General features: G+C 54.3%; 42 protein-coding genes and 5 pseudogenes (1 of these 47 running past the window's edge). 19 read left to right on the top strand and 28 right to left on the bottom strand.

Annotation, left to right across the window (positions count from 1 at the left end; translation table 11 throughout):
- The 3 genes from RSF91_RS12945 to RSF91_RS12935 form a co-directional block, all read left to right on the top strand.
- Positions 1-1,636 carry the 3' portion of an efflux RND transporter permease subunit gene (locus RSF91_RS12945; RefSeq protein WP_332568808.1) on the top strand. Its footprint begins 1,463 nt before the window's first position, so 1,636 of the gene's 3,099 nt are visible here — the last part of the coding sequence; its start codon lies beyond the left edge, outside the window; it ends in the stop codon at positions 1,634-1,636.
- A 65-nt stretch (positions 1,637-1,701) separates the two neighbouring features.
- Complete coding sequence (locus tag RSF91_RS12940) at positions 1,702-2,946, top strand: TolC family protein (RefSeq protein ID WP_332568807.1); 1,245 nt, start codon at positions 1,702-1,704, stop codon at positions 2,944-2,946.
- A 117-nt stretch (positions 2,947-3,063) separates the two neighbouring features.
- Entirely contained in the window at positions 3,064-3,588 is a 525-nt protein-coding gene (locus RSF91_RS12935) for a cytochrome b (protein ID WP_332568806.1), read from the top strand.
- Between the two features lie 37 nt (positions 3,589-3,625).
- Here RSF91_RS12935 and RSF91_RS12930 read toward each other — a convergent pair whose 3' ends face one another.
- From RSF91_RS12930 to RSF91_RS12920, 3 genes are all read right to left on the bottom strand, one after another.
- Positions 3,626-4,861, bottom strand: a complete 1,236-nt coding sequence (locus RSF91_RS12930) for an MgtC/SapB family protein (RefSeq protein ID WP_332568805.1) — start codon at positions 4,859-4,861, stop codon at positions 3,626-3,628.
- A gap of 415 nt (positions 4,862-5,276) precedes the next feature.
- Positions 5,277-5,984, bottom strand: a complete 708-nt coding sequence (locus RSF91_RS12925) for a VIT1/CCC1 transporter family protein (RefSeq protein ID WP_332568804.1) — start codon at positions 5,982-5,984, stop codon at positions 5,277-5,279.
- Between the two features lie 143 nt (positions 5,985-6,127).
- A protein-coding gene (locus RSF91_RS12920; RefSeq protein WP_332568803.1) for an IS3 family transposase occupies positions 6,128-7,214 on the bottom strand; the annotation gives its coding sequence in 2 pieces (ribosomal slippage) (positions 6,128-6,959 and positions 6,958-7,214; 1,089 coding nt in all).
- A gap of 199 nt (positions 7,215-7,413) precedes the next feature.
- Between RSF91_RS12920 and RSF91_RS12915 the strand changes: the two genes are divergently transcribed.
- The 4 genes and pseudogenes from RSF91_RS12915 to RSF91_RS12900 all read left to right on the top strand — a co-directional run.
- A complete protein-coding gene (locus RSF91_RS12915; protein WP_332568802.1) occupies positions 7,414-8,511 on the top strand; it encodes an NAD(P)-dependent alcohol dehydrogenase in 1,098 nt (365 codons plus the stop codon).
- A gap of 141 nt (positions 8,512-8,652) precedes the next feature.
- Positions 8,653-10,068 carry an MBL fold metallo-hydrolase gene (locus tag RSF91_RS12910; protein WP_332568801.1) on the top strand — a complete coding sequence of 472 codons (1,416 nt, stop codon included), beginning with the start codon at positions 8,653-8,655 and terminating at the stop codon, positions 10,066-10,068.
- A 227-nt stretch (positions 10,069-10,295) separates the two neighbouring features.
- Entirely contained in the window at positions 10,296-10,757 is a 462-nt protein-coding gene (locus RSF91_RS12905; RefSeq protein ID WP_332568800.1) for a universal stress protein, read from the top strand.
- 86 nt (positions 10,758-10,843) lie between these two features.
- Positions 10,844-11,017: pseudogene (locus tag RSF91_RS12900) on the top strand (IS5/IS1182 family transposase); the annotation flags it as partial.
- Positions 11,018-11,126: 109 nt separating this feature from the next.
- Here RSF91_RS12900 and RSF91_RS12895 read toward each other — a convergent pair.
- The 11 genes and pseudogenes from RSF91_RS12895 to istB form a co-directional block, all read right to left on the bottom strand.
- Positions 11,127-11,393 carry a hypothetical protein gene (locus tag RSF91_RS12895; RefSeq protein ID WP_332568799.1) on the bottom strand — a complete coding sequence of 89 codons (267 nt, stop codon included), beginning with the start codon at positions 11,391-11,393 and terminating at the stop codon, positions 11,127-11,129.
- Positions 11,394-11,613: 220 nt separating this feature from the next.
- Positions 11,614-12,978 (bottom strand): TolC family outer membrane protein, encoded by a 1,365-nt coding sequence (locus tag RSF91_RS12890; protein ID WP_332568798.1) that lies wholly within the window; start codon positions 12,976-12,978, stop codon positions 11,614-11,616.
- A 1-nt stretch (position 12,979) separates the two neighbouring features.
- Entirely contained in the window at positions 12,980-14,326 is a 1,347-nt protein-coding gene (locus RSF91_RS12885; protein ID WP_332568797.1) for an HlyD family type I secretion periplasmic adaptor subunit, read from the bottom strand.
- A 35-nt stretch (positions 14,327-14,361) separates the two neighbouring features.
- Positions 14,362-16,176, bottom strand: a complete 1,815-nt coding sequence (locus RSF91_RS12880; protein WP_332568796.1) for a type I secretion system permease/ATPase — start codon at positions 16,174-16,176, stop codon at positions 14,362-14,364.
- Positions 16,177-16,192: 16 nt separating this feature from the next.
- On the bottom strand, positions 16,193-22,651 hold the full coding sequence (locus RSF91_RS12875) for a peroxidase family protein (RefSeq protein WP_332568795.1): 6,459 nt from the start codon (positions 22,649-22,651) through the stop codon (positions 16,193-16,195).
- A 681-nt stretch (positions 22,652-23,332) separates the two neighbouring features.
- Entirely contained in the window at positions 23,333-24,550 is a 1,218-nt protein-coding gene (locus RSF91_RS12870; RefSeq protein ID WP_332568794.1) for a GGDEF domain-containing protein, read from the bottom strand.
- 580 nt (positions 24,551-25,130) lie between these two features.
- Positions 25,131-25,424 (bottom strand): annotated as a pseudogene (locus tag RSF91_RS12865) (transposase); the annotation flags it as partial.
- 194 nt (positions 25,425-25,618) lie between these two features.
- On the bottom strand, positions 25,619-27,202 hold the full coding sequence (locus RSF91_RS12860) for an EAL domain-containing protein (RefSeq protein WP_332568793.1): 1,584 nt from the start codon (positions 27,200-27,202) through the stop codon (positions 25,619-25,621).
- Positions 27,203-27,426: 224 nt separating this feature from the next.
- A complete protein-coding gene (locus RSF91_RS12855) occupies positions 27,427-28,971 on the bottom strand; it encodes a methyl-accepting chemotaxis protein (RefSeq protein ID WP_332568792.1) in 1,545 nt (514 codons plus the stop codon).
- Positions 28,972-29,356: 385 nt separating this feature from the next.
- Positions 29,357-29,827: pseudogene (locus RSF91_RS12850) on the bottom strand (IS5 family transposase); the annotation flags it as partial.
- 74 nt (positions 29,828-29,901) lie between these two features.
- Positions 29,902-30,452: pseudogene (istB, locus tag RSF91_RS12845) on the bottom strand (IS21-like element helper ATPase IstB); the annotation flags it as partial.
- A gap of 12 nt (positions 30,453-30,464) precedes the next feature.
- Here istB and RSF91_RS19825 point away from each other — a divergent pair.
- A pseudogene (locus tag RSF91_RS19825) lies at positions 30,465-30,671 on the top strand (IS481 family transposase); the annotation flags it as partial.
- Between the two features lie 88 nt (positions 30,672-30,759).
- Here RSF91_RS19825 and RSF91_RS12835 read toward each other — a convergent pair.
- The 10 genes from RSF91_RS12835 to RSF91_RS12790 all read right to left on the bottom strand — a co-directional run bounded on the left by RSF91_RS12835 (position 30,760) and on the right by RSF91_RS12790 (position 40,415).
- Entirely contained in the window at positions 30,760-32,202 is a 1,443-nt protein-coding gene (locus RSF91_RS12835; protein ID WP_332568791.1) for an aldehyde dehydrogenase family protein, read from the bottom strand.
- Positions 32,203-32,383: 181 nt separating this feature from the next.
- Positions 32,384-33,229 carry an aldolase/citrate lyase family protein gene (locus tag RSF91_RS12830; RefSeq protein WP_332568790.1) on the bottom strand — a complete coding sequence of 282 codons (846 nt, stop codon included), beginning with the start codon at positions 33,227-33,229 and terminating at the stop codon, positions 32,384-32,386.
- 8 nt (positions 33,230-33,237) lie between these two features.
- Positions 33,238-34,083 (bottom strand): alpha/beta fold hydrolase, encoded by an 846-nt coding sequence (locus RSF91_RS12825; protein ID WP_332568789.1) that lies wholly within the window; start codon positions 34,081-34,083, stop codon positions 33,238-33,240.
- Positions 34,084-34,225: 142 nt separating this feature from the next.
- Positions 34,226-35,203 carry a Bug family tripartite tricarboxylate transporter substrate binding protein gene (locus RSF91_RS12820; RefSeq protein WP_332568788.1) on the bottom strand — a complete coding sequence of 326 codons (978 nt, stop codon included), beginning with the start codon at positions 35,201-35,203 and terminating at the stop codon, positions 34,226-34,228.
- Between the two features lie 71 nt (positions 35,204-35,274).
- Entirely contained in the window at positions 35,275-35,814 is a 540-nt protein-coding gene (locus RSF91_RS12815; protein WP_332568787.1) for a VOC family protein, read from the bottom strand.
- Positions 35,815-35,831: 17 nt separating this feature from the next.
- Positions 35,832-36,905 (bottom strand): porin, encoded by a 1,074-nt coding sequence (locus RSF91_RS12810; protein WP_332568786.1) that lies wholly within the window; start codon positions 36,903-36,905, stop codon positions 35,832-35,834.
- 184 nt (positions 36,906-37,089) lie between these two features.
- Positions 37,090-37,923, bottom strand: a complete 834-nt coding sequence (locus tag RSF91_RS12805) for an alpha/beta fold hydrolase (protein WP_332568785.1) — start codon at positions 37,921-37,923, stop codon at positions 37,090-37,092.
- A gap of 85 nt (positions 37,924-38,008) precedes the next feature.
- Positions 38,009-38,563, bottom strand: coding sequence for a VOC family protein (locus tag RSF91_RS12800; RefSeq protein ID WP_332568784.1), 555 nt, complete (start codon positions 38,561-38,563; stop codon positions 38,009-38,011).
- 32 nt (positions 38,564-38,595) lie between these two features.
- On the bottom strand, positions 38,596-39,396 hold the full coding sequence (gene hpaH / locus RSF91_RS12795; protein ID WP_332568783.1) for a 2-oxo-hept-4-ene-1,7-dioate hydratase: 801 nt from the start codon (positions 39,394-39,396) through the stop codon (positions 38,596-38,598).
- 56 nt (positions 39,397-39,452) lie between these two features.
- Positions 39,453-40,415: a Bug family tripartite tricarboxylate transporter substrate binding protein gene (locus RSF91_RS12790; RefSeq protein ID WP_332568782.1), complete on the bottom strand. Its 963-nt coding sequence runs from the start codon at positions 40,413-40,415 to the stop codon at positions 39,453-39,455.
- A gap of 276 nt (positions 40,416-40,691) precedes the next feature.
- Here RSF91_RS12790 and RSF91_RS12785 point away from each other — a divergent pair, with 276 nt between their 5' ends.
- The 3 genes from RSF91_RS12785 to RSF91_RS12775 all read left to right on the top strand — a co-directional run bounded on the left by RSF91_RS12785 (position 40,692) and on the right by RSF91_RS12775 (position 43,438).
- A complete protein-coding gene (locus RSF91_RS12785; protein WP_442878848.1) occupies positions 40,692-41,453 on the top strand; it encodes a GntR family transcriptional regulator in 762 nt (253 codons plus the stop codon).
- Positions 41,454-41,696: 243 nt separating this feature from the next.
- Positions 41,697-42,518, top strand: a complete 822-nt coding sequence (locus RSF91_RS12780) for an IclR family transcriptional regulator domain-containing protein (protein WP_332568781.1) — start codon at positions 41,697-41,699, stop codon at positions 42,516-42,518.
- Complete coding sequence (locus tag RSF91_RS12775; RefSeq protein ID WP_332568780.1) at positions 42,515-43,438, top strand: LysR substrate-binding domain-containing protein; 924 nt, start codon at positions 42,515-42,517, stop codon at positions 43,436-43,438. Before RSF91_RS12780 ends, RSF91_RS12775 begins: the two co-directional genes overlap by 4 nt.
- Before the next feature lie 101 nt (positions 43,439-43,539).
- Here the strand turns inward: RSF91_RS12775 and RSF91_RS12770 are convergent, their stop codons facing one another.
- The 4 genes from RSF91_RS12770 to RSF91_RS12755 all read right to left on the bottom strand — a co-directional run bounded on the left by RSF91_RS12770 (position 43,540) and on the right by RSF91_RS12755 (position 48,455).
- Positions 43,540-44,925 (bottom strand): MmgE/PrpD family protein, encoded by a 1,386-nt coding sequence (locus RSF91_RS12770; RefSeq protein WP_332568779.1) that lies wholly within the window; start codon positions 44,923-44,925, stop codon positions 43,540-43,542.
- An 88-nt stretch (positions 44,926-45,013) separates the two neighbouring features.
- Positions 45,014-45,991 carry a flavin reductase family protein gene (locus RSF91_RS12765; RefSeq protein ID WP_332568778.1) on the bottom strand — a complete coding sequence of 326 codons (978 nt, stop codon included), beginning with the start codon at positions 45,989-45,991 and terminating at the stop codon, positions 45,014-45,016.
- A 162-nt stretch (positions 45,992-46,153) separates the two neighbouring features.
- On the bottom strand, positions 46,154-47,425 hold the full coding sequence (locus RSF91_RS12760; RefSeq protein ID WP_332568777.1) for an acyl-CoA dehydrogenase: 1,272 nt from the start codon (positions 47,423-47,425) through the stop codon (positions 46,154-46,156).
- Positions 47,426-47,633: 208 nt separating this feature from the next.
- On the bottom strand, positions 47,634-48,455 hold the full coding sequence (locus tag RSF91_RS12755; protein WP_332568776.1) for a DNA-binding transcriptional regulator: 822 nt from the start codon (positions 48,453-48,455) through the stop codon (positions 47,634-47,636).
- Positions 48,456-48,667: 212 nt separating this feature from the next.
- Between RSF91_RS12755 and mhpA the strand changes: the two genes are divergently transcribed.
- The 8 genes from mhpA (at position 48,668) to RSF91_RS12715 (ending at position 57,355) form a co-directional block, all read left to right on the top strand.
- Complete coding sequence (mhpA, locus tag RSF91_RS12750; protein ID WP_332568775.1) at positions 48,668-50,455, top strand: bifunctional 3-(3-hydroxy-phenyl)propionate/3-hydroxycinnamic acid hydroxylase MhpA; 1,788 nt, start codon at positions 48,668-48,670, stop codon at positions 50,453-50,455.
- 41 nt (positions 50,456-50,496) lie between these two features.
- Positions 50,497-51,423 (top strand): 3-carboxyethylcatechol 2,3-dioxygenase, encoded by a 927-nt coding sequence (locus RSF91_RS12745; RefSeq protein WP_332568774.1) that lies wholly within the window; start codon positions 50,497-50,499, stop codon positions 51,421-51,423.
- A gap of 17 nt (positions 51,424-51,440) precedes the next feature.
- Positions 51,441-52,229, top strand: a complete 789-nt coding sequence (mhpD, locus tag RSF91_RS12740; RefSeq protein ID WP_332568773.1) for a 2-keto-4-pentenoate hydratase — start codon at positions 51,441-51,443, stop codon at positions 52,227-52,229.
- A gap of 103 nt (positions 52,230-52,332) precedes the next feature.
- Positions 52,333-53,319, top strand: a complete 987-nt coding sequence (locus RSF91_RS12735; RefSeq protein WP_332568772.1) for a Bug family tripartite tricarboxylate transporter substrate binding protein — start codon at positions 52,333-52,335, stop codon at positions 53,317-53,319.
- Between the two features lie 22 nt (positions 53,320-53,341).
- Positions 53,342-54,292: an acetaldehyde dehydrogenase (acetylating) gene (locus tag RSF91_RS12730; protein WP_332568771.1), complete on the top strand. Its 951-nt coding sequence runs from the start codon at positions 53,342-53,344 to the stop codon at positions 54,290-54,292.
- Positions 54,293-54,303: 11 nt separating this feature from the next.
- Entirely contained in the window at positions 54,304-55,338 is a 1,035-nt protein-coding gene (gene dmpG, locus RSF91_RS12725; RefSeq protein WP_332568770.1) for a 4-hydroxy-2-oxovalerate aldolase, read from the top strand.
- Positions 55,339-55,438: 100 nt separating this feature from the next.
- Positions 55,439-56,299, top strand: a complete 861-nt coding sequence (locus tag RSF91_RS12720) for an alpha/beta fold hydrolase (protein ID WP_332568769.1) — start codon at positions 55,439-55,441, stop codon at positions 56,297-56,299.
- Positions 56,300-56,368: 69 nt separating this feature from the next.
- On the top strand, positions 56,369-57,355 hold the full coding sequence (locus RSF91_RS12715; RefSeq protein WP_332568768.1) for an IS5 family transposase: 987 nt from the start codon (positions 56,369-56,371) through the stop codon (positions 57,353-57,355).
- The last annotated feature ends 316 nt before the right edge of the window (positions 57,356-57,671 follow it).

The following is a 57,671-nucleotide window of genomic DNA, read 5'->3' as shown; positions in this document are numbered from 1 at the left end:
TATCGCATTCACCGTCGTTCCGGCTCTGGCTTCGCTGCTGTTGCGCTCACATGCCAGCGATGCACCATGGCTGATGGGCAAGCTGGCTGCAGGTTTTGCTTGGTTGCAGACTTGGAGTCTCGCTCACCGACGTTCAGTGTTCGGCATCGCTTTGGCGACGCTCGCCGGTTCGGCGGCCTTGTATCTGTCCGTCGGCAAAACCTTTATGCCGACCATGGACGAAGGGGATCTTATCGTTCAGTTGCAGAAGGCTCCGTCGATATCATTACCCGCTTCTTTAGATATGGATCAACGCGTGCAGCAAGCGCTGCTTAAAGAAGTTCCAGAAATTCGCTCCATCGTGGCCCGCACAGGTTCGGACGACCTCGGGCTAGACCCCATGGGCCTCAACGAGACCGACACCTTTCTTGTGCTCAAGCCACGTGCTGAGTGGCGAGGTAGCAAGGAAGATATTGCAGATGCCATCCGCCACGTTATGGAAGGCTTTCCGGGCCTGATCTACGGTTTTACGCAACCTATCGAAATGCGCGTGTCCGAGATGCTGACAGGCTCGCGTGGCGACGTGGCCATCAAAATTTTCGGCTCTGACCTGGCCAAGATAGATGCCGCAGTCCAGGCGATTGCTGCGCGCATGCGCTCCGTCTCCGGTGCCTCTGAAGTCATTGCACCCAGCAACAGCGGCGTGCAATACCTGCAAGTCGTTCTTAATCGTGCTGCACTTGGCCAGTCCGGCTTTTCTGGTGATTCCTTGCAGGCTCAGTTGCGCGCATTGATCGAGGGCGAGCGTATAGGTATCGTCCCCGAAGGAATGGTGCGTACGCCGCTCCTGCTTCGTGGTGGAGCGGCGCTGCGGCAGTCACCCGAAGGCCTGGCAAGCCTTTTGGTAACAGCCCCCGATGGTACAACCTGGCCGCTCACCTCTCTAGCGACACTTTCCCCTCAGGACGGACCGGTACGTATTGACCATGAGGATGGAGCGCGCTTCGCCGTGGTTCAGGTCAATGTGGAAGGACGCGATCTTGCCAGCTTTGTACGTGAGGCCCAGGCATCCGTGGCTGCTGATCCTAGCCTCAAGGATCTTCGCATTGTTTGGGGCGGTCAGTTCGAAAACCAGCAGCGCGCGGCCGCCCGCCTGGCGTTGGTCGTGCCTTTGGCACTCTCGGCCATCTTCGTGTTGCTATTTCTCACCTTTCGTTCGATGCGACAGGCTTTGCTGGTCATCGCCAACATCCCGTTCGCGCTCGTGGGTGGCATGGCGGCTTTGCGTATCAGCGGCGAATATCTGTCGGTCCCCGCCTCCGTGGGCTTTATTGCGCTGCTAGGAATTGCCGTGCTCAACGGGGTGGTGCTGGTTTCGCACTTCAATGTACTACTGGCTTCGGAAATGGAGCTGACTCAGGCGGTGCGCCAGGGCGTGCGTGACCGTCTGAGGCCAGTGCTGATGACGGCCTGCATTACGGCTCTAGGCATGGTGCCGTTGCTGCTGGCTACCGGTCCTGGCTCAGAAATTCAGCGTCCGCTGGCCGTCGTCGTGGCAGGGGGATTGATTAGTTCCACCGCTCTGACCTTGTTGCTGTTGCCACTGCTGTTTGAGCGCTTTGGCGTAGCACGCAGTGCTAAGGAGGTACAAAAATGAAAGCTGCAAACGCTTTTTGCAATAGCGCTCAAGGTAACTCCAAATCGTATTTTCTGAGTTTGCCTATGAAAAATCGTCTGCTTCATGTCTGTGTCGCAGCTCTACTGTTTGCGGGCGCAGCCCAGGCTCAGAGCTACCTGCCTTCGGAGGCGGCGGTGCGCATAGCGGTAGAACAGTCGCCTACTGTGCAAGCGGCCGACGCAGCACGAAGGGGCGCTCAGGCTCGAGCCGACGGTATGCGCGTTGGCCCTCATGAAACCGTAGTCCGAGCTTCTGGTCAGCGCCGTTGGACCCATGATGGCTCGGGTCAGCGCTTTACTGAAGGCCAGATCGCGATAGAGCGACCGCTGCGACTTTGGGGTAAGGCCGCAGTTGATTCAAAGCTGGCCGAGGCGACGATCGCAAATGGCCGTTTGGCAGCGCAAGACGCCCGGCACGAAACAGCACGTCAGTTGCTGGCTTTGTGGTTCGCTGCTCTACGTGCTGGTCAGGCCCGCCAAGCGGCCCAGGGCAATGCCGATGCCGCCGCGGAATTGGCACGCATCACTGAGCGCCGCCTGCGTGCTGGCGACGCGGCCAGACTTGAAGCCGAGTTAGCCACCGCTGAACAGGCCCGCATGCAGGCCGCACTCGCAGGGGCGGTGGCAGCTCAGACCTCGACGAGGGCTGATCTTTGTGCGCGATATCCTGATCTATGTCTCTTGATCATCACTGCTTCTGATGCGACAACCTTGTCCACACTGCCGAGCGGATCAGAGACTCAACTGCGTTTGCGCTACATAGAGCACAGCCATGAGTATCTGCTAGCTCAGTCCGAGGAGGCTTTGGCGCTGCACCAAGCCCACCGCATGGATATTGAACGTCGCCCCGACCCCACGGTCGGAGTGTTTGCGACCAGCGAACGTGGCGGCTCTGAACGTATTGCTGGAGTCAGTATCAGTTTGCCACTAGGTTCCGTGCATCGACAGTCTCAGGCAGCAGCCGCGCTGGCCGATGCCGCTGCGGCACTATCACGCCGCCTGGCGGTGGAGAGGCGTTTGGGCGCTGAGTTTGATGTGCTATGGAGTCAGCTTAATGGAAGGCGTACAGCGGCCACGGCACAGGCCCGAGCAGCGGAGCTTCAGCGCAGTGCGGCCGACAGAGCAACGCGCGCCTATCGTGCCGGTGAAACTGGTTTGGCCGAGCTGCTTTCGGCACACCGAGTGCTCGCTGACGCAGTACTGGCTGAGCGCATGACACATATCGATACGCTGGAAAGCGACAGTCGCTTACGGCTGGACTTGCATGAGATATGGGATTTTGATGATTAATGCCCCCTGGAGCTGGCCGAAGCGCTTTCTGACTTGCACGCTGAATCAAGCTAATCGGAATGGCGTATTGAATGATGGATATCAACATGTTCTTCACCGAAGGAAAAGGAACCAACCATGACTCGTTCAGACTCTTATCCTCGCTCACTGGTGCTGTTGCACTGGTTGGTTTTCGCCGCAGCAGCGCTAGCCGTCGCTGTCATCGAGATCAAAGGCTTTTTCCCAAAGGGGTCTGCCGATCGTGCGCAGATGACCCTCTGGCATGAAAGCTTCGGCCTCGCCGTACTGCTGCTTATGACACTGCGCCTTGTTGTGCGCGCCAGCGTCCAAGTGCCGCCCCTACCCTCAGGTCCTCGTTGGATGGAGATTTCTGCCCACGTCATGCACTGGTTGCTGTACCTGCTGATGCTGGGCATGCCGGTGCTAGGAATATTGGCCCTTGCTTGGTCAGGCAAGCCCATTGCTTTTTTTGGTGCATCTTGGACATTGCCGTTGATGGTCGATGCATCATTGGGCCGCAGCATTAAGGATATTCACGAGGCAGGAGCTAACTTGGTATTTGCGGCCGTAGGCCTGCATGCAGCGGCTGCGCTTTGGCATCAGTTCATAGTTAAGGATGGTCTTCTGATGCGTATGCGTTGAGCTTTGGCTCTATCAATGCTGATGAGGTCAATGTCTGTCAGCCCAGCCACAGTAGAGACAGGCTAGTTCCTGCCACCATTGTGGCTAGGCCTAGGCTGATACGTGTTCCATACTTAACGCCCCCGATGGCAAACGCTAAAGCGGACTTGGCCGTTGCACTGGCAGCAAGAATTAGAACGACACCCCATTGTGCGGTTGTCAGTGGAAGATTTCCTGAGGCAAAGAGCTGCCCTAAACTTGCAGCAGCAGCATGAAGTTCAGCTAGGGCGGCCAAGGCTCCCGCAACCAGGACCCCGGTGCTACCAAAGGCATGTTGCAGCCAGGCGGACAGAAGCAAAATACAAGCAATGATTACCGCGATCAGTAATGCACTTGAAAGCTTGAATACTCGGTCTGTCTTAAATTCAGTTTGAGGTGATATTTTTTGCCTGTTCCACAATGCTATGCCAGCAGTAAGCGCAAGAAAAAATGCCGCAACGAGCAAAGGTAGCGCCATCGAAATCATCAGCGCTATGGAAGTTGTCGAAAGAATGGCGATGAACAAGCATAGGGACGCCAGCTGGGCAAGCATTGCGCAGCCATATGCTTGCTGCAGCTGATCTCCATCTGCCTTGGCAAGGTTCCCAAAACTAGCTATAGCGGCAGTAGATGACACAAACCCAGAAAAAAATCCAGTAACGGGTAGCCCCCAGCGTGGGCCGAGCACTCGAGTAAGTATGTGGCCAAGCATGCCGACGGTCATGAACAGCACAACAACTTTCCAAAGAGCGTAAAGGCTCAATACGTCCCAGGGATCGACGGTGGACTGAGGCAAAAGCGGCAATATGATCAACGCTGCCGCACCTAACATAAGGCCGTCCCTCAGTTCATGCTCGCTGAGCAACTCACGACTCCAATGCTGTATGGTTCCTTTGGAATGGACTAGCAAAGCGCAGAGGATGCCCAGAGCAGCTGCTAAGGGGGCACTCTTTTGCGATAGCGCACCCAGAGTTAGCGTGAACAGAAGCGTTACTTCACTAGTCAAACCAGGGTCATTGCGGGCTGAATGCCAGTAGGCTGCTACGGTCAGGGCGGCTACTGCCAGGAGCGCCACAATAAAAATTTCAACGCCTAACTCCCAAGCGGCACAGCCAAGCAATGCGGTTATGGCATGTGTACGGGTTCCTGCCGTGTTTAGTCGTTCATGCTCGCGACGTTCGCTTACGACACCAATCAGCAGACCGCAGCCTAACGATACGACCCAATGATCAACACCTGCCCAATTCAACTGCATAGGTCTCAATTCCTCATTCTGTTTAAGGCTCTTGAAATCGATATAACTGATGACTACCTAGATGAGCCAAGCATGAGGTGCTTAGGGCCGCATGTCGATAGTATTCAGAGGTAATGCAGTGCTTAACTGGTCAGGCACCTGCGAGAAGTTAGACACAATTTGGCATCAGAGTTGGGCGCAATGTTGCTAAGCGCGTACCAACTTCGTCAACCAAACTGCTCAAGTGCTGCCATTTGCTTCAACCTTGGAACTCCCGAGGGCTCTAGTAACTAGTACAACTCATCCTGAGCGGGGGCGATTGTCACCTGTGCGTCCAAATACAGAACTTGGCCTGCAGCACAGCCTAATGAAGTCTGGAACAGACCCAAGTCCATAGCCATAAGCGAAGGGGATCACTTGTTGCACAAAGTGATCGTTACGCTGAAACATGGAAAATTGCTCCTGCACCGGCAGTAAGACCCATTGCGAGTGCCCCCCAGAAAGTCACGCGACAGACACTTTTCATAATTGGTGCGCCACCAATTTGTGCCGCAACTGCACCAAGAGAAGTAAGAGAAGCAAGAGCGGTCACAATTGTCCAAGCTAGTAAATCTGCCTGTGGAGCTGTCAATACAACGGCAAGTGGCAGTGCAGCCCCTCCTGCAAAGCTCCCTGCGGAAGCGAGTGCAGCTTGTAAAGGTTTTGCGCTCAGTGCATCAGATATTCCTAGTTCATCTCTCGCGTGAGCACCTAACGCATCATGCGTCATTAGCTGCGTAGCGACTTGGTTGGCCAGCTTGTAGTCGAGTCCTCGCCGCACGTAGATAGCTGTCAATTCACGTAGTTCTGCCGCGTGGTCTGAAGTAAGTTCCTTTCGCTCGCGTTCAAGATCGGCTTTCTCTGTGTCAGCCTGAGTAGAAACTGAGACGAACTCTCCAGCTGCCATAGACATCGCTCCAGCGACCAGTCCAGCGACTGCCGTTGTGATGATGTTTCCATGACTTGCGTTGGCGGCTACTACACCAGCGATGAGGCTAGCGGTTGAAATAATGCCGTCGTTGGCACCAAGAACGGCTGCCCGAAGCCAGCCAATGTGCTCTGTCCGGTGGCGCTCTGGATGGGCGAAGTATTGGGATGGTTTCATCGGTTGTTGTTACTTGCTGAATTCTTTGCAGATTCAAACGGCAGCATACGTACGAGTAAGTTGCCTTTAGTAAAGTATCGATCTATTGCATCGACCAGTTGAATCGGTAATCCCCCCGAATTCCATCGCTCCGAGAAGTAGAGCTATGCGGCCATGGCCAGCCGCTGTTTCGGGGTCATACCGCCCAAGGCCATGTTTGGACGTTCATGGTTGTAGCGCCACATCCACTGCGTGGCAAACTCCCGCACCTCGTCGAGGTCGCTCCAATAATACTGGGACAGCCACTCGTAGCGAACCGTTCTGTTGAAGCGCTCCACATAGGCATTCTGCTGGGGCTTTCCAGGTTGGGTATGTTCTATGCGAATGCCCTGGCTACTGGCCCAGTGCAGCAACGTAGCGCTGATGTATTCCGGTCCGTTATCGCAGCGGATCGCCTGCGGCTTTCCACGCCAAGCCATGATCTGCGTCAGCACTCGGATCACACGATGCGACGGCAGCGAGAGGTCCACCTCAATGCCTAGCGCCTCGCGGTTGAAGTCGTCGATTACATTGAGCATTCGGATGCTGCGCCCATCCTCGAGCTGGTCATGCATGAAGTCCATCGACCAGACTGCGTTGCAGGTTTCGGGCACCGTCAGTGGCTCAGGCTTGTCTCGCACCAATCGCCTGCGGGGCTTGATACGCAGGTTCAGTTCCAGCTCCCGGTAGACACGGTAAACACGCTTGTGATTCCATCGGAAGCCTCGAACATTGCGCAGGTACAGGAAGCAAAGGCCAAAGCCCCAATTGCGGTTGTTGTCCGTCAGGCGCAGCAGCCACTGGGCGATCTCATCGTCCTCAATGCTGCGACGAGCCACATAGCGATAGCAGGCTTGGCTGATCTGAAACGCTTGGCAGGCAGCCCGAATTGATGCGCCGTGCTGTTGCACTGCTCGAAGAGCCATCTCGCGCCGGCGAGATGGCTTCACCACTTTTTGCGAGAGCCTCCGAGACGATCTCAGCCTTGAGTTTTTCCTCGACATACATCTTGCGAAGCCGCTGGTTCTCTTGCTCCAGCTCTTTCATGCGAGCCATGAGCGATGCATCCATGCCGCCGAACTTGGCCCGCCACTTGTAAAACGTTGCCGAGCTGATGCCGAATTCCCGGCAGAGCTCTGGGACTGTCAGACCGGCTTGTGCTCGCTTGAGTGCATCAATGATCTGGCTGTCGGTGAAACGTGATTTCTTCATGGTAGAGATTCTCCTGTGAGAGTCTCTACTTCTCAGGGTGCTGGATTTGCGGGGGGATTACCCCCCTGCCATCTATGAAAAGCTAATCGATTCATTGCGTAATATTTTTCTATCACCAATGCATTGCAGGGCAATGAGGCAGAGAATGTGAAACTACACATACTAGATAGTCTGCACTAACCTTTTGCAAGGAGACGCCATGACTCAGATGATGAAAGCGGCTGTTTTTGTTGAACCAGGTCGCATTGAAGTTGTGGAGAAACTGATTCCGGATGTGGGTCCAAATGATGCTCTGATCAAGATCACAACAACGACGATCTGCGGAACAGACGTTCACATCCTGAAAGGTGAATATCCTGTCGCCAAAGGGTTGACCATTGGACATGAGCCTGTTGGCATCATTGCTAAGCTTGGAAGCTCTGTTCAGGGTTACCAGGAAGGGCAGCGAGTGATTGCGGGTGCTATCTGCCCTAACTTCAATAGCTATGCAGCGCAGGATGGCTCGTCCTCTCAAGATGGTAGTTATCTGTCAGCCAGTGGGCGCTGCGGGTGCCATGGATACAAGCTAACTGCTGGCTGGCGCTTTGGCAACCTAATCGATGGCGCGCAAGCCGAATACATTCTTATCCCTGATGCGCAGGGTAACTTGGCACCTGTCCCAGATGGCTTGACGGATGAACAAGTCCTTATGTGCCCAGACATCATGTCTACCGGCTTCGCGGGTGCAGAGAATGCGAACATCAAGATAGGTGATGTCGTTGTCGTGTTTGCGCAGGGTCCAATTGGCTTGTGTGCGGCTGCTGGTGCCAAGCTCCGCGGTGCAAGCATCATCATCGGTGTGGACGGTAATGATGAGCGACTTGCTGTATCCAGAAAGCTCGGCGCCAATGTAACCTTGAACTTCAAAACCCAAGATGTAGTCGCTGAAGTGCTAAAAATTACGGGTGGCAAAGGGGCTGACAGTGCAATTGAAGCGCTTGGGACACAAGGCACATTCGAAAACGCATTGCGCTGCATCCGCCCTGGAGGCACCTTATCAAGCCTAGGTGTTTACTCAGAAGATTTAAAGATTCCTCTGGATGCTTTTGGGTCTGGATTGGGTGACCATCGCATCAACACTGCCTTATGCCCAGGTGGCAAAGAGCGCATGCGTCGTCTTATGTCCGTGATTGAAAGTGGCCGAATTGATCTTAGCCCTTTGGTCACCCACAAGTACAAGCTTGAAGACATCGCTGCTGCATATGACCTCTTTAGTCATCAACGTGATGGAGTGTTAAAAATTGCCATCAAGGCTTGATCTATAGATCATGTGCAATGCACTCGTTTGAGTCACCGTCGAATACGGATTGATCCACGTCGAATGGTCTACAAGCTATGTGTCGCCTTTTGCCTTGTCTCTATCGCCATCAATTTTTGAAAATCTTTCCTGCTTTAACCTATGCAAATCACCTTTCATGGCGCGGCGCAGCAAGTGACAGGATCTTGTTTTCTCGTGGAGACCGAATGCTGTCGCTTCCTGGTGGATTGCGGCATGATTCAAGGTAGCCGCGTGGCACAAGAGCGCAACTTCAAGCCCTTTCCCTTCGATCCTCGGCGGATTGACTTCGTGCTACTAACACATGCTCACATAGACCACAGCGGTTTGTTGCCTCGACTGAGCTTGCAGGGTTTTGTTGGACCTATCTATACGACATCCGCCACCGTTGATCTTGTAGACGTTTTGCTAAAAGACAGTGCACACATCCAAGAGATGGAGTTTGAGCGCAACGAAAAGAGAGCTGTAAAGGGTAAGCACCGCGAGCATCGACGCGAAATCCATCCTCCGCTCTATACGCTGCGCGATGTAAGCCGCTGTATGAAGCAGCTAAGCGCTATCGACTACGACATTGAATTTTCCCCGCACGAATCTGTAAAGGTCTGCTTTCGCGATGCAGGACATATCTTGGGTTCAGCAATTGTTGAAATTTGGTTAACGGACTCATTGGGAAAAGCTTGCAAGCTTGTAGCCAGCGGCGATTTGGGTCAGCCAGGACGCGCTATCCTGCGTGACCCTTTCCTTATTGAAGAGGCTGATGTTCTGCTGATAGAGTCCACTTACGGCGATCGCATGCACAAAGACATACCTTCCACGCTCGATGAGCTGGTGGGAGTAGTCAACAGCACTGTATCCAAAGGGAATGTTGTTATTCCATCTTTTGCCGTTGGCCGCACTCAAGAAATACTGTATCACCTGCTACTTCTCGCCACGCAAGGACGGCTAAGGCCTTTAGATGTCTATATAGACTCCCCCATGGCTGTCGCTGCCACCGAAATTACCTTTAAGCATTTCGCACTTTTTGATGATGATGCGCGCCAGTTGTTTTCTCAAGCCAAGCATTTTGAGAAGCAGTTTCGGCTTCAATTTGTGAGTGATGTTGAGGACTCCATCGAGCTTCTTCGAATTAAGTCGGGTGCGGTAATCATCTCTGCTAGCGGAATGTGCGACGCCGGACGGGTAGTTCGCCATCTGCATGCAAATCTAGGACGGAGTGAATGCTCTGTAGTCATTGCAGGTTTTCAGGCAGAAGGGACGCTGGGTCGACGCTTAGTCGATGGTGAAAAGCACGTGCGCCTTCTGGGTGACGACATAGAAGTTCAGGCTTCCATACACACTCTTGGCGCGTTTTCTGCCCATGCTGATCAGAAAGCGCTACTCGACTGGACACATGCTTTTAAGCGCCCTCCCAGCAAGGTTTATGTGGTGCATGGAGAGCCTCCTGCTTCCCAGGCCCTGGCGACGCTTTTGCGCAAGCAGCAAGCTTGGGAGCAGTGTGAAGTTATTGTGCCGCAAGAAGGTCAAACATATAAATTTTGAAAAATATAGGTTCGCCACCTCCCACGTATGATTTTTCGTGAAAGCGAATCCTCTCGACTACAGACTTTAATTTATCGGTTGTGCGGCACTCTGCAAAAGAGCACCATGACCTGCTTATACCAAGAAGAAAAGTGATAGCAACTTTGGTTAAGTTCTCAAAAATCAGGGGCTTGGCATGCAGAAAATGCTATCGTTTTAGCATCCAATAGCTTTAAACAGGACGTTCCATGTATCAAAGAATTCTTGTTCCCATTGATGGGAGCGATACCTCTAAATTGGGATTAGAGGAGTCAATTCGACTGGCAAAGTCAACAGGGGGAAGACTGCGCTTGATTCATGTTATTGACGATCTCTCTCTTGCCCTTGCTATGGATGCTTATTCAGGTCACGCTGGAGACTGGTTAAATGTGCTGCGTGCAGATGGTGCTCGTATTCTTCAGGAAGCAGCAGATATCGCTCTTAAAGCCGGTGTCATGTTCGACACAAAATTAAAGGAGCAATTTAAGGGCACCGTATACGAGCTTGTTCTCGCCGAAGCGCAAGGGTGGCCAGCTGATTTGATCGTCCTTGGTACACACGGAAGACGCGGGTTAGGACGTGTCGTTCTAGGTAGTAGCGCGGAGAGTATTCTTCGAAACTCCCCCATTCCTGTTTTGTTAATTCGCTCTCCACAGAGAATGACTGCATAAAATCAGTTGAGATTGGCTGCGTGTAGTTCTGTTCGCCGAGGGCGTTGCTGCATAAATCAGTCCGTGCGATCCGATAGGCTCGCCGGATGAGTAAGACCCGCAATCCCAGGCCCCGCTATCGCACTACCAACTGGCCTAACTACAACGCCGCTTTGAAGTCACGGGGCTAGTTGACGACCTGGCTCGACAAGCGCATGCAATGGGTTGCCTCAGCCATCGGTAAACGCGGGCGCAGCCCGAGGTTCTCGGATGCGGCCATGGCCAGCCGCTGTTTAGGGGTGATTACCGGGACTTTAGTGTTCATGACCCAATCCTCTCAGGAGTTGAGCCTTCATGAAACCCGGTGTGATTCACTCAGTCTTGCTCACGCTATCGCTCTTGAATATCACCGGCGCGAATGACGACCAGCTCATGACCTTGATCATGCTTTGCTGTAGCCAGTCCATGGATTGCTTGCCAATGAGCTCTGTATGCCTCCAAATTTTGCCCCGCTCCAGCAAGGTCCTTGCCTCCCACCAAACGCTCAAGCGCGTCCCCACTGATAGCTGCTGCCCGAGCCTCCCCGTTGGCCTTGTACTCAAACACGACCCTGCGAGGGCTCATCGCATATGTTGCATCCGCATCCATTTGATCCATACAGGCCCCTCTAAACTAATAAAAAAAGTTATCCATAGTCAATAACTATGTAATATAGTATTTTCTGGAGAGAGCCATACTGACCTATCAAGAGCAGGAAAAGCTACGTACTGACTTTACATCACCGTATGTAAAGTGAAATCCCCATGCTGCAGTAGATAAAGCCCAGCTTCTGCCCGGGCTAGGGGGCAAGTCCACAGCCTAAAACTGTCGAGGCGTTTCAAGGCAAGTTCGCGCTAAAGTTGGAGGCCACAACGCGCAGATCAGACTCACTAAGGACCCCCGTCAACAACCTCAATCGCAAACCTGCCAACAATTGTTCATAACGAGCCTGGGTTAAGTCACGAACTGATTGGGCTAGCCGCTCTTGGGCATTCAAAATATCGACATTGGTGCGCTCGCCTCCAATAAAGCTACGCTGTGTGGCCTCAATCAGCGCATGACTGGTTGCAACAGCAGACTGTAGCGCTGCAATGCGCAGAACGCCATTTTTCTGCGCACTGTATTGGCGGTGCAGTTCGACTTCCAGCTCAGCAACTCTGGCATCCAAGGCTGCCTGAGCCTTCATATGCTGTGCTCCAGCCTGCCTTGCTTGCGCGGAAATAGATCCCCCAGCAAAAATTGGCACGTTCAATTGCACACCGACAGTGGTGGTTCGCGACGATTGCCTGTATGTAGACGTGGTATCAGATTCACTACTACCGATACTTAACAGTAGTGCTAAACGTGGGTAATGTCCCCCGTCGACACGCCGAACCTCTTGATGTGCTGCCTCCAATGTCTGTTTCAAACTCTCAACTTCTGGGTTGCTGTCAAATGCCTTGCTTCGCCAGTCGTCTAATGTCCCTGGCACCAGCGCGACAGCCCCCCCGGGCACAAGACGCTCTAGCTTGTTAACAGACTCTCCCAAAATTGCCTGCAGTGCACCACGAGCATGTAGAGCTCGGTCTTGCGCCACAATTAACTCCGCTCGAATCAGCTCCTGCTTGGATTGGGTTTCGAGCAAGTCGGTGCGAGTCCCTTCGCCTTGTGCCAAACGTTGTTCATTGGAACGCAGTAACTCAGTCACCGACTGAAGCTGAGCCTCCACAAGGCGTACCTCCTCGGTGGCCAACAATGCCTTCGAATAAGCCTCGAATACCCGCACCATCAGCTCTTGCTCACGGAGTCGAAACAGTGCTTCACTGGCCGCTGTACGAGCAACACCTTGCTCCTTGGCCGCCCATGCCTCACGGTCATACAAGGGCTGACGTAACTGCAAGCTAGAGGTACTACTGTTGTAACGTCCTCGGTTGTCAGTTCGGCCGCCTGCATCCGTCACCCGCGATTGATTTTGATTGTTGGACACAACCCCCGAGATTGTTGGCAACAATTTAGCGCGACCTATGGTCTGGTACTCAAGCCCCTCTTGCCGAACAGCCATTGCACCTCGAAAAACAGGATCGTTGGCGCGCGCCGCTTCATAGGCCTGAATAAGACCCATGTACTCCTTTCCCCAAGCAGAGGAGTTAACCATCACCAGCAGAACAACCACCAAGCTCTGCCAATATTTGCCAAATAAGCGTTTTGCAGGACTAGTTTGCACTTCACTCCTCCGTCAAAGACATCTTGAGGTTGTCTCGGATCGGGCGCATTAGGTAGTTTGCCAGCGTACGCTCACCTGTTTTAACGAATAACTCGACAGGCATACCTGGTCGAACAGGTAGCTTGTTAATTTCAATACGTCCTGCGTCAGTAACCTCTGCAAACATCCGAAAATAAGGCGTTCCCGTTTTCTGATCCACAAGCCGATCTGCGGACACTTGCACCACAGCCCCCGGTATGCGAGGCGTAGTGTTCTGGTTGAATGCTGAAAGAATCAGTTCAACCGGAAGCCCTATGTGTACGGAGTCGATGAGATGCACTGGAATCTGCCCCTCAACGATCAATGGCTCAGACAGTGGAACGACATCCATCATTCGAAATCCTGGTGCTACCACTCCCCCTTCGGTGAAGATATTGAGATCGGCAACCATCCCATCGACCGGCGATCGCACAACAGAATTTTCCAACTCATAATCCAAGCCTTCAAGCTGACTTTTCAAAGCGTCAGCCTCTTTCTGAATATCTGCCAATTGCGTACGGACCTCTTTCTGAAATTCCTGCTGGCGATGAATACGCCGCAATTTCAGCTCACTAGCCTGGCGCAGGCCGCGGGCGATATTGCCCCAATCCTCCGACATCGATGAGGAAAGCTGCACATGAGTACGCTCAAGCTCCAGCAACCTATTACGAGGCACGAAACCGCCTTGAGCTAGTTCACGCATTCCATCCAGCTGTGCTTGAAGCAAACGAAACTGCTCCTGTTTACCTTTGCGAGCCTCGGTTAAACCTGCCGTATGAGCCTCTATACCGGCAATACCCTCATTTAATGCGGATACTTCAGCCTGTAAAGCGGAGCGTCGTGAATAAAATAATTGCTGTTGCACCGAAATAGTGGATGCAACGCGTGGATCACTACGCGCAGCTTCTGTATCAGCAGAAAAAACCACAGATGACTTGGCATCAAGCTCCGCCAATAACCGAGCTTCAGCCGCTCGTGCAGTGTGATACTGCACACGGATAACAGACGCGTTGGCCCGCGCTTGTACGGCATTCAGTTGCACCAAGGGCTGCCCTGCTTTCACTGCATCACCCTCTTTGACGAAAATAGTCTGAACCGTACCTCCGGACTGATGCTGCACCGATTTTTTATTGCCGGCCACCGTGATTGTTCCGCTCATAGGAACGCCTTGATCCAACGGTGCCAATAGGGCCCACAGCAGCAAACCGCCGAAGCCCATCAATACAATCCACCATCCAAAGCGTGTATGACGCGTCGCATCAGCCTTCAGCAATGCATCATTAGGCAATTGTTGCTCCAGCTCGTGGACAGTCGGCAGATTGGTAGTCATGGTTGCCTCCTATTCGTTGTGGGGAGCGGCTCAAATCATGGTTGCAGTGGAAACGCCTCGCTCGGCGACAACTTTTTATCGAACATTGAACGTACTTGTAAGTTAGTGGTATCAGCGGACGGGGCAGTAGGCTGAACTGCCTTAGCAAGCTCCGCCAGTACCTGCGGTGTCGGTCCAAAAGCCTGCAAGCAACCTTGACGTAGCAGCAATAGGCGAGAGGTAACTGCCAAGACACTTGTGCGGTGCGAAACTACCACCACCGTACTGCCACGTTCCCGTAAGCGCTGAATGGCGGCGAGCAACGCATGCTCCCCGACATCGTCTAGATTGGAGTTGGGCTCATCCAGCACGATCAACGACGGAGTGTCATAAAGCGCCCGTGCTAATGCGATGCGTTGACGCTGCCCACCAGAAAGCCCTGCTCCGCCATCACCCAAGACCGTGTCGTACCCTTGAGGAAAACGCTGAATCATCTCGTGGACACCTGCTAACCGCGCTGCCTCAATGACCTTCTCAGAATCTATCGAGGCAAATCGTGCAATGTTTTCACTCACACTCCCTGCAAACAGCTCGATATCCTGCGGCAGGTAACCCACATACGGCCCCAGCTCAGCCTTGTTCCACTGATAAACATCTGTGCCGTCCAAGCGCACCTTGCCAGCACTGCAGCCCCAAACACCAACCAGCAGGCGTGCTAACGTTGACTTCCCTGATCCACTGGGCCCGATAACACCTAACACCTCACCAGCAGGCAACGCAAAACTTAAACTTTGCAGAACCGGAATGCTTGATCCCGGCGGTACGGCCGTCACGCTTTCGAATGCGATATGCCCCTTGGGTCTGGGCAACGACATGCACTCTTGGCGTGGAGGGTTGTTTTCAAGCAGATCTATCAAACGCTGATAAGCACTACGCGTCGCTGACCATCCCTTCCATACATTGATGAGTTGATCAACAGGGCTAAGCGCACGCCCCATGAGAATTGAGCCCACAATCATCATCCCTGGAGTGATGCGATTTTCCAGAGCCAGCAGTGCACCCAACCCCAGAATCAGCGATTGCAGCGAAATACGCGCGAACTTGCTTAACGCACTGATGGTACCCGCACGCTCACTTGCCTGACCTTGCAGTTGCAAGAAGCGACCATGTAACTTGAACCAGCGCCCCATGAGATTAGGCAGCATGCCCATGGCTTCAATGACTTCGGCGTTGCGTAAGTTGTTGGTGGCTAAGTTGCCGGCTGCCACCGACATCGCGTTGGCCTGCGCCAAAGGTTTTCGCGACACGATTTCGTTAGCCCATGCTAACAAGACAAGCACCAAGGTCCCTGCGACCGCAAATACCCCCAGCACCCAGTCAAACAGAAAGATAACTGCTAGGTAAACCGGGAACCATGGTGCATCGAAGAAGGCAAACAAGCCATTGCCAGTCACGAACTGACGGATGGTCGCCAGGTCATTGAGCGACTGGCCCGCGTTGCCGCCGGCCTGCTTGAGGTTCTGCTCAAAAGCAGCGGTATAAACTCTCTGGTTCAGTTTAAGGTCGAGCCGCGCACCCACCCGGATCAGTAAAAAGCTGCGCACCAACTCCAGTCCGTTCATCAGCAAATAAGTGCCGATGACCATGACCGTCAGCATTAGCAGCGTAGTTTGGTTTCGGCTACTCAGTACGCGGTCATAAACCTGCAGCATGTACAGCGAAGGCACCAACATGAGCAAGTTGACGATAGCGCTAAAGATACCAACGCTGCGAAATGCGGAGTGAAACTCACGCAGTGCGGTGCCGATCTCGTTGTCGGCCAGTTTCCATCTCGACCGACGGGAATCGGCCGAGGAGCGGGTGGGTGCCATAGGAGTTTTCTCGAGCTCAAGCCAACTGGAAGTCGGCGATCGTCACCGTAGTGTGGTCAGCAACACCGACCAACCGGATAGTGCCGCCATCCCCACCGTTGACCGTTACCAACGTGTCATTTCCGTCGTCGGCAATGGACACGCGACTGTTGAACGACGCTTGGTCGAAATCAAAAGCTGCAACGTTCAATCGGTCCTGCCCCCCCCCAGTTGCCGAGAAACCCATGATGGTGTCATTGCCGAAGTTGGGGCCGAACACAAAAATGTCGGCACCCAGTGATGCGTCCATGACGTCATCGCCCGCTCCGCCAGTCACCCGGTCGTTGCCAGCTCCTCCGTCAATGATGTCGTTGCCGGAACCGCCGTTGATCACGTCATTACCGAGGTCGCCGTACAAGATGTCATCGCCTGCACCTCCGTGAATTTGGTCAATACCGTCGCCTCCATAGATGGTGTCATTTCCGTCCCCACCCTCCAGCGTGTCATTGCCGGTGCCACCATCCAGACGGTCGTTGCCGGCACCGCCATAGAGTGCATCGTTGCCAGCCTCGCCCAGCAGTTCGTCATCACCCGTCTCTCCGTACAGCGTGTCGTTGCCCGTCCCCCCCATCAGTCGATCATTGCCAGCCCCACCGGACACTGTGTCGTTGCCAGCAGCAGCATTAACTGTGTCGTTACCTGCTCCAGCCGTAATGGAGTTATCTGAGCTGTTGCCTACCAAATTGGCATTAGTGCTTGCGGTATAGACCAAATTTTCGACGTTGTTCGCCAATTGATAGGCATTGGTGCCGCCATACCGCACCGTGTCGTTACCACCACCTGCCGCTTCTACGATCACGTCGGTTTCAGGATCGACGATATAGGTATCGTCGCCTGCACCTCCAACCAGTCGGTCTATTCCTGCCCCTCCATCAAGGATGTCGTTGCCCGCCCCTCCGGTGAGGGTGTTGGCCAGATCGTTGCCGGTGCCGATAAAGTTACCGGTACCGGTAAAAGTTAGGTGCTCCACATTAGCCCCCAAAACGTAAGCAGCAAGCGCCGTCTGCACGGTGTCGGTGCCCCCGTTAGCTCCCTCAATCACTACATCAGCAGTGCTGTCTACTACATAGATGTCGTTGCCGACGCCCCCCGTCATCGTGTCGTTTCCGGTACCGCCGTCCAACCGGTCATTGCCCGCACCACCCAGAAGCGTGTCGTTGCCAGAACCACCTTCCAGCGTATCGTTACCGGCACCACCGTCCAGCAGATCATTGCCTGCAAGCCCCTGCAATAAGTCGTTGCCGTTCAGACCGAAAATGCGATTTGCACGACCGTCTCCCACTAGGGTGTCGTTGCCATTGGTGCCGATCATGTCAGGTGCATGCGTCGAGATCTCGCCATCTGCGAATCGCAATACCTCGATATTGAAGAGACGATCAATGCCGTCGTCCTCCGGCAGACCCACATTCGGGTTCACATGCGCTACAGTCACCGAACCGTCACTGTGATAAGTGATCTCATACTCTGACTGGTTGCCACGGTAGACCGCAGTGTCAATAGACTGATCGTCGGGATCTCCGTCCAGAACCTCCCGCACGATGCTCAGTTGGCCAGGATTCAGCGTTCGGTCAAACATCAGGCTGTCCAGCGTTCTTCCGCCAAAGAGCAATGCACCGCCCGGGCTGTAGACTTTACTGCCTAAGTCATCGGACCAGCCAATTTCCTGGCCATTGGCATCGTGGATGCGAATGCGCACATTCAGCCAGCGGTCACCGTCAATGATGTCGTTGCCGCCTTTGCCCTGCAAGACGTCGCTCCCACCTCCGCCCAGCAGAATGTCTGCCGCCGTGTCATAGATGGTGCGAACGCTGCCATCTTCGTTGAACTGCACCGCGTTGCTGTCAAAAACAACCGCCGTGTGCGTCTGGCCATTGGCCGTAGTGAAGGTCACGCGGGCCAAGTGTGCCACTAGCTCTCCCAAGCCCGAAATGCGCGCGACGCCTGTCTCCAGCAACGCGTTGGCGTAGGATTCAAAGGGCGAGTTTAGATTGAACTGAGCCGCCGCGCCCGCAGCTTCGTCATAGGCGCCCACCACCACATCTCGTCCGGTAAGGATATCGCTGTGCTTCCAGCCCGACAGTCCTTCAACCAAGTCGAAGCGGTCGCGCAATATGTTCGCCTCCTGGTTCACAAAAATCGGGATGCCCAGGTCGGAGTTGGCACCTTGTGCCTCACCCTTGTGGATGGCCCAGTCGAAACCTGACATGCCGTTGTTGCGTTGAATACCCATGCCCTGAAACATGATGTCATCGCCGGACTCGCCGTCGTAGTCGGTGTCATTACCGCGCCCATTGAGCACATCATGGCCGATGATCGGGCTATTGAAGAACAGCTCTGAGTTTTCGCCAGCCAAGGTATCAAAGCTATCGCCCCCCTCAAGCCAGTCATCGCCTTCGTTACCAGCAATGAAGCTTGGTCCGTCAGGGCCACGCACAAAATCATTGTCTTCACCAGCAGTGATGGTCTTGGCATCCACTCCGCCAAAGATAAAGTCCTGACCACTTCCACCAAAGATCAGATCTAGGCCATTGCCTCCATTGATAACGTCGTTACCGGCATCACCGTGAATCACGTCGGCCGCCCCTGAATCAGTGCCCGAGTCAGTAATGACGTCATCTCCATCACCACCGAACAGGTGATCTACACCAAAGCCGCCCTCAATACGGTCGTTACCTCCATCACCCCAGATCGTGTCGTCACCCTCTCCCCCGATGAGGGTGTTGTCGTGGTCATCACCACCAATTACCACATGATCGCCACCGGAGTAGTGGAGATAGTCGTCGACGCCATCACCATCGGTGTCTCGGCGGATAACCATTGGACTGATAGCAGCGAGGATCGGATCAGTGTGGTTGGGGTCAGCGACCTTCTGGCGTGCTTGGTTCAGTTCCAGAATATAGTCAGGGGTCAGGAACAACGAGCTGGGCAGGTGTGTAGCACCAGGTTGGCCCAAGTCGGTATTGCGCATCACCAACTCGGCAAAAGAGTCCGCCTCCAGTTGGTTGAGCAGGTTCATGCCTTGGGTGCGGCTCAGGTAGTAGAAGCGGTCACCTTCCTGCAACTTCTCCATCTGCACTTCGAAGACAAAGTTGAAGGTGGTGCCCAGCAAGCCTTGGAAGGCCACTTTTTTCTCGGCCAAACCACCGATCCAGAAGTCGACGCTGTTAAGCCCACCAAGCGTTCCTCCTGCCCACTCTCCCGTTGCGTTGAGGAAGGCCAAGCGGTCAGCTGGCGCACCCTCACCTCCCATGACGAGCAGAGTGGCTGCATCGCGCTTTGCCTCGAGTCCCACGGCATTTGTCAAGCTGCTATGGGTGCCGTAGGCAGCCACGAAATTGATAATGGATGCCGGATTCTTGATGGCCAGAGCGAACTCGTACCAGTTGGCGTAGGGTTTAAGCGTAGTGTCGTTAGTCTGCTCGTAAAACTGCCTACGCGCCTCGTTAAGCGAGGGAACACCAGTATCGCGACCGCGGGCAATATTGAGCGCTCCTAGGTCCAGCGGCAGGCCGATCAGATTGTTGCGCAGCGCGCCGGTCAGGAACTCATCGATCTCGTTACCCACCTGTCGCGTCATACCACGCAGAATGGCACCGGCTGCTTCGTCGGCAGTAGTGCCACTGCCCGCAAAAGCCACCGGGTTCAGAAAAGCTTCGATCAGGCCGATGTTGCCCTCCGTCTGCCCATCGGCAGCCAAACGGTCCACCGACTCGGTCAACATTGAGTGGCCGAATCGATAAACCACATGTGCGAACTCCGCCATGATGGCCGGATTGATATCCACCGTGTTGGAAAACAAGAAGGGATCAATGTCTGGCGACACCAAGCGTGCGAACTCCTCGAACACCAAATGTTGATAAACCATTTCAGTGCTGAAGCGGCTGGCCTGGAACAAGCGCTCTCCGTTCCACAACAAGCTGGAAGTGTCCGCTGGCAAAGTGTTGCCTTCAATAGGCACTAGTAGCCACGAATTGATGACCGCCACATCGCCGCCGGCGAGCAACTCTGCCTTGATCTGGTCCACGCGGTTGTTGTGTTCACTGTGGAACACATGGTGCACAGCCGTCAGCCCGATGTTCTCATTGCCGCGCCCGTCACCGACAACGTAGTGTTTATCCAGCAGTTCGTTATCGTAAGTAACGGCCTGTCCGAATATGTTGAGCGGGATACTATTGCCAGTTTCGGTGTCGATATCTGCGGCCTTCACGACTTCCGCAGTGCTTGGATTTCGGTCATGGTCGACAGTCCCCGGCGCAGCGTTGTGCGCAATATCGTTGAGGAAAGCACGGCCGGCGCCGTAGGCGCTCGACGCCAACACCGGGGTTTGGGCAGTGCCACTGACTACCCCGGTGGGCGTGACCAGTTGCGCATAGCCATCTGCACCCGGAATGAAGTTACCGTAGAGATCGGAAGCAACGAGAGGAACACGTAGCACGTCCATGTCGGTCAGCTCGATACCCAGCATCTCGCGCGCCTGAGCCTTGATGTTTGCCCAGGTGGGAGGGCCGCCGTTCAAGCCTTCCAGCATGTGGCCAGTGGCCACCGTCTTCATCACGCCATCCACGTTCACACGCACGTACTCGCGCAGAAACACCTGGTGCGACTCGTGCGAGGTGTAGACCTGGTTCAAATCGATAAAGGGTGTGGTTTCGTTGACATGCTCGCGCACATCGTCAGCGGTGCCCAAAATGCCATCGGCGCCTGGAGCGTTTGTTGCACGGGTCAAAACCATAAAATTGGTTGGACTCCCCTCAACATACAGCGGATCATCGGGTTGCAGCGGGATATAAACCGTACCGCTGCCGCCCTTGGTAATCAGGTCCAGACCATGGTCAAAGAACTGACCGAACAGGGTAAGAAAGCTATTAAAGGGAGCGGTGTCACCCAGGTCAGGCATGACATTAGGCACAAACAGGGTGGAATCATTGACATCGAAGTCCAGCCCCATCTGTTCAGGCAGTGCCTCGAAGGTGGCAGCCGTGCTGTCCGCCAAGGCCTGGGCCGCAGCCAAATCCTCGCTGCTCACAGCAGCAGCAGCCTGAGCTGCCTGGAGGTCGCTGAGCGCGTCAGCAGCTACAGCTTCCGACGCATCTGCCACTGCATCCAGATTGGCAGCTTGCTGCTGTGCCAATGCGGCATCGGTGTTGACCTGCTCCAGTGTGGTCTGAGCTGTATCGACTGCTTCTTGAGCAGAAATCACTTGAGCTTCAGCGACCGCCTCTGCAGTGGCGGCAGCAATTACCGCATTCATAGCCGTGGCTGTAACGCTCTGCGCGTTTTGCAAATTCGACAATGCTACCGAAGTCTCTGCTGCTGCCTGGCTGTAGACAGCCTGGGCATTGACTTGCAGCGAGGTCACCAGATTTTTTGCAGCTTCGAGTTGAGCAATTAATGCCTGCTGTGCGCTGACGTCTGCAGGCGAAGCTCCTGTCTCAATCAAATTGTTCAAGATTGCCTGTGCAGCGGTCAACGCTTCGGCAGAAGTCGTCAGCAAAGTGTTCGTGACATTCAGGTTGGCCTGAGCCGAGTTACTGGAGCTCAGCTTGGCGTCATACACCCCCTGTGCAACAGCCTGCGCGGCTTGGGCAGTTCCAAGCTGTGCTGCAGCAGCGCTTGTAGCAGCATCGGCAGCCACTTCGGCCGCAATCGCATCGGTAAGATTCTGTTGTGCCGTGGTCAGGTCCGTTTCCGCTTCGTCGTTGAGTGCATCCGCTGCGGATTGAGCATTCGTGGCGGCGGCTCGGTCGGCGCTAGCCTGCGACACAGCCGTGTCGTAGGCGGCCTGCAATGCAGCCTGATCGGTATTGGTACCAGTTGCATTCTGCAAGGTCTGCAGTGCAGTGGCAGCATCCTGTGCGGCCTGTCGGACGGCCGTGTAGGTAGCGGCATCGGCATAGGGGTCGGATGAGCCTAAGGCCGTGAAAGCGGCAACCAGCACCGCTGGATTGTTGGCTGACTGGTCGGAGATGAGGTTGCTGATGGTGCGTGGCTGCGAGTCGTAAACGCTACCCGAAGTTTGCGCATAAGAAGTTTGCTGACCAGTGCGAGGGTTGAGCTCGGCGTCTTGGAAACTCGGTGTCAGTAAGCGTGGCATGAATTGGTCGGCCGAACCATAGTTGGTATGAACTAGGTTGTTGTATTGACCACTAACCGTACGCAAGCCCAGCGGGACGAGATTGTTGAGCGGGTTGCCCATTAAATCGGTTTGCTCTTGGTATCCCGACAGCACATGCCTCTCTGCAACTTGAATGCTGGTCAGAATCCGCGAAATATCGTCAAGATTGAGGTGAAAGGACATGTTGCACTCCTGAATATTTAGGTCATTCCAAAGCCGCCGAACGTGTGAGTGAAGCCAATCTATGTATTTATTGATCACCCGGATTTCATTGTTGAAATCAATGTTACGTTCAGCTATACATAGGAACCCTAAATCCACGCGCTATGTCCTGAACATGACGATATGCCGCTGCCGCATAGATAAGGCAGGCAGAATTTCCCCTTAACCAAGGTTGTCGAAAAAATCTGCACTTAACGCCAAATAGCCGTCGAGTAACGCTGTATGCCCTGCCCTGCCCTGCCCTTCTATCGATCCTTTAATTTGAATCAGCTGAAGACGGTGGCCAAAGCGTGAGTTTTATTGGCTGTTTGACTGGGTAAGGCGTTGCCCTCAGCAGGCATTCAGTACTGCCTAACAATCAAAGCCTGTTGGCCTGGTCTTGCGACAGGCCAACAGCTTTGTGTAATTTCTGTCGAGTGTGCCTAGCCTAAGATGCTCTCCAGCTGAAATAAGCAAAACAGCGAAGTGAGGGCTTCAAGCATTTCTCGGGTTGCTGCTCATTGCGCTCGCGAAGCACAGCTTTGACCCATTTGTAGAGGCTTTGCTACGGACTGCGACCTCAGCCACCGAATAACTGCGCTCGGTTACTTGTTAGACGGCTTCTTCTTTGAATTCCGGCGTAAATCTCTGTGCGCTCATGGACTGCCTCCTACTCTCAAAAGATAGACATGGCCTGTCTACCTGACTAGAGGGCAGTGCAGTCCCTGTATTACCACAACGCCAATAGGCAGCGCTTCAGGGTCAAAGAGGCTTGTAGCTGTTGTTATCGCGGCTGAGTGATCATGTTGCCGAGGCTAGCGCCTCATCTGCAGGCAGGGTGTACTCAAAACAAATGTCTGGGTAGAAACGGCCTTCGACATGTACGCGATCACGACCGGCATTCTTGGCGCTGTACAGCAGTTCGTCGGCCTGCTTTAACGCACCGTCCAGCTGGCTTGCATTGGCGATGGACGTGATTCCAAAGCTCAGCGTCAAGGCAGCCCCTTGCGTAAGAACTTGTTTGTCATTGCTGATCTCCTGGCGAATGCGTTGCGCAACTTGCTCGGCGCCTTGCAAATCCAGGCGCGTCAAGAGAATCACGAACTCTTCACCGCCGAAGCGGGCAACCAGGTCCTGGCTGCGCACATTGCGTTTGAGGATGCTCGAGACGAGTTGCAGCACTTCATCTCCCCGGTCATGCCCCCATTTATCGTTGATGCGTTTGAAGTGATCGATATCGCCCGCCAGAATCGCCATGGGGTACAGGCGCTGATCAGCCAGCCGCTTCTGTGCAGCTTCATGAAAAGCTCGTCGGTTCAGAATCTGGGTCAGCGCGTCCATGTCGCGTTCCGTGCGCAGCTGAGTGACCGTCTCCCTGATGGTGTCTGCACAGATCAGCACCGTGAAGAGCAATCCGAAGAACAGAATGCTCATCAGCGTCGTCAGCCAGTAAGTCGAATTGGCCTGCATGGCATCGCTGAGGCCGTTTTGTCCAAAAAACGCAACCAGGGTGGGGCGCAGCATGGTGAAGACTGCATAAGCCACGTAGGAGTACAGCAAAGACCGATCCAGCCAGTCCTTGGAGAGACCTTTTTTCAGGGCTGCCGGGACTGGCAGCAGGAGAACCAAAGCCACGCCGATGCTGAATGCATGAATGCGTCTGATGGTGTTTTGCTCAAACAGGGCGAAGTAGTAAAGCGACGCCAGCGTTGTTGCACACAAGACAAGAGCCACCAAGGGATGCGTTACTACCTGTCGGCGCTCTGAAAAGCTCTTGGACATGCACCACGCACCAGCCAGAAACAATAGATTGACGAGCACCACATAGTGATAGAGAACCTCAAGCTTCAACACGCTGCGAATGCTGATGGACGCTGCAGTCAGCAGGTAAGCGGAGCAAAGCCAAAGCAAGAAGCGCTGCCGAAGCTGAGTTATCCAGCACACGCCCAGCAGACCGGCCAGGAAAAGCAGGGACAGCGATGGCATCAGCACATAGATGTACTCATTGCTCGTATGCATACATGCAGACCTTCTGCTAGTGATAACCAACAGACAGACCAGACTGGCCATATCTCAAGTCGAATCTAAATGCCAAGGCGTTCGGTAATGTGTCACTTACTAACCTACTTGCTTAGAAAGTAACAAATTCTTGCGACTCCTGACAGATTGCTCTGTGCTTCTTGGCGATGAAATAACTAAAAGTGACATTCTCTGACAGTGTTCACCCGCATTGCGAGCGGAGCCCCTTATTTCGATGTCGAAAAAATTAACCTGAATCATGACTTTAGGCGTTCAGGGTTAGGATTTCCACGCAAGACTGCCCCGCAGGATCTTGCATGCAACCATCGGCCAAGCTATGCGGCTTTTTATTTTCCACCGCGTTGTTGCATAAACATACTCCAAAGCCAAAGATTGGCTAGGGATGTCTACCTGCCTAGGGGCATTCCGCACAGAGGTAGTTCCAGTTTTTTGAACAAATAGCTAAGCGTGATCTTTCTGTAAAAATGGCCCACCTCAAGGCCGAACGTGGAAAGATTGATGACTATCAAATCAAGACGTAAACACAACGGAGCCTTTAATGTCAAGGTGGCGCTGGACAGATAGTGCTGAAATCAGGCACCGGCCAATGCAGCCCTGACAACGTCAGAAGGAATTCGACAAAGCCCACCGCTTGGCGCAGTGCCAAGCCGAACAGATTCTTGATGGTCAAGCAAAACTGAATGGCGGCATCCGAGAACTTCGGGCTGCGCCCGCGTTTGCCACAGCAAGCGGCAAACCATTACATGCGCTTGTCAAGCCAGATGGTCAACGAGCCCCGTGACTTCAAAGCGACGTTGTAGCTGGGCCAGTTGATGGTGCGGTAACGGGGCGTGGAACTGCGAGACGTGCTCATGCGGAGATCCTAGCGGCTCGCGCAGACTGATTTGTGCAACAACGCCTCGAAGACTGGTCGATTCAGCCAGCAGGTTGGCAAGCAGTTCTTTGGGTACTTTGTCTTTATGCGTCTTGAACGTCATTGTGCTTACGGACAAGCCAGCTTGTGTTGACGGTGGATTGGCCGTTTACACAAAACTCGACGCACCTTCCTTACTGGAAGCTTGTCATAAACACGACGAAAGCTGCCACATCCATGGGGCGCCCTAGCGCATAGCCTTGACCATAGCGCACGCCTTCTGCCCGCAGCAGTTCTACCTGCTCCATTTTTTCAATGCCCTCAGCCACGGTTTGCGCGTTGACGGCGATGGCGATACGAACGATTTCGGGAATCAGGTTGGATCGCACTGTATCGCCTTCCAGTTCATAGACGAATGAGCCATCAATCTTCAACAAATCCGGGGAGAGCTGCGTGACAGATTTCAGGTTGGAGTAGCCTGTACCAAAGTCATCCACAGCGATGAGAAAACCCTGCGATTTCAGTTGCTGCACATCTCCAATCAGCTCGCTCGACAGGCTGTGTTCAGTGACCTCAATGCATATCTCGAAATCATCGCGCTCACTGGCTTGCAAAGCATTCTTCAACAGAGGCACTAGCCTGTTTGCATCAATGCTTTTTGGAAAGCAGTTCAACGCGATGCTGAACTTTCCCTCCTCCCTGCGCGGAAAATGTACCGCCAGCTCCCGGATGGCCTTGCGCATAACGGCATGGTCGAAACGCCGCTCGAGTTCCGCGTCCACAATGGCTGGAATCATTTGATCCGGCGACCAGATTTTGTCCTTCTCCTTCAAACGAGCTAGGACTTCGCAACCCATAGGGCGCATGGTCTGCAAGTCGAATACCGGCTGATAAAGCAGCATCAGATGAGCATCGTCACAGAGAAAACCGATACGCTTGACTAGCCCTGAAAGCCTGAGTACATAGGGGGTGATCGTGCCGACCGTCAGCACAGCAATCAGCAACGTTCCGGCAAACAAGGCTAGTAGCAACAGATCCTGCCGAGCGATATTCAACAAACTGCGCTGTGTTTGTAGAACCACATCCAGACCAGGCGTCATGCTGACAAGTTCATAACTCAGTCCACGCCACAAAAATCGAGAGCTCGTTAGTCGTTCGGCACGAGCCTTCATTCTTGGTATTTTTTTGGAATCAACACGGGTATGAAGCACAAAGAGACCATCTGTCGTGCTTAGCCAGACGACATCGGAGCTGGTGTACAGATCATCTGTTGCAAAAGGACTGATGACCACGTTGACCCGTGGACGCTGAATGATGGTTGCGGCCTGCTTCTTGCCTGCCATCGTCAGCGGCACATTGACCAACATCTCCACCCCAGAGCGAGTAATCTGAACGGGATAATTGCCTTTGATGGGTACCGAAAGCAGCCCCAGTGACGTGGAGCAAATCAGCCGTCTTTCATGATCCAGCAAGCCTATCTCGCGCAGGTATCGAGTCCCCAGTAAATGTGCATTCAGGCTAACCAAGCCTCGGTCGCTGCAATTTAGGTCATCTTGACCAGCCAGCTGGTTGAGTAGATCTACACCTTCCGCGGTAACACTCTGGAAGATGCGCAGGGCCGTGTCGTGGCGCTGCGCAATTCGACTTTGATCTAACCACACCGCCGTGACTATCGCACCCAACATAAGTGCTAGGGCAATCACAAGCCCGATGCCGTAGATAAAGACCTTGGGCATCTCCGCAATCTTCAGAAGTAGCCAGTAGTGGACCTTGTTCAAATCCGTCTTCCTTACCGTTAGCAAGAGACATTAGTGCCTGAGTGGGGCGTTGGGTATCTCTGATCTTGCCAGAACAGGCGCATGAGAAATGAGCTGTTTCAAGGTAAGTTGCGTATTCCAGCGGAACTGACCACCTGTACCGGTCCACGCTGAGCAGTCTGTTGGTTGGGACCGGCTGTGTTCCGCCAAATGCAGTAGTCAAGATTGATAGTTGGAACGGCCGTTTACCGGAAAACGCCAATCGCTTCCACGAGATTTTTCACCTGCCATTGCATGCTGCTGGAAGCCTGCGCGCCCTGAGTTACCAGTTGCGCATTCTGTTGCGTCAGATAGTCCATGTCTGCCACCGACTTTCCGACCTGGGCGATCTCCTCGCTTTGTTCACGCGTGGCCTTACTGATCTCGGCAATGAAATCCGCAACGCTGCGTGCCTGGGAGACGATATCTCCAATGTTGCGCCCCGCATCGTTCACAACCAGAGAGCCTGCCTCGATATTGGCAGTGCTGGCATGAATAAGCGCCTTGATCTCCTTGGCGGCATCGGCACTGCGCTGAGCCAGGGTCCGCACCTCACCGGCAACGACAGCAAAACCCCTGCCATGCTCGCCAGCACGGGCGGCCTCCACGGCCGCATTTAAAGCCAGTAAATTGGTTTGAAAGGCAATGCCGTCAATCACTCCGACGATGTCGGCAATCCGGCGAGAGTTGGCCGTAATGGACTCCATGGTGGAGACGATCTGATCCATGGACGCCCCCCCGCGCAAGGCCGCAGCGCTGGCTTCACTGGCCAGCACACCAGCTTTTTGCGCCGTATCGGCGCTGGATTGAACCCGAGCCGTGATCTGTTCCATGGACGCCGAGGTCTGGGCCACATTCACCGCAAGCTGCTCCGTCTGCCCGTGCAAATAGCTATTACCCTGCTCGATTTCGTTACAGGCCTGCTGAACATTAAGCGCCTGCTGATTCACATCGTCCACCAGCCAGCGGAACATGAGACCGATCTGGTTGACCGTGCGCAGTGTGGTGCCGATTTCATCCGTGCGCTGCAAATATTCCGTCGGCCGGTTGTTGCCGGTTGCCACATTCAGTGACTGACGTTTCAACAGCTCTAGTGGCGTGGCGAACTGACTCTCCAGCAAGAACGTCATCACCATCAGAGTGACGGTCATGAAGGCCGCCATCGACAGGAACTGTATCTGGCCTTGACCCAGCAGCCAGGCCCCCAGCAACAAGACAGCCCATATAGCCAGCGAGTTCAGGCGAATGCGCCGGCGCACTCCCATATGGCGCCAGATCGACAGCACCTTCCCCAGCCCTTTCTTCGAGACTATGCCTTTGTACAGCTCAGGGGCGGCATCGCCCTTGTCGTGCATAGTCTCATACAGCGTTTGCGCCGCTTCAACCTCTTTGCGCTCGGGCTGAGTCCGCACTGACATATAGCCCTTGGCCTTGTCATTGCGTATGATGGGAATGGCATTTGCCCGCACCCAGTAGTGGTCCCCGTTCTTGCGCCGGTTTTTGACCAGTGCACTCCATGGCTCGCCGCTTTTGAGCGTGGCCCACATATCGGCAAAAGCGGCCGGGGGCATGTCTGGGTGGCGCACCAGATTGTGCGTCTGGCCGAGAATCTCTTCCGGCTCGAAGCCGCTGACCTCCATGAATGCCTGATTGGCATATTTGATGTAGCTCTCTGTGTCCGTGGTTGACATCAGAGTTGCATGCTCATCAAAGCTGTACTCCCGCTGGGTTACCTGTGCGTTCACTCTCATATGTACCCCTCTGTGGTCAATGGCCAGACGAAATGAGATGCCGACCAGATTGAGCAAGACTGATACCCGTTCCGTTGTCCGAACCCGCGCGATCGCTCATTGCGCACTTATTTATATCAAGTGCTTATATGCACCTTGACTTTCAGCAATTATCAATTAGAAATCAGAACTTATGCATCTGACTCACATCGATCAGATCTGATCGAAGGAGTTATATTGATTTATTTGAATTAATTTGATACAGGTCAATTTGCAGATTTTAAATTCCTCTAGCTAGGCAACTAGGAGAGGTACATGAATTCAATTGTCAGTGTCAGCTACAGCATGGAATGGAGCTGTTGTACAAATCAATTTGAATCTGAGACGCCCCTAACCCCAGACACAGCTATGCCACGGGGACCGTTTGCGGGCAGCCCAGTTCAGTGAACCGATTCAGAATGGCGACACGAATATGCAGTTCGTTGACCTGGCGCTCAAAGGTTCTGGACATGACCCGTTCGCCCAGCCGTTTGATACAGTTCATCTTGGTTTCGACCAGACTGCGCCAGTGATAACCACTCCACACTTTCCATATCCTTCGGCCCAAACGCCGACATGCGGCGATAGCCGCATTGCGGTACACAAAAGCATCGCAATTGCGTATTCGTGCATTCTTTCTTGGGGGAGTGATGGGAGCGCAGCCTCGTTGGCGCAGTGCTTCATAAACCGCTTGTGTGTCATAAGCGCCATCACCAGTCAAGCTGCGCAAAGCCTCATCTGCAGGAACTTGCTCGAGCATAGCGGCCACAACCGCTGCATCGCGCTCATCATTGCTGGTCACGCAAATCGTCCGCATCTGAAGCGTTTGAGCATCAATGTGTTGATTTCCACGCAAGACTGACCCGCTATTTCCATCTCAATCTAACCCACCTTTTGGCTTGAGCCGTAGGCTCAAGATGTGGATAAGGTTTTGCTTCTCTCCTTCCTTGTAGGCGGTTGTTGGACTGCACTGCTGCGCTTGAAGCGGTACCTGTCATTGCCTGTTTCTAGAATATGGCAGTGGTGGGTCAGCCGGTCCAGCAAAGCCGTGGTCATCTTGGCATCGCAAACACGCTGGCCCATTCGCTAAAACTCAGATTGGTGGTGATCACCACACTCGCGCGCTCGTACAGGGTTGAGAGCAGATGGAACAGTAGCGATCCGCCAGATGAGCTGAAGGGCAGATAGCCCAGCTCATCGAGTATCAGCAAATCTGTATGCACCAGCCTGTGGGCGAGCTATCCGGCTTTGCCTTGGGACTTCTCTTGCTCCAAGGCGTTGACCAACTCCACGGTAGAGAAGAAGCGCACCCTTTGGCGATGTTGCTCGATGGCCTGAATTCCCAATGCCGTCGCGATGTGCTTCTTGCCAGTACCGGGTCCGCCGACAAGCACCACATTGTTAGCCTTCTCGATGAATTCACAGCGATGAAGGCTGCGTACCAAGGCTTCATTGATCTCGCTGTGGTCGATTCAACCATCCTGCAGGAGTTCTACCAGGTGGCATTCCGACGCAAGATCTACAGATCCATAGACGAACTGCAAGTGGACTTGGATAGTTGGATCGATTACTACAACTGCCAGCGCACGCATCAGGACAAGATGTGATGCGGCATCATGCCGATGCAAACGCTGGTCGACACAAAGGAGACCTGGGACGAGAAGGTGAAAGCACTGAACTAATCTGACAGCCGACCCAGTACGAACTGGAGCATCTGTCAGATAAGATCGGAACTTCTACAATTGATACGCTGGGACTTGATTTTTCATCTCATGAAAATGTATAAGCCGTCTTAACTATCGTGTAAAACTCCTTCGCATACTGACCCTGTTCACGAGCCCCATAGCTTGATGCCTTTCTTCCACCAAATGGAACGTGATAGTCAACCCCGGCTGTTGCAACATTGACCATAACCATCCCCGCCTGAGAGTGGCGTTTGAAATGGCTGGCATATTTCAAGCTCGTAGTAGCAATGCCTGCAGACAGGCCAAACGGCGTGTCATTGGCCACCGCCAGAGCTTCTTCATAGTCCTTGACACGAATAACGGTCGCCACGGGGCCAAAGATTTCTTCGCGATTGATCCGCATCTGGTTGTGGGTTTCCGTGAACAACGCCGGTGCCAAATAATTACCGGGCGTTCCCCGCTCCAGCAAAGTTCCACCAATCGCCAGCGTTGCCCCCTCATCCCGACCAATCTGCACATAGGAGAGGTCCTGCTCCAACTGCGAACGGCTTGCTACGGGGCCAATATCAGTATCGTCAGCCAAGGCATCCCCAACGCGAAGCTGGGCGATGCGCTCTTTCATGGCCGCGACATAACGGTCATGAATACCCTCGGTGACGATGAACCGGCTTGTGGCTGTACAGCGCTGGCCGGTTGAGAAGAATGCGCTTTGTACGCTCAACTCGACTGCTTGTCGCAAATCTGCATCGTCCAGCACGACTTGGGGATTCTTCCCCCCCATCTCCAACTGCACTTTTTTGAGCTGCGCAGCGCACTTTTGAGCAATCTGCATTCCGGTACCCGTCGATCCCGTGAATGTCATCGCAGAAATATTGGGGTGATTGACCAAGCACTCGCCCACGACACGGCCAGAGCCCATCACCAGGCTAAAAACGCCGGCAGGAATGCCGCTGCGCGAGATGATCTCTGCCAACGCCCAAGCGCTTCCTGGCACCACATCTGCAGGTTTGAACACAACACAATTGCCATATGCTAGGGCAGGCGCAATCTTCCAGGCTGGAATCGCGATCGGAAAGTTCCAAGGGGTGATGACGCCAACCACGCCCACAGCCTCGCGTGAAACTTCCACAGAAACACCTGGCCGCACAGAAGGCAAGATATCGCCGGTCATCCGCAGACATTCACCCGCAAAAAAATGAAAGATTTGCCCTGCACGAACCACTTCGGCAATGGCTTCTTTGCGGGTTTTCCCCTCCTCACGCGCCAACAAGGCTCCCAGTTCAAACTGGCGTGCAATCAGCTCCGCGCCAATAAACGCCAACGCATCACTGCGCTGCTGAATGCCACTGACAGACCAAGAATCAAACGCCTGATGGGCAGCTGCAACCGCAGTCTCAACTAAAGGCAAATCGGCCTGAGCGTAATAACCGAGTACATCTTCGTGATTGCTGGGGTTGACGTTTGGCTGATAGCTGGCACCACTCACCCACTGGCCGGCGATGAAGAGATCATGTTTTGGACTGCTCATATATACCCAATGCTTACAAATCTTGAGGTGGCATCAACCTTGCACTGACAAGCATTTGCCAAGTGCGTAATGGCAGCCATCGCCGGTGGCTCAAAGCTGCCATGCCACGTGGAAACTTAATTGCAGGCGACTTTCGAGACGCAAAATCTCGCTCTGACGCGCTGACTGGAGATATATGGGATCAATAGCCGTTACGGCTCACCACAACAGGCGAAGCGGTCTGGGTGAAACGAGAGGCCAGCCCTTGCGCAGCCATGGACAAAAGGCTGATATCCACGCCCACAGCGGCAAAACTCACACCCGCCTCCAGCCACTGGTGCGCTTGTGCTTCCTGGGTCGCCAAAATACCCGATGGCTTACCCGCAGCCGCAATGCGTGCCAATGCCTTTTGAATAGCAGCCACCACCTCTGGATGGCCGGGCTGCCCCAAATACCCCATGGATGCAGACAGATCTGCCGGGCCAATAAACACCCCATCGACGCCGGGAGTGGCCGCAATCTCATCGATATTGTTCAACGCCTCCACCGTTTCAACCTGGACCAGCAGGCAAACTTGCGCATTGGCCTCTTGCAGATAACTGGAAAAACGATTCCAACGAGAGGAGCGCGCCAAACCGCAACCAATACCCCGGTTCCCCATGGGCGGGTAGCGCATGGCACTGGCCATCGACGCAGCCTGCTCAGGGGTATCAATCATCGGCAACAACAAGGTCTGCACACCCAATTCCAGATACTGTTTGACCAGCACGGGGTCTGCTGTGGGCAAGCGCACAACTGGATGTGCCGCTCTGGCACTCGCAGGCAAAGTACTGGTTGCGCTGGCAATCGCTTGCAACTGAGCCAAAGTACCTCGCAGATCATTCGGCGCATGCTCACCATCGATCAGCAACCAGTCAAAGCCTGTGCCCGCCACCATTTCTGCCACATAGGCATCGCCAGTCGCCAGCCACAGGCCGATCTGACGATTATGTTGCGAAATCGCCTGTTTGAATTGGTTTACAGGCAAGCCTGATGCAATAGTCGTCATATCAAAACTTAGCGAGTGTGTTCAAGTAGAAAGGGCTCGCTGGCCTGATGAAAGGCCTCTGGCTGCTCATACTGCGCCCAGTGGTCACAGCCCTTGAGCTCCACCAGTTCGGCACGGGGTGCCGCCTTAGCAATGGCGTAGGCGTTGCCCAAGAACATATTGGGTGCATCCACCGCTGCAATGACCTGAATCGGCAACTGCAATGACTGCCACTGTTCGTGCGTCAAAGCCTGACCTCCCAGGCTGAACGCTAGCAGACGCGGCATGGCATCTTTCATCGACGGTTGCAGGTAAATCGCCAAACGCACGGCTACTAGTTCATCCGCCAGCGTTTCAGGGTTCAGAACCAGCCCCTTCATGGCGGCAGATACCGAATCCCAGGACGGAGCACCTGCAGCAGCAGAACGGCGCTTGCGCACGCCATCGGCAAAACGGCGCTCTTCTTCTTCATCGGTCACGATTCCCGCAGGCGCGATCATGACCAAGCTTTGAATACGCTCAGGATAAGTTTGTGCAATCGCCGCTCCTATCCACGAGCCCAGCGAGACACCCACCATCGAGGCACTGGCAATGCCCAAAGCGTCCATAAAAGCTACCACATGCTCAGCGTAATCAGGAATCAGATAGTCATGCTTTGGCTTGTCGGTATAGCCACAACCCAGCAGATCAAGCCCAATGACTCGAAAATTCTGGGCGTATTGCGCATAGTTGTGGCAGAAATTCTCCAGACTCCCAGCGGTGCCATGCAAAAGCAACAGGGTAGGAGCCCCCTGTGGGCCTATAACCAAATAGCGAGTCTTGACGCCGTTCACGTCCGCCCACCCCAGTTGATGTGGCACTTGGTTGAGATGCATCCAGATTGATGATGTTTGGCTCATACTTAACCCACTATCCAATGAAAAATCCAAGAAAAAAACATCATTTCCACGCACACCTTGAAGCTGTGAGCGCTGCGAAGGTCTGCCACATGTCTTCAGCAGACCTTTTCACTTCTACCTATTCAGGCTTAAAACCAGTCCTCGCAATGATGGGACGCCACATGGCCAGTTCTGCCCGCTGCAACTGATCCGTCTCTTTGGAATTGCGATACATAGGCGCCATCGTCATCTTGGTCTTCAGCGCGTTGATAAATTCCGGACTTTGGGAAATTTTCTCCAGCGCAGCGGACATGGCCTGAACTTCACTTGCAGGCGTGTTTTTGGAAGTCCACATTCCCATCCAGGCATCGCCCGCTACGGCATCAAAGCCTTGCTCAGTAAAGGTCGGCACATCAGGCGCCAAAGATGAGCGTTTTTGACCAAACACGCCAATGATCTTCACCTTCGGATTGTCTTTGTGGTGCAGAAAATCGCTGGCCGCCATGCTGGCTGCAGGAATCTGCCCGCCCAGCAAATCGATATTCACCGCACTATTGCCCTTGTAGGGAACCACTTCAAGCTTGATACCCGCAGCTTCTGCCAATCGCATGCCCGCAAAATGGGTATGGCTACCTGCTCCAGAGGTACCAAAAATGCCTTTACTTGGGTTGGCTTTGACCCATTGCACATACTCTTTGGCGTTGGTAACGCCAGTGCTGCTGTTCACCACCATACCTAACGGATAAGTTGACAAGGCAGCCACCGGCGTCAGATCCGTCAGCATGTCATAGCCAAGCGCAGCTCGAGAAAAGAGCAGTTCCAAGAAAACTAGCCCTGCATTGGGTGAGATAAGGAAAGTATGGCTATTGGGCGCGCTGGCTTTCACCGCCTGCGTTGCCATTCGCCCATGCGCTCCCGGTCTATTTTCCACAATGACCGTTTTGCCCAATTCGCTTTGAATTCTTTCTGCACACAAACGGGCAAACAGGTCAGTCACTCCCCCCGGCGCAAACCCCACCAGAAGTTTGATCGGGGAACTTTCCTGAGCCAGTGTACCCACGGCTACTGTGGCAAGCGATGCAGAAATACTCGTCTTCAAAAAATGGCGGCGTTGCATGTTTGTCTCCATTATCCTTGGCTGGTATTATTCTTGGTACTGAATGCGATTGAGGCTACTAATTGAAAATTTCAGGCAGATTGCATTTGCTGCTGCATATTTTCAATCCATTGCTGACGCGGCATAAAGGTCGGGTTATCACGGCATTCCGCTTCTACCTGAGCCAAAATCTCTTCTTCGGATAAAGTGAGATCCAATGGTTTTCCAACAGGCTGACTCACATACCAAGGAGTATGGCAGTAAATTTCGCACTGATTACCCTCAGGATCCTGGACATATAGACTCAACGCATTGCCATGGCTCTTGACCATATTAATGGGCACACCTTCTGCCAAAGCTTTGGCATGAAAACCTTTGAGTGTTGTGAGATCTGGCACCAGAAACGAAAGCTGATTCACGGTGGGCTTGCTGCCGGGCTCACGCCCCACCACCAGCACCACCTGATGGTGCTCCGTAGGGTCAGCGCTCAAAAAAGCCCCCTTCCCCACAGTTCCCATGCCACCATCCGTCTTCGTCATCCCAAAAAATTCTTGGTAGAAGGCCGCCATTTTTTCCAACTCCACCACATAAATACCAACGTGTTTGAAGTGTGCTTTCAGTTTCTGGGTCATATCTAGCAATCTCTGATTTAGAAGGTATGGCGCATGCCAACACTCCACTGGTTTTGTCGAGAGTTGCTGGAGTTAACCAAGCCCATCGACGCTATTCCGCCGTTGCTCACCTTTTGGTTGGTGTAGAAGGCATACAAAGTGCTGCGCTTGCTCAAATCATAGGTAGCACCCAGATTGAATTGACGCACATCCTGATTGCGCGCGCTCTTGTCATTGAGCACCTGATAACCCGCAGACAAGCGCCATGCGTTCACTGGGAACACCGCACGCACGGACATCACATCACCGTCCACGTCTTTCACGTTCTTGGCGTTGCGCTGCTGCGTATAAATGGCACCCAGGTGCATAAAACCAAAGTTGTAGCCGCCTACAACAGCCAAGATCTTGTCTTTGGCTTCAGCACCCGCGCAGCCACCGCGCGTCTTGCATTCACGCTCAAGGTAGGTCACCGCAGCATTCACCGGGCCTTTGGCGTAACCCACACCGGCCGACAGCGTGCGGCCTGCGGCGTTATCGCCCGCCACTTCACCCAAGCCCATCATGGCTGTTGCTGTAAAACCGCCCATATCGGGGCTGGTGTATTTGATGGAGTTATCGGTACGGCTGCCACCAATGGTGTTGTCAAAACGGCCCACAGAGGATCCGGGGATAGCAATCCCATCCACAGCACCGCCGACCAAGCCAAAAGTGGGGGCCCCGCTCGAAAGCACCAGATGGTCGTAAATAGGCGAATATTGGCGACCCAAGGTCAAGGTACCGAATTGCGAGGACTTCAAGCCTACCCATGCTTGACGATTGAAGAACACCGTGGACGAAGTGGATGTGCCGGTATCCATTTCGATACCACTCTCCAAAGTGAACACCGCGCTCAAACCACGTCCCAGGTCTTCATTACCTTTGAAGCCGATGCGAGAAGACTGCAAACGCCCGCTGGTCACAGCGTTCAAGCTGCCTCCCTCTTTGTTACTGATGTGCGCAAAGCCCATGTCTGCCACGCCATACAGTTGCACGGAACTGGTTTGGGCCGAAGCTCCCATGCATGCTGTAGCCACCACTGTACCGGCAGCCAAAGCCATTGTTATATTTTTCATTTTGTCTCCTGAAATTGTTATCTTGATAATTCCGTCTAAGAACGGCACGTCTTTTCAGATGATGTTTTTAAATATCATTATTAATTCCATAATGACTTAGCCACACCCCAGAAACCTGCAAATTAAAAATTCGCGCAAGTTTATCCACCGCAGATCACTGCGCTTATTTCTAATAGATTATTATTTATTTCAGATTGAGGAAACCCGTCACTTCAAGATTAAATTCCTCGGGCTTTTCGATAGGAACAAGCAAACCACATTGAGAATGAATATGAACCCGAGAGTTCTTAATTCTATTCAACATAAAAAGCGAGTTATCGTAATTTAATGTTGGATTATCACGACCCCAGATAATCAGCGTTTGGGCTTCAATGCGGTGCAGTTCCGGCCACAGCACCTCCAAGTTTTCGCCAGGCTTGCCGCCCTTACCCTCCGGCGCCTGGTCCATGAACTCGGGAGCAATACTGGCCTCATAGCGTTCACGCACCATCTCATCTGTAATGCAGCGCTTATCAAATACCAAGCGCTCCATACTGGCGCGCATGCGCTCCATGCTCGGGCCTTCACCTTGGTAGTAGCTGTGCGTGGCTGGCGTACTTTTTTGCTGGAACAAAGACAGGCCACCTGGGCAATTGATGAGCACCAATTTATCCACAATGCCTGGAGACTCGAGCGCCATCTTGATGGCCACAGAGCCACCTGTGGCCATGCCCAAAATATGGGCTTTCTCAATGTTCAGCGCCGCCAACATATCTTTAAAGCACTGCGCGTAAGCACCAGTGCGCACCCCATCAATGGCCGGTTTGTCAGACTTGCCGTAACCGGGCAAATCCACAATCAAGGTGCGAAAGTTTTGCGACAACGCCTCTAAATTGCGGCCGAAATTGCTCCAGCCAAAAGCACCGGGAGCTCCCCCATGAATGCACAGCAGAACGGGGCCTTCACCCGCCTCGTGGTAATGAATCTTGACGGGGCCAGCTTGCACAAATCGGCTGGTGTTTTCAGGGGTGAGACGCATGGCAATGGAAGCTTGAAATAAACGGCAGCAAAGCAAATAAAACAGTACTCAAACTACGTAAAGAAGTCGGCGGAAACAGCGTCATTCAAGGCAACTGGCGCTGCGCATCAATGCGTGCCTGAATCTCGGCCTGCCATTCGCTGCGCAGCTTGAAGCCCTTGCTTGTCTTAGCTGATTGCTCGGTACGTGCGCGGATGGTCTGCACATCTTCATTGACCAAATCCAGCGGCCACCAGATAGGCTGGCTCACATACCAAGGCGTGGGGGTGTAGCACTCGATGCGGTTACCCTCCGGATCTTCCACATAGATGCTCCATGTGTTGCCGTGGTCTTTTTGCTGCAGGATCTTGACGCCTTCTTTATGAAAGTCTTCGGCCAAGCCTTTGAGCGTTTCCAGATCTTCGTAAACAAACGAGATTTGGTTCATACCGGGCCATTCGGGCTTGCGGCCATTGGCAATCGCCAACTGGTGGTGCTCTTCAGGGTCAGCGGTCATAAAAGCCACCTCATGCCCTGTAGAGCCAATACCGTGGTCGGACACGACCAAACCAAACCAGCGCGAGTAAAACTGGATTAGCGTAGAGGGTTCAAAAGCAAAAATGCCAATGTGACGGAAGTGACCTTTGGGTAGCAATGCCATGAAAAATCCTTGAGAAACGGTGCGAAGATCAATTAGATAAAGCGAAAGGCCACGGAACCCATTGGGCCGTAGTCCACATGAAAGTTATCGCCCGCCACGGCGGAGACTGGGCGTGTGAAGGAGCCAGCCAACACTACCTCACCGGCTTGCAGCGACTCGCCCCATGGGGCCAGCTTGTTGGCCAGCCATGCCACACCGGTGGCCGGATGATTGAGCACAGCAGCGGCCACGCCCGACTCTTCAATCACGCCGTTTTTGTGCAGCAGCGCGCTGACCCAGCGCAGGTCCACGGCATCAGGGCGCACAGGGTTACCACCCAGCACAATGCCTGCGTTGGCGGCGTTGTCAGAGATGGTGTCAAACACCCGGCGCGGCGCTTTGGTAACGCGATCGAACTGCTCAATCCGGGAATCAATGATTTCGATGGCCGGCACCACGTAATCCGTGGCTTTGAGTACATCAAAAATCGTCACATTCGGGCCTTGCAACGGCTTGGACAAGATGAACGCCAGTTCCACCTCCACGCGCGGTGCAATAAAGCGGTTGACCGGAATATCACCTTGTACAAAGAACATGCTTTGCAGCAAGGTACCGTAATCAGGCTCATCAATTTGGCTGCTGATTTGCATGGCACGCGAAGTCAGGCCAATCTTGTGCCCTCTGACCACATCCCCTTGCGCAATTTTGTGGGCCACCCATGCACGCGAGATCGCGTAACCGTCCTCAATCGTCATGCCCGGAAAGCGCTTGGAAAAGTGCTCACTTTGCACGCGGCTTTGCTCACTGCCGTGCAGTTCTTTGGCCAGTTGCGCAATGGTTTTAGGGTCCAACATAAATATCCTATAGATCTGTCGCTGCGTGTCTTGTTCGCTGTGGTGGCTACCCGGTCTTACTGGGGCGTGATTCCCAAACGAGCAGCCAGAGCCGTCCACTCGGTGATGCTTTGCTGAATTTGCTGACGCAATTCTTCGCGCGTGGTGGGCTTGGCCTCGAAATACAGGTTCTCAACGCGCTTGATGGTCTCTGGCGAGCGCAGCACTTCGTTCACATCACGGTTGATTCGGTCCAGTACATTCTTGGGCGTGCCCTTGGGAGCAAAAAGCCCCATCCAGTTACTGCGAACATTGGGAAGACCCAGTTCTGTAAAAGTTGGCGTATTGGGATAGACCTTAGAGCGCCCCTCACCCGTAATGGCCAAAGTCTTCAGACGGCCCTCCTTCACGAAAGGCAAAGGTGGAAACTCGGACTGCAGCGACATCTGCACTTCGCTGGCGACCAATGCATTGAGCAAAGGCGCAGAGCCACGGTACTGAATGTGCTCCATCTTCACTGCATATTTGTCCTGCATCACACCAAAACTGAGCAGCACATCTCCAGGCCCTGTCGTACCGTAATTCAGCTTGCCCGGATGCTCTTTGGCATAGGCCACCATTTCCTGGAAGGTGTTTGCAGCCAAATCTTTCGGAACGGTCAGAACCAAGCGACCTTGCGCCACTTTGGAAATGGGCTCCAGCGCATCAGGCACACTCACGCCAGGATTGCGCACAAAAATAGGCTGAGCGGGCCACGCTGTGGTGTGCATCAGCAACGTCAAACCATTAGGAGCCGTGGTAGTCACATAACGGGTGCCGATCAAACCACCAGCGCCAGGACGGTTTTCCACAATTACCGGTTGCTTGATTTTTCGCCCGAGCTCCTCCGCCACGATGCGCGCTATCGCATCCGTTCCTGAGGCTGCGGGATAAGGCACCACGATCTTGACGGATCCATTGGGGTAGCCATTGGCATTGGCCGCAGCGGCACTCACCGCCAACAAGCAACCCAGCCCCATTTGGCACAACATTTTCTTCATAGCGTGTCTCATCCTTGTGTGTAGCAAAAGGCGTTGATGACAGCGGCAGCCATTCACTGACGCAATCAACACCTCCAATTGGCACGTATTTTTTGAAAGATGTGCCATTATTTAGCTCATTGAAAAATAAAAAAGACTGTGCAAAGAGTGCACAGATGCATCAGGGAAAACCCAAACATACTTCAGTGCATCAAAAAACTATCATTTGGTACTTAAAACAAGAAAATTGGCATTTTTCATAACCAAGTGTGTACTTGAACTTAATTTCTTCACTTTATGACTGCACACGCATCAGCCGTCGCAATACCTCATAAGACAAGGAACGCGCCCTCCCCCGCCACTAGTCCACGCAAAGGACGGCACACCTTTAACGTCCAGGAAGCTTTGCTGAATGACATTGACCGCGGGGTACTCACGCCAGGCATGGCACTGGAAGAGCGTGCGCTGGCAGAAAAATTTGATGTCTCGCGCACCCCTGTGCGCGATGCCCTCAAGCAACTGGCCCAGATGGGACTGGTCAAACTCACACCCCACGCGGGTGCGCAAATCGCACGCAAATCGATTGGTGAGTTGCGCGCATTGCTGGAGTACGTGAGCGAGTTGGAGCCGCTGTGCACCAAGCTGGCGGCCCGCCGGGTGGATGCGTTGCAGATCGCACGCATGGAGGCCGCCAATGCCCTGTGCGAGCGCTGTGCCGACACGCCGGAGGAATACGGCAAGGCCAATGAGGCCTTTCATGATGTGATCTATGACGCCAGCCATAACCTGATCTTGGCCAACCAAATCAAGGCGGCTCGTCGCCAAGTCAAGATGTACCGGGTGGGAAGCTTGGCGTCTCCTGCGCATATCCAGCGCTCGCTGGAAGACCACGCCGCCATTGTGAAAGCCATCTCCAGCGGCGACGAACGCCGCGCCATGGAAGCCATGCAAAAACATTTGCCAGCTGGAAATACGGGCTTTTCGGAATTTTTGGCCAAAGTACCCATGCACTACTTCGACAATGAATCCGCCAACCCCTATGCGTTGATGCGTTTATAAAATTCATAGCACATCTCCTATGCATATCTATGCATTCGGCACTATTTGCATGGAAATCCTTCATTCACAATCACTGAATGCTTCCATATGAATAGCAAAAACCAAACACTAGACACCTAGATCGCATACTTGTACTGCAACTGAAAATGCTGCCGCACATGCCCGCGCCACACATCGGCTACCTCACGATCACAGACGCACGCGTTTGATCGAATCCTCGCTTCCTCGAAACATTTACAGGCCATGGCTACCACCACTCCCACCTCAACTGCCGTATGCCCCGATCCGCAGTACAAAGAAGTGCGAGGCTTGGCGCGTGGTCTTTCACTGCTTCGCTCACTCAACCAAATGCCGAGCGGCATGTGCTCGACCAGCGAATTGGCCAGGACCTGCGGTATTCACCGGACCACGGCGAAACGACTCCTGGAGACGCTGCGCCAGGAAGGCTATGTAGCCCTAGGCGAGCGCGACGGACAATATCGCCTGTCACGCATGGCCCGCGTATTAGGGGACGGCTACCAAGAGCGTGCATGGGTGAGTCAAGTGGCCCTACCCCAATTGCAGGCACATGCCACCCAGCTCCTATGGCCCTGCAACCTGGCCACGTTTGAAGCAGGCTGGATGGTGCTACTGGCCTCCACCCGCAAACAAAGTCCCATGGCGCATAACCACGCCTTACTGGGTGAGCGCCTTCCAGTCCTGCAAACTGCACTCGGCCGCGCCTACCTTGCGGCCTGCAGCTCCGAGCGATTGACTGCTGTGTTGGCCGATCTGCGCTACCGCCAAAAAGAGTGCAACGTCACCGAAGCCGACCTGCAAACCGTTCAAGAGATCATCGACCAAACCCGTGCCCGTGGCTACGCGCTGAGCGCTGATGTGCAAAATGCCCGTTTTTCCAGCCTTGCCGTGCCAGTGCAGTGCGATGGCACATTGCTGGGCGCACTGAATTTGGTGTTCACCAAAAATGCCCTGGACACCGAAGCGATAGCTCAGGCCTACTTGCCCAAACTTCAGGCCTTGGCAAAAGACATTGGCGAGACCAGCATTTCTTGGATTGACCGATGAGCCAGCCCCTGCGCATTTCAGCGCGCATACCCTCACTGACGGCAGTGCGCTATTTTTCTGTGGCAGCCCGACTGCTGAGTTTTACGGGTGCAGCACAAGAGCTGCATGTCACACAAGCGGCCGTCAGCCGGATGGTGCAAACGTTGGAGCAGGATCTGGGCGTTGCCTTGTTTCAGCGCAGCGGCAAATTCATTCGACTGACCCCTGCAGGCCTTGCCTACTACCAAGAGGTCAGCGAGGCTTTGGCCAAAATTCTGCAAGCCAGCCAAACTGCACGTCGCTCAGCCCAGGAAGAAACGCTCTCGCTGATTGTCAACACCGGTTTTGCCATTCGCTGGCTGGTGCCGCGGCTGCCAGATTTTCAGCGCCTGTATCCGCACATTCACGTGGATATTTTGGCCAGCGAGGCGGATGCCTTGGAAAGTCAGCGCCCAGTGCATTTGAGCATTCGACTTGGCGGCCAAAGCGCGGCAGGCCATAGCGTCACGCGCCTGAACGTAGGAGATGACTTTGGCGTAGTGTGTTCACCGGCACTGCTGAGCTACAAAAAAGTGGCAGCCCCTGCAGACCTGATAGGCCAGCCGCTTCTGGCCCACACCAACCCAACACGCGACTTTTGGGCGGAATATTTTGCTGATGTTGGTTTGGGCTCACTCGACATGGGGCAAGCTCCACGCTTTCACCAACTGCTGATGATTGCTGAGGCGGCGATCTCAGGCCTTGGTTTCGCGCTGGTGCCCCTGTTTTTGTTTCAGGAAGAACTGAAATCTGGCCGCTTGGTGCAGGTGTTTACCCAAACCCACCGACCACAACAAGGCTACTGTTTGGTGCAATCCAAAGAGTCCGAAAAAGACCACAAGGTCAACGGCTTCAAGCAATGGCTGCTGAAGACGGCAGAAACCAATATGCCCTCCTCCTAAGGCATAAGCACCCAACGACGCGAGAAACAAGACGCGACGCAGCAGGTCACACCAGACAAAGAGCGCCCGTGAGTGGCGCTCTTTCACATCCTCGCAGTACTTTATGCCGCTGTTTGGCCGACAAAGCACGACACCAGAGAGCGCACATCGCTCAGCATCTCTAGCTGATCAAGCAGCAGCAGCCCTTGCTGGGCTTGCTCCGGTGTCACTCGGCCTGAGAACGTCATATTGCGATCATATTTTTCACGCACATGCGCGGGCGTGACCGGATTGTCGCCCCAGCCCAGCGGGGTGTCTCTAAAGGCAGAAAAACGCTCACCATTGCGCAAGTGCACCGTCAGCCGCCCTGCATGGGGCTTCGCCATCTCATCGGAGGGTACCAACTGCACCTTGGCCGACAGGGCAATCACATCGGCATCGCGGATAAAGCCTTCGGTGTAGTGCTCAATTCGCACTTCGCGGCGCAGCAATGCATTGGCCACGCCATACGGAATGCTGAACAGCGAACGAGGCTGCGCATCACCTTGGGCTATGGTCTGGTTCAAAAAGTGCTTGATGCGGTTTGGGGGCACTTCCAGCGTGACCGAGGTGATATCTGCCACCTCATAGGCTTGGTTGCGTGCAATTTCCAGCGCGCTTTCAATGGGGTTGTGCACGCCGTAGCAAGACGGATGAATCTTGTGCATGCCCTTGGCATAAAACACCTGCCCCAAATCGATCAACGCGTTGTCTGGCTGCGGGTTGTGGCAGTACAAGTTGAAATAGCCTTGCGGAGCATTGAGCGGATCTTTCACGCCCTTGAACCCCTTCATGGCCAACTCAACGGCCAGCACAGCGTTGTAGCCGGCCAAGGCACCTGGCAGTTTGAAGGTATCCACTCCGTCCCACAAGGACTGGAAAGAGCCAGCCATCATGTGCAGCAAAATGCCATATGCATTCACCAATTGCTCATGATTGGCCCCCATCAAACGGCCCACTGTTGCTGCAGCGCCCATGGCATTCGCCGTGCCGCATACTTCAAAGCACTTGTCAAAATTAAACTGATCAGAGACCGCAATCCGCGCGCCAATATCGCCACCCAGCACCACGGCTGCGATCAGCTCTTTGCCACTACTGCCCACAAACTCCGCGGTTGAAAATGCGGTGGGGTCCGTGGTGCTGCACACATGGCCCACCATTTTGTGGGCATTGGCACCTTCTGGCTCCGGCCCGGCCACTTCAAAGTCAAAAGAGCGCCCCATCAAGCAGTTCATCATGACCGCATGCTGAAGTGGCACCTTGTCACCATGCGCAAAAATGCTGGCCTGCGCTGCACCGCCCCAGGTACGAATCAGCTCCAACATGGCATTGTTTCCGCCTGCTTGCCATCCACCTACTGTGCAGCTGAGCGTATCGACCAAGCGCAACTTGGCGGCGTTCACTGTGGCTTCGTCGAAAGCCTCGAATGGAGTGTTAAGAGCGTGATCAACCAGCGTATCAATAAGCATTTTGTAGTCTCCTGCAGTCACTGAAAAACAAACAAGTCTGCTCCGCTCCAGCGGGCAGACTTGCAGATGGATACCGTGCAGCTTGCAATCAGTGGGTCTGCAACGAATCCATCACTTTTTTGGCCGTTGCAATCTCTTGGGCCGTCAGGCCTTTGAGCTTTTGCGAAGTGAAGTCCATAGCGCGCTGGCGCAAAGCCTCCACTTTGCTTTGGCCGCTGGCGGTCAACGTGTACTCGCCCGAAGCGTCTGCATGCGTCACATAGCCATTGGCCAGCATCTCGTTTAAGGCATCTTCGGTAGAAGATTGACCTAAATATGTAGTGCGCTCCAGACCATCCAGCGTGCAGACACCGTCCCCCAAGGCATTGAACATGCGGCTGGTGGCCAGCGTCATGCCCAAGGCTTCGCGATGTTCTTCAAACTGACCAGAGAGCTTTTGTGCAGTGGCTTTGAGCAACGACAGCAGCGGCATCTCAGACGACTCTTGCACGGGCGCGAGCGTTTGCTCAGCAACGGGTGTAAGCAGCGAGGGATGGCTTTGCGCTACTGCATATTGCCCTTGCGTGAACAGTAGTGGATGACCATCAAAGCGGGCAAAGCGCAGAACACGGCCAATCAAAATATGGTGATCGCCCCCATCAGCAACATGCTCCAGCGCGCATTCAAAATGCCCGATAGCAGGTGCAATCAAGGGACAGCCGTGCAAACCACTGACCCAGTTGACTTGCTCAAACTTGTCTGCACGTCCAGCACCAAAGATGCGTGAGACTTCGGTCTGGCTTTCTTCCAGGATGTTGACGGCATATTTTTGCGCACTTAAAAAAGCTTGGGCACTGCAGGACTCCTTGCGGATAGACCACAGAACCAGCGCAGGATCCAGCGAAACAGCCGCAAAAGAGTTAACGGCCATACCCACCGGCTGGCCTTCAAATTCTGTGGTGATGATCGCAATACCAGTGGCAAATTGTCCCAGGCAACGGCGAAAGGCTCGCGCATCATCTTGAGGCTTGCCTTCTTCTACGGGATGCACAGCAGAAGCAGTGTTGAGTAAATGAGCGGTGTTCATGGAGTGATTTAGGTCGACGACGCTCGGGCCATCAAGGTAGCCCAACGTGCGTATTCAAGGAAATCTTCATCACCCTTTCAGAGCAGCGGAAGTGCATATAGCCAGCCGCTGCTCGATCTCCAAAGTCAAAGGGTGTGAAAGCTTTGGGGGCCTTGTGTAGATTTACTTGTAGTAAGCCAACGTTCCCATATCACTAAATGGTGCAGGCTCCATGCCAAACATGGTTTTGATGTACAGGCTAGCGGCCAACTCGCGACCGGCCGATCCATGGTTGCGGGCAGCCATCAAATCACGATAAACCTGTTGCAAATCGTTGTTTTGCGCAGAAGCTGCTGCTCCAGCAATAGGCCATATTTCGTGAATCGCATCAAAGCAAGTCGCATTGGCATCCGCCGACTCAAAGCGCACACGCATGCGCTCCAACGGCGTGCCTTCCTGGCCCTTGCAGGCCAAATCAAACAAGGCACGCCAGTTATTCAGATGACGATTGCGCACGCCGCTAACCTTGGTTAGCGTATCTGCCAGCTTCAAGTGCAAAAAAGGATTGTTGGCAATGGGTGCACCCGTGCCTTGACGAGTCAGGCGCACCTTGGCTTGCTCCATGAAATACTGCAAACCATAGCTGGCTGTACCAATAACCGTATTGGTGGCAGTGGAGTTGAAGATGCCCATAAACGACAGCCAGTAGAGTGGACGGTTGTTGAGCAGCCAGCCAGCGTTGTTGTCTTCGTAGGTATCGCGCAAGTGGTGCACGCGGTATTCCGGCACAAAAACGTCGAGCAATGTAAGCGACTTGCTGCCCGTGCCCTTCAGGCCTTCGACGTTCCAGCTCTTGTGATCGATTTCCAGATCAGTCACGGGAACCACAAAGTTTTTGTCGCCACCGCCCAAAATCACCCACTGTGCATGATCCACGCCGCTGGAGAAAGTCCATGTGCCATTGAGTTCATAACCTCCGTCAACGGCTCGCACCTTGCCAATAGGGGCATACGAGCTAGAGGCACGGGTGTCGGGGTTGTCGCCCCAAAACTCTTCTTGCATGCGCTCGTTCATCAACGCGACTTCAAAAGAGTGGCAATTCAGTTGTCCGGCAATCCATGCTGCGGCGCTGTCTGCTTCGGCAATTTTCATCACGCCTTCAAAAAACGAGGCCGGATCGACTTCCAAGCCGCCGTACTGCAATGGCGTGAAGGTGCGAAAAACGCCAGCTTGCACCATCAACTCGCCGGTGCGCTGGCTGACCTTGCCCTCGCGCTCGGATTCATGGCTCAAAGACTTAATCTCAGGCGTGATCGCTTCGACAGCCTTCACAAATTCTCCACCCACCTGATAGGCTCGGGCACGGTAATCGCTCCAGTCTTGCGTAGCTGCCATAGCACGCAGCTGTGCAGGGCTATTACATTGCTTAGATTCAATTTCGACGGTCACAGACATGGCTTCTTCCTTATTGATGGATGCTTAGGAAGAAATGTAGAAGCGATGGCTGAAAAACTAAAACGACCTTTTTCAGGGCTTCCATGACGTCAGATCATGCAAGCCACCAACTGCCCTGACCATGGATTCACCGTCCACCTTCATCAGACACATAGCAGGTTGCATGAGCGCCCTAAAAATCACAGGCGTGGACTTCTATTGCGCTCTGCTACTCGCGATTGCTCATCCATGGCTGAATATCCTTGCCAATACGTTGAGCCAAGCGCTTTAAACGAGGAAAGTAGCGCTTTTCTATGTCTTCCACACTGACCGAGGCTTTGGGAAACACCATATTGATCCCTCCGAGCAACTGATGCCCACAAGTCACCGGGACGGCAATGGCCGCAAACGCGTCTTCTCTATCCCAATCACCATCGTTGATGGCGTAACCACGAGAACGTGTTTCCGCAATCAATTGATCTACCGTACCCGAATCTCTTGCCATCACTCCCACTTCATCAGCGCGTTGTGCAAGCAGTGTGAGTAATCCTTCCCGCTCATCGGTAGAGCAGGCTGACAGATACGCACGTCCCATTGCCGTAAAAAACAACGGCAGTTTTTCGCCAATTTTCCCTCGGTGCTGGGACAGAAGACTGAAGCGATGAGTACTCTCACGGATCACCATGAACCCACCTTCCAAAGTCCCCAAATCGCAAGGCCAAAGCAAATCTGGGATGGCTGCACGCATGAGTGGTAATGCAATTTTCTCCACCCAGTCGTCATCGACAAAGCCTTCACTCAGGCCGCGCACCGCAAAAGTCAAACAGTACTGGCCTTCTTTTTCACCCTTTCGCACATAACCATCGGCTCGCAATGTCTCTAAAAGACGCTTCACCGTAGTTCTATGAATATTGCAACTTTGCGCCAGTGACGTCGTGGTCGCAATCCCTCCAGGCGCGCGATTAAGCGCCTGCAACAACGCAAGGCCACGCGACAGGCTGCGCACATCTTTGTAGTCGTTGTTGATCGTTGCGAGATTGGATGTTTGCATATTAAACAAGTGTTTGAGCACAAATCTGCGGTGCGCCTGTCGCATACAGCCAAAGGTTTCGGCGCCTGTGTTCTCACTAGCAAATTGAAACCCAAGGGTATCCCCCATGATTTATGTGCACCAAGTGCACGCTGTTCTTAATTTTGTCATGGGTGTTGAGAATGATCAAAGCAGCGGGAATTACGCGCTGAAGCGACATGGGAGACACAGGAATGAATGCCAAAGATCAGCAAGCCATTGAAGTCAACGAATACGATGTTTTGATTGTTGGAGCGGGGCCAGTTGGACTGACCTTGGCCAACACCTTGGGCCTGGCAGGTGTCAGCGTGCTGGTGATGGAAAAGCTCGAAAGCATCATCGATTACCCACGCGCCATCGGTATTGATGACGAATCCCTGCGCGCGCTGCAAGCTGCTGGCTTAGCAGAACAAGTTCAGGCCCACATCACGCCTGATCACTGGATGCGTTTTTATACCGCAACAGGTCAGTGCTTTGCCTCTATCGAGCCGCGTACAGACGAGTTTGGCTGGTCACGTCGCAACGCATTTATTCAGCCTCAGGTAGATGCCATTCTCTACAAGGGTCTGGAGCGTTTCCCTCAGGTGCAAGTGCTGTTGGGTCATGAACTTGAGCACTTCACCCAAAACGACTCTGGCGTTACCGCCGAGATCAAAAGCACAGCAGGCCTGAAGCGCACCGTGCGCGCCAAGTACATGCTCGCTTGTGATGGTGGCAACAGCCTGATCCGCCGCACGTTGAACATTGGCTTCGAAGGCCGCACCAAGCCCAACCAATGGATTGTGGTTGACGTTCGCAATGACCCACTGGGCACGCCGCACATCGGCATGCACTGCGACCCAGAACGTCCTTACGTATCCGCCGCCCTGCCCCATGGCATTCGCCGCTTTGAATTCATGGTCATGCCCGGCGAGACAGAGGAAGAGCTGTCCAAACCAGAAAACCTGGCCCAGCTCATGCGCAAAGTGGTGGCCGATCCAGACAAGGTTGACTACATCCGCAAACGCGTCTACACCCACAACGCACGCTTGGCCAACCAGTTCCGCGTGAACCGTATTTTGCTGGCGGGTGATGCGGCGCACATCATGCCCGTCTGGCAAGGTCAGGGCTACAACAGCGGCATGCGTGACGCCAGCAATCTGGCTTGGAAGCTGGCAATGGTCGTTAAAGGCCAAGCAGGCCCCTCCTTGCTCGACAGCTATGAGCAAGAGCGTCGCAGCCATGCACGCAGCATGATTCACTTATCCGAAGTTGCAGGCGACATCTTTGCCCCGGAAAGCCATACCGCCGCCAAGGTGCGCGACACCTTGATGCTGGCGATGAATGCCGTGCCACCCGTGAAGCAGTACTTCTCTGAGATGCGCTTCAAGCCCATGCCGCGCTATGAGCAAGGTGTGGTTCTGCATCAAACCGCTACGCAAAATCAAGGCTTTAAAACGCCGTTTGCCAGCTTGCTGGGCAGCTCTGGCGACACGCCACTGAGCCGTTTGCTGGGTCTGATGGCAGAGAAAAAAGATTCTGTCTTTGGCCGTTTGGTGCATGGACTTGAGGCTCCTCAACCCAGCCCCATCGGTCGCATGTTTATTCAGCCCCGAGTCTCGACCCTTGAAGGCGAAACCGTGCGTCTGGATGACCTGATTGGCCTGCACTTTGCCATCATTGCTTGGGGCACTGATCCAAGCTACGGTATGAATGAAGCCAGCCTAGCCTTCTGGAAGAAGTTGGGCGCACGCTTTATCCGCGTCATGCCAGCCGTGCAGTTGCAGCATGCATCCCCCACTCGCGAGGGTGTGTTGACCATCGGCGATGCACAAGGCCGCATCAAAGATTGGTTTAGCACGCAAGGCAAGTCCATCGTCTTCGTTCGCCCAGACCGCTTTGTCGCAGCTTTGGCATCACCGCAAGAAGTTTCCAGCGTCACGCAACAGCTCGCTGGCGTTCTGCACGCACAGATGCCATCCACACAAGAGGCGTTTGCATGATGCAAGTCACGCTCCAAAATGCAAAGCGCGCATTTTTGGGCATGTCTCATTCGCCACTGTTGGGACTCAACCCCATCAGTTCCGAAGATCAGACAGCCCTGGACGACGCCGTCGCACAAGCCAAAGCAGCCGTTCTCGCCTTCGATCCTGAACTCATCATCTTGATTGGCCCGGATCACTACAACGGCTTTTTCAATGAACTCATGCCTACCTTCTGTATTGGTAGTGAGGTAACAGCCGTTGGCGACTATCTGTCTCCTGCTGGCCCGTTGAATGTCCCCAGTGATACCGCCATTGCTTTGGCAGAGCACTTGATGGACTCACACTTCGATATGGCAGTGTCAAGGCGCATGCTGGTCGATCATGGGTTCTCCCAAGCACTGCAAGCCTTGTGGGGCGATGAGCTAAAAACCCCGCCAGTGGTGCCAATCTTTCTGAATGCGGTGGCTCAACCCTGCATCGCACGCATGGGGCGCTGTGTTGAACTAGGCCAAGCCATTGGCAAGTTCCTAGACACCCTGCCTCAGCGCACCTTGCTGATTGGCTCAGGCGGCTTGTCGCACGAGCCCCCTGTGCCTACGCTGGAGCACCCTGACGCCGCTGTGCGCGAGCGCATCACCATCAAGCAGACTCCGACGTTGCTGGAGCGTGACGCCAAGACCGAGCGCGTCAAAGCAGCCGGTATGGCGCTGGCCAATGGTGAAGATTGGATGAAGCCGCTCAACCCCGAATGGGACCTGCAATGGATGGAAGCGATTGCCAGCGGTGAGCTTGCAAGCCTTTGCGCAATGAGCGAAGACTCTATTGCCAAGGAAGCCGGCAACTCCGCCCACGAATCCAAAACATGGCTGGTCGCACGCAGCGCCTTGCCGCTGAACACCGAGCTACCCTGCCCCGTACGCGCCTATCGCGCTATTCCTGCCCTGATCGCAGGTTACGGGCTGATGCTGATGCACACCCAGCAATAAACGAACGCGAGATCACCATGTCTGAATCCACCTTCCAAATCGCCCAATGGGCTGAACGCCTTCGCCAAGCTGAGGCCACCTCCACGCCCATCGAGCCGCTGCGCGACGAGATCAGTGATAACCAAACCGCCTATGCTGTGCAGTTGGCCAATGTGCAGCATGCACAAGCGCAAGGGCGCCGCATTGTGGGCCGCAAGATTGGCCTGACTTCGCTCGCCGTGCAAAAGCAGTTAGGGGTAGATCAGCCTGACTTCGGCACTTTGTTTGCTGACATGGTCTATGGCGACGATGAAGTCATACCTTTTTCGCGCACTTTGCAGCCCAAAGTAGAAGCCGAAGTCGCACTCATGCTCGCGCGCGATCTGGACTTGAAGGACGCTACGCTGGTCGACATCATCAACGCCACCGACTATGTGCTGCCAGCGATTGAAATCGTGGGCAGCCGAATTGCCAACTGGAATATTCGCTTCATCGACACGGTGGCCGATAACGCCTCCAGCGGTCTGGTGGTTCTGGGCGCCGTGCCCACACGCCTGAATGCTCTGGATCTGAAGCTGTGCGAAATGAAGATGGATCGCAACGGTGAAGTGGCCTCCATCGGCTCTGGCGCCGCTTGTCTGGGTCACCCCTTGAACGCCGCTGTCTGGCTTGCTCGCAAACTGGCACAACTAGGCCACCCCCTGCGTGCGGGTGATCTGGTTCTCACCGGTGCTCTCGGCCCCATGGTTGCTGTGCAAGCAGGTGACCGCTTTGAGGCCCATATCAGCGGCGTCGGCTCGGTCCGCGCCCAGTTCGGACAAATCTAATGGGCTCACTGGCTGCCTTATAGCTCTCTAATAGCAGCCAGCCCCATTTAAGAATTCGCTTTTCTACCCCTGCAAGCTACACAAAACCAACGGAGACAATCGCATGTGGAATCGACGTAACCTGCTGAGCCTGACGGCCCTCACCCTCGCTGCAACGGCTTCGCCCGTCTGGGCACAAGCCACCGCACCCACCTTTCCCAGCCGTTCGCTGACGATGGTCGTGCCATTTCCCGCAGGTGGCATCACCGATGCCATTGCCCGCATTCTGGCCCTGAAGGTGAGTGAGCAACTGGGAAAGCCTGTTGTAGTGGACAACAAACCTGGCGGCGGCGGCCAGATTGCCGCCGCTTTCGTGCGCCAGCAACCTGCTGACGGCCACACCATTTATGTGGCGGCCACCGAGATGTTCGCGATCAACCCCACGTTGTTCCGCAACTTCTCGTACGACCCGCTCAAAGACTTCACCCCTATCACCTCGTTGATCTCCTCACCTTTGGTGCTGGTCGTTGGAGCCAACAGCCCCATGAACAGCGTCAGCGATGTGGTGCAGCAAGCCAAGGTCCGTAAGGGTGGTCTGAACTTCGCATCACAAGGCATGGGATCCATTGGCCATCTGCTCGGTGAAACCTTCCGGGGCAAGACAGGCGGCACCTTCAACCATGTGGCCTACAAAGGCTCAGCCCCTGCGCTACAAGATGTGATGAGCGGTCAGGTGGACTTTATGTTTGACCCCGTCATCAGCACAGCGCCTTTGATTGCCGGCAAAAAACTCAAGCCACTGGCCATTGCAGCGGACAAGCGCGCCTCACAAATGCCCGATGTCCCCACACTCAATGAGTTGGGTATTGCCGGTGTGAATGCTGGAGTGTGGTTTGGTGCCGTGGCCAAGACAGGCACACCCGCGACAGCTGTCAACCGCCTCAACGAAGCGCTGCTCAAAGCCATGAAAGATCCAGAAGTGCTCAAGCGCTTTGCCGATCAAGGTATGCAGCCCTTTCCTTCAACACCTGCGCAGTTCGGCACTTTCATCCAGTCCGAAGTGACACGCTGGGCACCGCTGATTAAAGCCAGCGGCGCCTCTATTGACTGATTTTTCCCGGAAAGCAATTGCTATGACCCGCAAACTCAAGGCTGCCATCATCGGCAGCGGCAACATCGGCACGGATCTGATGATCAAGATTCTGCGCCACGGCCAGAACATCGAAATGGGGGCCATGGTTGGCATTGACCCTGCCTCGGATGGCCTCGCACGCGCTGCCCGCATGGGCGTGGCCGTGACTCACGAAGGCGTGGAAGGTCTCACCCGCATGCCCCAGTTTGCCGATATCGACTTCGTCTTTGATGCCACCTCAGCCGGTGCTCATGTGAAGAATGATGCCTTTTTGCGGAGTCTCAAGCCCGGCATTCACATGATTGATCTGACGCCTGCGGCCATCGGTCCTTATTGCATTCCCGTGGTCAACGGCCAGGAGCATCTGGATGCGCTGAACGTGAATATGGTCACCTGCGGTGGCCAGGCCACCATTCCCATGGTGGCTGCCGTCTCGCGTGTTGCCAAGGTGCATTACGGCGAAATCGTTGCCTCCATTGCCAGCAAGAGCGCAGGCCCAGGCACCCGCGCCAACATCGATGAGTTCACGGAGACCACTTCCAAAGCCATTGAAGTGGTGGGCGGTGCCACCAAGGGCAAAGCCATCATCATCATGAATCCAGCCGAGCCGCCGTTGATCATGCGCGACACGGTGTACACGCTCAGCGATTTTGCGGACGAAGACGCGATTGCCGAGTCCGTGGAACGCATGGCGGCCGATGTGCAAGCCTATGTGCCCGGCTACCGTTTGAAGCAAAAGGTGCAGTTTGACCGCATCGACACGCCCATCCGCATCCCAGGCGTGGGCAATTCCCTGACGGGTCTGAAGACCTCGGTGTTCTTGGAAGTTGAAGGCGCAGCCCATTACTTGCCCGCCTATGCTGGCAATCTGGACATCATGACCAGCGCAGGACTGCGTACCGCTGAACACATGGCCGCCCGCATGCTGGCTGCCACACTGGCCACTGCTTGAGGAAGATCGCCATGAACACGAACAAGAAAATCTACATCTCCGACGTCACCCTGCGTGATGGCAGCCATGCCATTCGCCACCAGTACAGCGTCGAGCAAGTCAAGCAAATTGCTAAGGCCTTGGATGATGCCAAGGTGGATTCGATTGAAGTGGCCCACGGCGACGGCCTGCAAGGCTCAAGCTTTAATTACGGCTTTGGAGCCCACACCGATCTGGAATGGATTGAGGCAGTAGCCAGCGTCGTCAAGCATGCCAAGATCACCACCTTGCTGCTGCCCGGCATTGGTACCGTCCATGACTTGAAGGCCGCCTACGAAGCTGGCGTGCGCGTGGTGCGCGTAGCCACCCACTGCACAGAAGCCGACGTTTCGCGTCAGCACATCGAATACGCCCGCCATCTCGGCATGGAAGCAGTGGGCTTTTTGATGATGAGCCACATGCAGACCCCTCAAGGTCTGGCCCAACAAGCCAAGCTGATGGAAAGCTACGGCGCCACCGTTTGCTACGTGGTGGACTCGGGCGGTGCACTGGGTATGCAAGACGTACGTGACCGTTTCCGCGCCTTCAAGGATGTCTTGAAACCCGAAACCCAAACTGGCATGCATGCCCACCACAACCTGAGCTTGGGCGTGGCCAACTCCATCGTGGCGGTGGAAGAAGGTTGCGACCGTGTGGATGCCAGCTTGGCCGGAATGGGCGCTGGCGCAGGCAATGCTCCTCTGGAAGTGTTCATTGCCGCTGCCGAGCGCATGGGATGGAACCACGGCACCGATCTGTACAAACTGATGGATGCGGCCGACGACATCGTTCGCCCCTTGCAAGACCGCCCGGTACGCGTAGACCGCGAAACGCTGGCTCTGGGCTATGCCGGTGTGTACAGCTCGTTCCTGCGCCATGCCGAAGTGGCAGCGGCCAAGTACAACCTGAAAGCCGTGGACATTCTGGTGGAGCTGGGCAAGCGCCGCATGGTGGGTGGCCAGGAAGACATGATCGTGGATGTGGCGCTCGATTTGCTGCGCCAGCGCAGTGCAACTGTAGCGGCTTAAAAATCAGTGGCATGACACGGTCAACATCGAGTCATGCAATGCAACTTCAACTTTTTGCAGCACCTTTCGCAAGGCGCTGCATTTTTACGAAATTTCAGGCATGAGCACACCTATCACCGAAGAATCCACCAGCCATTTCATCACCATCACCGAAGACGGTAAGCCCCTGAGACTGCACTACAACGACGTCGGCCAGGGCGAGCAAGTCGTGGTCATGCTGCACGGCTCCGGCCCAGGCGCTAGCGGGTGGGCCAACTTCCACCGCAACATTGATCCACTGGTGGCTGCAGGCTACCGCGTCATTTTGCTAGATTGCCCAGGCTGGAGCAAAAGCGACACAATTATTAGCACCAGCTCACGCTCCGATCTGAACGCGCGCTGCTTAAAAGCGGTGCTCGATGGTCTGGGCATTGGCAAGGTGCACATCATTGGCAACTCGATGGGCGGACACAGTGCCGTTGGTTTTGCACTGGCCAACCCTGATATGGTGGGTAAGCTCATCTTGATGGGAGGCGGAACCGGCGGCCCCAGCAGCTTTGTGCCCATGCCGACCGAAGGCATCAAGCTAATCGGCGCTCTATACCGCGATCCAACAGTGGAGAATATCAAACGCATGATGAGTGTGTTTGTGTACGATGCAAGCAGCCTTACCGACGAGTTGTACCAACAGCGCCTGGCCAATATTCTGGCCCGCCGAGATCATCTGGAAAATTTTGTCAAAAGCGCACAGATCAACCCCAAACAGTTCAGCGACTACAGTTCACGCCTATCCGAAATCAAGGCAAAGACTTTAGTCATCTGGGGACGTGACGATCGCTTTGTTCCACTTGATATCGGCCTACGACTGATTTGGGGTATTCCTAATGCTGAGCTGCATGTATTCAACCAATGCGGCCATTGGGCTCAGTGGGAACATGCTGATGTTTTCAACAAAATGGTTCTAGACTTCGTAAGTCGCTAAGGAACCTCTGCATAAGTCACCCACGCATGTGCTTGCACATGCGTTCCGGGTGCGGCAGCATCCCGGCCTATGCAGCAAACTAACCTCGGCCTGAACCTCTCCACCAAGAAGACCCGCAAGCGCGAATTCCTTGAACAGATGCAGCAGGTTGTGCCTTGGAGGGATTTGGTGGCGCTAATTGCGCCCTGCGCTCCAGAAGGGCGTAAAGGTCGACCACCGTTTCCTGTTGAAATGCTGCTGCGTATCCATTTCATGCAGCAGTGGTTCACCCTCAGGGATCCCGCCATGGAGGAGGCGCTACATGACATGCCGCTGTTCCGAGACTTCGCAGGCTTGTCGTGGGACAGCGCCACACCAGATGAGAGCACCATCCTGCGCTTCCGTCATTTGCTGGAAACGCACAAGTTAGCAGAGCAAATCCTGCAAACCGTCACAGACTTGCTGGTGAGCAAAAAACTGCTGCTGCGCACAGGAACCATCGTGGATGCGACCTTGATTTCCGCACCCAGTTCCACCAAAAACAGCACCAAGTCTCGTGATCCAGAGATGCGCCAGACCAAGAAAGGCAATCAGTGGTACTTCGGCATGAAGGCCCATATTGGTGTGGATGCAGATTCTGGTTTGGTCCACACCGTGCGTGGAACTGCCGCCAACGTCAGCGACGTTGCCCAAGCCAACAGCCTTTTGCACGGACAGGAAACCGATGGTTACGGTGATGCAGGCTATCAAGGGGTGGACAAACGTCCCGACATGCCTGTGACGACACCTGAGCGCAAGCTGCGCTGGCACATTGCAATGAAGCGTGGCAAGCGCAAGAGCCTGGACCCGCAGCAGCCGATACCCGCCTTGCAAGAGCAACTTGAACAGGTCAAATCCAAGATTCGGGCGAAGGTCGAGCATCCATTCCGGGTCATTAAACGCCAGTTTGGTCACGTCCACGTTCGCTATCGAGGCTTGAGCAAGAACACTCAGCAGTTGCACACCCTGTTTGCTTTGGCGAACTTGTGGATGGTCCGTGCCCGATTACTCGCAAGCAGTCCATTGAGACCAGTTTGAGCAGACTGAAAGGCAAAGTGCCCGCGAAACGCGGGCATCTTGGGGGAAAGGTAAGCAGCAAAAAAGTGGGGCGGAACACTTATGTGATGGATATCGCGTCCGAAGTTGCTTTGTGCAGAGCTTCCCTAATGTAGATTTACTAAGTAGTGGACCGTGCCCGGGGAATCAGCGGGCTAGCTCAGATCGCGGCTCGATTCAGGCAAGCGTTGTACATCCGAGCGGCGTTGTTGCATAAATCAGTCTGCGCAAGCCGCTAGGCTAGCCGCATGAGCAAGCCTCGCAGTTCCACGTCCCGCTACCGCACCACCAACTGGCC

The sequence above is a fragment of the Comamonas sp. genome (assembly GCF_036643215.1).
Classification (GTDB): Bacteria; Pseudomonadota; Gammaproteobacteria; order Burkholderiales; family Burkholderiaceae_C; genus Comamonas.
This window is presented reverse-complemented; position numbering and strand designations above follow the sequence as displayed.

Coding starts and splice junctions, on each gene's coding strand:
- RSF91_RS12760 (WP_332568777.1), bottom strand. CDS start 47,425: ATGTCTGTGACCGTCGAAATTGAATCTAAGCAATGTAATAGCCCTGCA.
- RSF91_RS12755 (WP_332568776.1), bottom strand. CDS start 48,455: ATGCAAACATCCAATCTCGCAACGATCAACAACGACTACAAAGATGTG.
- RSF91_RS12720 (WP_332568769.1), top strand. CDS start 55,439: ATGAGCACACCTATCACCGAAGAATCCACCAGCCATTTCATCACCATC.
- RSF91_RS12785 (WP_442878848.1), top strand. CDS start 40,692: ATGACTGCACACGCATCAGCCGTCGCAATACCTCATAAGACAAGGAAC.
- mhpA (WP_332568775.1), top strand. CDS start 48,668: ATGAATGCCAAAGATCAGCAAGCCATTGAAGTCAACGAATACGATGTT.
- RSF91_RS12765 (WP_332568778.1), bottom strand. CDS start 45,991: ATGAACACCGCTCATTTACTCAACACTGCTTCTGCTGTGCATCCCGTA.
- RSF91_RS12925 (WP_332568804.1), bottom strand. CDS start 5,984: ATGAAACCATCCCAATACTTCGCCCATCCAGAGCGCCACCGGACAGAG.
- RSF91_RS12910 (WP_332568801.1), top strand. CDS start 8,653: ATGCAAATCACCTTTCATGGCGCGGCGCAGCAAGTGACAGGATCTTGT.
- RSF91_RS12730 (WP_332568771.1), top strand. CDS start 53,342: ATGACCCGCAAACTCAAGGCTGCCATCATCGGCAGCGGCAACATCGGC.
- RSF91_RS12770 (WP_332568779.1), bottom strand. CDS start 44,925: ATGCTTATTGATACGCTGGTTGATCACGCTCTTAACACTCCATTCGAG.
- RSF91_RS12745 (WP_332568774.1), top strand. CDS start 50,497: ATGTCTCATTCGCCACTGTTGGGACTCAACCCCATCAGTTCCGAAGAT.
- RSF91_RS12815 (WP_332568787.1), bottom strand. CDS start 35,814: ATGACCCAGAAACTGAAAGCACACTTCAAACACGTTGGTATTTATGTG.
- RSF91_RS12820 (WP_332568788.1), bottom strand. CDS start 35,203: ATGCAACGCCGCCATTTTTTGAAGACGAGTATTTCTGCATCGCTTGCC.
- RSF91_RS12905 (WP_332568800.1), top strand. CDS start 10,296: ATGTATCAAAGAATTCTTGTTCCCATTGATGGGAGCGATACCTCTAAA.
- RSF91_RS12930 (WP_332568805.1), bottom strand. CDS start 4,861: ATGCAGTTGAATTGGGCAGGTGTTGATCATTGGGTCGTATCGTTAGGC.
- RSF91_RS12735 (WP_332568772.1), top strand. CDS start 52,333: ATGTGGAATCGACGTAACCTGCTGAGCCTGACGGCCCTCACCCTCGCT.
- RSF91_RS12935 (WP_332568806.1), top strand. CDS start 3,064: ATGACTCGTTCAGACTCTTATCCTCGCTCACTGGTGCTGTTGCACTGG.
- RSF91_RS12790 (WP_332568782.1), bottom strand. CDS start 40,415: ATGAAGAAAATGTTGTGCCAAATGGGGCTGGGTTGCTTGTTGGCGGTG.
- RSF91_RS12810 (WP_332568786.1), bottom strand. CDS start 36,905: ATGAAAAATATAACAATGGCTTTGGCTGCCGGTACAGTGGTGGCTACA.
- RSF91_RS12830 (WP_332568790.1), bottom strand. CDS start 33,229: ATGACGACTATTGCATCAGGCTTGCCTGTAAACCAATTCAAACAGGCG.
- RSF91_RS12825 (WP_332568789.1), bottom strand. CDS start 34,083: ATGCATCTCAACCAAGTGCCACATCAACTGGGGTGGGCGGACGTGAAC.
- RSF91_RS12940 (WP_332568807.1), top strand. CDS start 1,702: ATGAAAAATCGTCTGCTTCATGTCTGTGTCGCAGCTCTACTGTTTGCG.
- RSF91_RS12780 (WP_332568781.1), top strand. CDS start 41,697: ATGGCTACCACCACTCCCACCTCAACTGCCGTATGCCCCGATCCGCAG.
- RSF91_RS12880 (WP_332568796.1), bottom strand. CDS start 16,176: ATGGCACCCACCCGCTCCTCGGCCGATTCCCGTCGGTCGAGATGGAAA.
- RSF91_RS12800 (WP_332568784.1), bottom strand. CDS start 38,563: ATGGCATTGCTACCCAAAGGTCACTTCCGTCACATTGGCATTTTTGCT.
- RSF91_RS12775 (WP_332568780.1), top strand. CDS start 42,515: ATGAGCCAGCCCCTGCGCATTTCAGCGCGCATACCCTCACTGACGGCA.
- RSF91_RS12805 (WP_332568785.1), bottom strand. CDS start 37,923: ATGCGTCTCACCCCTGAAAACACCAGCCGATTTGTGCAAGCTGGCCCC.
- RSF91_RS12885 (WP_332568797.1), bottom strand. CDS start 14,326: ATGACTACCAATCTGCCGACTGTCCACGAGCTGGAGCAACAATTGCCT.
- RSF91_RS12855 (WP_332568792.1), bottom strand. CDS start 28,971: ATGAGAGTGAACGCACAGGTAACCCAGCGGGAGTACAGCTTTGATGAG.
- RSF91_RS12870 (WP_332568794.1), bottom strand. CDS start 24,550: ATGCATACGAGCAATGAGTACATCTATGTGCTGATGCCATCGCTGTCC.
- dmpG (WP_332568770.1), top strand. CDS start 54,304: ATGAACACGAACAAGAAAATCTACATCTCCGACGTCACCCTGCGTGAT.
- RSF91_RS12915 (WP_332568802.1), top strand. CDS start 7,414: ATGACTCAGATGATGAAAGCGGCTGTTTTTGTTGAACCAGGTCGCATT.
- RSF91_RS12835 (WP_332568791.1), bottom strand. CDS start 32,202: ATGAGCAGTCCAAAACATGATCTCTTCATCGCCGGCCAGTGGGTGAGT.
- mhpD (WP_332568773.1), top strand. CDS start 51,441: ATGTCTGAATCCACCTTCCAAATCGCCCAATGGGCTGAACGCCTTCGC.
- RSF91_RS12895 (WP_332568799.1), bottom strand. CDS start 11,393: ATGGATCAAATGGATGCGGATGCAACATATGCGATGAGCCCTCGCAGG.
- RSF91_RS12715 (WP_332568768.1), top strand. CDS start 56,369: ATGCAGCAAACTAACCTCGGCCTGAACCTCTCCACCAAGAAGACCCGC.
- hpaH (WP_332568783.1), bottom strand. CDS start 39,396: ATGTTGGACCCTAAAACCATTGCGCAACTGGCCAAAGAACTGCACGGC.